Origin of the sequence: Caballeronia sp. EK, from assembly GCF_014384845.1 — a bacterium.
Classification (GTDB): Bacteria; Pseudomonadota; Gammaproteobacteria; order Burkholderiales; family Burkholderiaceae; genus Caballeronia; species Caballeronia jiangsuensis.
Map to the genome: position 1 here is coordinate 55,592 of NZ_JACSUE010000006.1, position 55,383 is coordinate 110,974.

A 55,383-nucleotide genomic window follows, 5' to 3' on the forward strand; every position below is an offset into this window, starting at 1 on the left:
CGCTCGCTGTTCGTGACGCAGCCGTTGATGGCGGGATTCGATCCGCTCGATCTGACGCTCGGCGAGCAGGTCGATCTGGTCGCGCTCACGGGGCGGGGCGTGTTCCGCTTTGCCTGTACCGTCGATGCCACCTGTCGCGAGCCGTTCAACTACGCGGTGCTGTCGGCGCCGGGCGCGATCCGCAGGCTGCGCACGCGCAAGTTCGCGCGTATGCCGACGCGCCTCGCCGCGCACTTCGTCGCCGATGGCGCGCCGCAAGCCGGCCGGCAACTGGGGCGTGTCAGCGACATCAGCCCTTACGGGATGTCGTTGACCGTCGCGAATCCGGCCGCGCACGTGGGCGACCGTCTGCAACTCTCGTTTCAGTTCAAGACCGATGGCGTCGATGTGAAGATCGACACCATCGCGATCGTGCGCCACGTCGGCTCGATCGATCCGGTCGATGGCAGTGCGGCTTACGGGCTCGAATTCGAATCGCTGGAGCCGTCGCAGCGTATCGCGTTGAAATCGTTCATGGCCGAGCACAGCTAGGACTGCGCGACGGCCGGTTCCGAGGCGGTTCAGACGCCCGGAAAACCGTCCGGAAAGAGCCGCCCGACGGCTGCCTCGAAATGCTCGATCGGCGCGGCGCCACGCAGCGCGATAGGCGGCGGCGCTTCCTGACCGGGCGCGGGATCGCGCGACAGCACCGCAAACGGCACGCCGCCCACGCCCAGCTTCTTCGCGAAATCTTCGTCTTCGATCACGAGATCGGTGTAGGTGCCGTCATCGAGCGCCTCTTCGAGCAACTCCGGATCGACGCCGCAGGTCGCCGCGATATCGAGCAGCGAGTCCGTATCGCCGATGTCGATGCCTTCCTCGAAATACGCCTTGAAGATCGCCCGATGCACGACATCGTAGCGGCCCGATTCGCGCGCGAACATGGCCGTCTCGAAGGCCTTGCGGCTGCGCGGCGTGACCGGCGGCATGCGCATCAACACGCCGCGTTCTTCAGCGAGCGGGCGGACCGAGTTTTCCCAGATTTCGACGAGCTTTTCGTCATTGGGATCGACCAGCGGCGTGGGCTCGGGGCGCAGCTCGAACGCGTGCCAACGAATCTCGACCGCATCGCCGTAAGCGTTGCGGAACTGATCGAGCACGGGCGTCTCGAGATAGCAGAACGGACACACGAAGTCGGACCAGACGTCGATATAAAGAACAGACGTGGATGCCATGTAAGCCTCAAGCAAAACCGGTATGTTATCGCGTGCCGACGGGCGGCGCGCGCATGTGCGACCGATCAGAAGCCGCCGTCGATCTCGATCTTGCTGCCATCGAAGAACCGTGACAGGCGAAACGGACGCGGATCGACGAGCGGTGCGTCGTTCGCGACGAGGTCCGCCATAAGCTTGCCCGCAGCCGGCCCGATACCGAATCCGTGCCCCGAGAAACCCGTCGCGATGAAGAGGCCGGGCTGGTCATCCACACCGGAAATGACCGGCACGGCATCGGGCGTCACGTCGATATAACCGGCCCACGCCTGCTCGATGCGCAATCCGGCAAGCGCCGGAAAGAGCTTGCGGAACTCCGTGAGCGCGGCTTCGTTGAAGGACTCGACGGGAGCGGGATCGAGCGTGCGCTGGGTCTCGAAGACCGTCGGCCGATCGAGCGGCCAGCGGCGCGGCCGGCGCAGTTCCTCGAAAAAGCGCGCGTTCAGTCCCAGCTTGATCGAGCCGAGCTGGCTTTTCAGCGCGGGCAGGAATCTGGCGAGCAGGCGAAAGCTGTCCGGCGTGATGTCGTGATAGCTGTGAAAGGCATTGGCGATGGTGTAGCCGCCGTCGAGACGCTTGCGGTAGCCCATCTCCTGATTGCATGCGCTGACTTCGGGGCCGTCCTCGAGCGGCGACGTGCGCATCACCGACGAGCGCACCATGAGTTGCGGCACATCGACGCCGATGCTGCCGGCGAAATAGCGCGTCCACGCGCCACCCGCGACGACCACGCTCGCGCAGCCGATGCGTCCGTACTCAGTCACGACGCCGCTGATCGCGCCGCCGCTCGTCTCGATGCCGCGCACCGCGCAGGGCGTCAGCACTTTCACGCCGCGTTCGCGCAGCGCGGCGGCCATCGCGGGCACGGCACGTTGCGGCTCGGCGCGGCCGTCGCTCGGTGTGTAGATGCCGCCCGCGAAGCGTCGCGCGGTGCCCGACATCAACGTGCCGGTTTCATCGGCCGAGACGATGCGCGAATCGAGCGCGTCGCGGCCCACGAGCGCCACGGCGCGTGCGAGCCATGCTTCGTGATCCGCGAGCGCTTTCGCATCGTCGGCGGCGTAGAGGATGCCGCATTCGCGAAAACCTGTGTCGATGCCGAGTTCGGCATCGATGCGTCGCCAAAGCTCGAGGCTCCTGAGACTCAGTTCGAGCTCGCGCAAGTCGCGATGCGTCGCGCGGCACCAGCCCCAGTTGCGGCTCGACTGCTCGCCCGCGACGTATCCCTTTTCGCATACGGCGACCGACAGGCCTTTGTCGACGAGCGCACGCGCGGTGCTGATGCCGATGATTCCGCCGCCCACGATGACGACATCGACGTGATCGGGAAGCGTGCGGTCTTCGGGAATGCGTTCTGTTGGTGGACCCATGTGTTGTGCGCCTTACGCCCTTTCGATGAATTTCGCGGGTCACAGGATGCTAAGTGAATCGATTGTTTTTGACCATACGAATCCGTATAACCCGAACGGCATAAGCCGGTTCGCAGTCTCCCTGCGCCCGCACGCGCGATCCGCTACGATGAACAACGACGCGCTCGACATAACCGCTCGGCCGAAGCCGGGCACGGCGCATGCGGTTCACTAAGACGTGCATCAGCGCGGCGCCGGTCATCGCAGTTCCACTTCATCTCTGGAGAACTCTCGTGCAAAAGACAGCATCGGCAAAATGGAGCGGCGGCATCAAGGACGGCAAGGGTTTCATCTCGACGCAAACCGGCGTGCTCAACGAAGCCCCATACGGCTTCAAATCGCGCTTCGAGGAAGGTCCGGGCACGAATCCGGAAGAACTGATCGGCGCGGCGCATGCGGGCTGCTTCACGATGGCGCTCTCGCTGCAACTGGAGATGGCCGGCATGAAGGCCGAAAGCCTCGAAACGAAATCGACGGTGACGCTGGAAAAAGACGGCGAAGGCTTCACGATCACCGCTTGCCAGCTCGATCTGAAGGCGAAGATTCCCGGCGCGGATAAAGCCGCGTTCGACAAGGCCGCGCAGGCCGCGAAGGAAGGCTGTCCGGTGTCGAAGCTCTTCGCGGGCAACGCGAAGATCACGTTGAACGCCGAACTCGTTCAGTAATCAATCAGGCAGTCGAACAGGAAGGCGCGGACGGGCACATCACCCGTCCGCGTTTTTTTCGCGCGTCAGTTCCTCGATGATGAGCCGCGCAGGCGCGGGCAACGGCACGCCTTTTCTCGTCACGACGCCATACGGCTCCGTGCGCGAGCGCACCGCGATTGCGAGCCGCCTCGCGAGCCCGTGTTCGGCGAGAAAGCTCGCCATATCGAGCGGCATCATCGCGACGAGCGTGGGGTCGCGTTGCAGCAACAAAACGGTCGTGATGGTCGATGCCGTCTCGATCGGATGCACGGGCAGCGGCAGGCCGGCTTCCTTGAACTCGCGCTCGTAGACGCTGCGGATCGGCATGATGGCCGGATAGACGATCCATCGGCTGGACGCGAGTTCGCTCAGTTCGACACGCGGCGCATCGACGAGCGCATGCGCGACGCCCGCGACGATCGCGAGCGGCTCATCGCGCAATTCGACATAGTGATATTGATCCGGCTGGCGCGCGACGCTCGCCCGGCAGATCGCGACATCCAGCCGTCCCTGATCGAGCAGCGCCAGAAGCCGTGCGCTCGTATCTTCGACCACTTCGACGGTAAGCGCCGGCTGGCGCTCGCGCAGGCGCGCGAGGGCATCGACGAGCACGCCCGACACCGCGCCCGTGATCGCGCCGATCGCGAGCCGCCCGCCCGTGCCTTGCAGAATCCCCGCCATTTCCTCGCGCAAATGCGCGACGTCCATGTGAATCAGGCGCGCGTAGCGGATCACGCAACGCCCGAGTTCGTTGGGCTGGATGCCTTGCGCCGAACGCGTGAAGAGCGTCGCGCCCAGCGTGGCTTCGATCTCGCGCAGCGACTTCGTCGCACCCGGCTGCGTGAGCGCCATTTCGTCGGCGGCGCGATGCAGCGAACCGTGATCGTCGAGCGCGATCAGAAGGCGCAGTTGCTTGAGCCGCAGGCGCGCGGCGATGGAATCGGCATTCGGCAGCATGACTGAAAGCGGCTAGGGGACTACGAGAAGATAACGGAAAGTTATCGCGCCGGCAGCAGCTTTCATTATTCAGGCCCGTGCGGCTTGTCTACATTGTGGGCTTCTGCTCAACCGTCAGGGAAACAACGACTCATGAAGCTGCTTCGATACGGCGCGCCCGGCCGGGAAAAACCCGGCGTTCTTGATTCCAGCGGCGCGATCCGCGATTTGTCCGGCGTGATCGGCGATATTGCCGGCGACGCGCTCCTGCCCGAATCGCTCGCGCGCCTCGCGAAACTCGATCCGTCGACGCTGCCGCTCGTGCCTTCGTCCGAGCGTATCGGGCCGTGCGTCGGGCGCATCGGCAAGTTCATCTGCATCGGGCTGAACTACGCCGATCACGCGGCGGAATCGAACCTGCCCGTGCCTTCCGAGCCGGTCGTGTTCAACAAGTGGCTGTCGGCGGTCGTCGGCCCGAACGACGACGTGCGCATTCCGCGCGGCTCGAAGAAGACCGATTGGGAAGTGGAACTCGGCGTCGTGATCGGCAAGGGCGGCGCGTACATCGACGAAGCCGATGCGATGAGCCACGTCGCCGGTTATTGCGTGATCAACGACGTGTCCGAGCGTGAGTATCAGATCGAGCGCGGCGGCACCTGGGACAAGGGCAAGGGCTGCGACACGTTCGGTCCGATCGGACCGTGGCTCGTCACCACCGACGAAGTGCCCGATCCGCACAAGCTGCCGCTCTGGCTCGAAGTCGACGGCAAGCGCTATCAGAACGGCAACACCGCCACGATGATCTTCAAGGTCGGCGAAATCGTGTCTTATCTTTCGCGCTTCATGAGCCTGCAACCGGGCGATGTCATCTCGACGGGCACGCCGCCGGGCGTCGGCATGGGACAGAAGCCGGAAGCGGTCTATCTGCACGCGGGGCAGACCATGCGCCTCGGCATCGAGGGACTCGGCGAACAACGGCAACGGACGGTGGACGCATGAATCGCTACGACTTTACGAGCCGCGCGGCCGTGGTGACGGGCGGCGCGCAGGGCATCGGTTACGCGGTGGCGGAGCGTCTGCTCGAAGGCGGCGCCCGCGTCGCGCTGTGGGATCGCGATGAAGGCGCGTTGGCCGAGGCGCGCGCTCGTCTGGGCGACGTGCAAACCGTGCTCGTCGATCTGACGGATCGCGATGCGGTTGCCAAGGCAACGTCGCGCACGCAGGAAGGCTTCGGGCAAATCGACGTTCTCGTGCACAGCGCGGGCATCGCGGGCGCGAACGCGACGGTCGCGGACTACGCGCCGGAAGAATGGTCGCGCGTGATCGACGTCGATCTGAACGCCGCGTTCCATGTCAATCAGGCGATCGTCAGGACGATGATCGCGCGCGGCTACGGACGCATCGTCAATATCGCGTCGATCGCGGGCAAGGAAGGCAACCCGAACGCGTCGGCGTACAGCGCGGCGAAGGCGGGCGTGATTGCATTGACGAAGAGCCTCGGCAAGGAAACGGCGGGGCTCGATATCGCGGTGAACGCCGTGACGCCGGCCGCCGCGCGCACGAAGATTTTCGATCAGATGAAGCAGGAGCACATCGACTACATGTTGTCGAAGATTCCGCGCGGGCGCTTCGTCGAGGTGAAGGAGATCGCGGCGATGGTCGCGTTCCTGGCGTCCTCCGAGAACTCGTTCACGACGGGCGCGGTATTCGATTTGTCCGGAGGACGCGCCACTTACTGACATCGCTGCATCAAGAAAAATACAAGGAGACAACGTGGATTCCATCGCCGCCCCGCGCGACGTCGCGCACGACGACGCCCAGATTTACCGCAAGGTGTTCTGGCGTTTCGTGCCGCTCTTCGTCGCATGCTTCGTGTTCTCGTATCTCGATCGCATCAACATCAGCTTCGCGAAGCTGCAGATGCAAAGCGAACTCGGTTTCTCCGACGCCATGTACGGCTTCGGCGCGAGCGTGTTCTTCGTCGGCTATTTTCTGTTCGAGGTGCCGAGCAATATCGTCTTGCATCGCGTCGGGGCGAAGCGCTGGATTGCGCGCATCATGATCACGTGGGGCATCGCGTCGGCGTGCATGATGTTCGTCCACACCGAAACCTGGTTCTACGTGCTGCGCTTTCTGATCGGCGCGCTCGAAGCGGGCTTCGTGCCGGGCGCGCTGTACTTCTTCACGAAGTGGTTTCCGTCGTCGCGGCGCGGGCGGATCAATTCGTTCTTCATGGCGTCGATCGCGCTGTGCGGGATCATCGGCAGTCCGCTGTCGGGCGCGATCATGAAGTTCTGCGACGGTCTCAACGGCATGCCCGGCTGGCAATGGCTCTTTCTGCTCGAAGGCATTCCGTCGGTGCTGCTCGGCTTCGTCGTGCTCGCTTTCGTCGATGACGACGTCGATCACGCGAAATGGCTCGATGCCGACGAAAAGCGCGCGCTCAAGGCGCAACTCGCGCGCGATCCGAAAGTCGGCGAAGTGCATTCGCTGAAGGCCGCGTTCAGCGAGCCCGTCACGCTCGTGATGGCGCTCATCTATCTGTTCCTCGCAATGGGCATCTACGGTCTCGTCTTCTGGATGCCGCAGCTCGTCAAGACGGCGGGCACGAGCGATCCGTTCAAAATCGGCCTGATTTCGATGCTGCCTTACGCGGTCGCGGGCATCGGCATGATTCTGATCGGCAGACACTCGGACCGCACCGGCGAACGGCGCTGGCACCTCGGCGCCTGCGCGCTCGCGGGCACCATCGGCTATGTGCTGTGCGGCTTCTTTCCGGGCAATACCGTGATGCTCGTGATCGGCCTCACGATCGCGGCAACCGGCATCATCACGTCGCTCGGGCTCTTCTGGATTCTGCCGACGCGCTTTCTCACCGGCATCGCGGCGGCGAGCGGCATCGCGCTGATCAATTCGGTGGGGCAGTTCGGCGGCATCATCAGCCCGTACATGGTCGGCAAGGTAAAGACGATGACGGGCAGCGCGACGCCCGGCCTCTATGCGATCGCGTTCGCATGCCTGCTCGGCGCGATGCTGATCGTATGGGGTTTGCCGCGCCGTCTCTACTTCCGGGAAAGCGGCGGCGAGTGACCGCATTCGGCGCGCAGGGCCGTTCCTTCGAGCGGCCTTGCGTGCAACCAGCCACCTGAGCCACTACGCTCCGACCATCACGCGCTCGCGTCCACGCACGCGGGCGAACGCGCGAGGCCGCGTTTTCGCTATCATGCCGATGGTCTGCGGCCCTTTGTCACGGTAATCTCTCCGCACGCGCGGCGCCCGAGCGGGTCCGATTCATTTCGGCGCGTTTTTGCAGACCTTGCGGTTACATCGCATGAGCCGACGATCCCATTCACCCGATCCGCCCGGAGCGCCGATGAAATTCAAGCTGGACTGGACCCTCGCCACCCCGATTCTCGCGCTCGTCGTGCTGGCCGGCGCCGCGTTCATCCACAACACCGCGATGATCGTGCTCGCGGCCATCGCGCTCGCGTTCGCGGTGTTCGCGGCCGTGCATCACGCGGAAGTGGTGGCGCACCGCGTCGGCGAGCCGTTCGGCACGCTCGTGCTCGCGATCGCGGTCACGGTGATCGAGGTCGCGCTGATCGTCTCGGTGATGCTTTCCGGCGGCCCCGAAAAGGCCGGACTGCCGCGCGATACCGTGTTCGCGGCGATCATGATCTGCGGTTGCGGGATCGTCGGCCTGTGTCTCCTGATCGGCGGCTTGCGGCATCACGTTCAGGACTTTCAACTGCAAGGCGCGGCCGCCGCGCTCGCGATTCTCTGCGCGCTTTCCGTGCTCACGCTCGTTTTGCCGAACTTCACGAGCACCGTCGTCGGTCCCGCGCTTTCGACATCGCAACTGATTTTCGTCGGTGTGATCTCGCTCGTGCTGTACGTGACGTTCGTATTCGTGCAGACGATCCGCCATCGCGATTACTTCCTGCCGTTCACTCCGCCGATCGCCGCCAACACGCCCGACGAAGATGAAGCGCCGCACGCGCCCCCGCCCAGCAACGGCGAGGCGTGGCTCGCGCTTGGGTTTCTGATGCTGTCGCTCGTGTCGGTGGTCGGGCTCGCGAAGCTCCTGTCGCCGGCGGTCGAGGCGGGCGTCGCGGCGGCGGGCGCGCCGGAAGCCGTGGTCGGCGTCGTGATTGCCGCGCTCGTGTTGCTGCCCGAGGGTCTCGCCGCCGTGCGCGCGGCGCGCCTGAACCGGCTGCAGACGAGCCTGAATCTCGCGCTTGGCTCGGCGCTCGCGAGCATCGGCCTGACGATTCCGACGGTCGCGGTCGTGTCGATCTTCATGGGCCAGCCCATTTCGCTCGGGCTCGCGCCCAAGGAAATCGTCATGCTGGCGCTCACGCTGATCGTGTCCGTCATCACGCTCGGCACGGGGCGCTCGACCGTTTTGCAAGGCGTCGTGCATCTCGTGATATTCGCGGCTTTCCTGTTTCTTTCGGTCGTGCCTTGATGAGCGTCGCGCGGCGAACCGTGGGCGTTTGATACCATTCACGGTTTTTCGCGCGGTTGCGCGCGATGTTTCGCCGTCTCATCGAAAGTCCCGAAGGAAAACATGTCATTCAAGAAGTCCGCATCGTTCGCGATGCTTGCCGCACTCGCCGCCGTTTCGTTCTCGGCGCACGCCAAAGAGATCACGCAAATCCGCTTCGCCGTCGATCCCTCCTATCCTCCGTTCGAATCCAAGCAGGCCGACGGCAAGCTCGCCGGCTTCGACATCGACCTCGGCAATGCGCTCTGCGCGCAGATGAAGGTCAAGTGCGTGTGGGTCGAAAACAATTTCGACGGCATGATTCCCGGCCTGAAGGCCCGCAAGTTCGACGCCGTGCTGTCCGACATGGGCATCACCGAAGAGCGCCTGAAGCAGATCGACTTCACCGAGCCGCTCTACGACACCCACGCGCAACTCGTCGCGCGCGCGGGCTCCGGCATCCTGCCGACGCCTCAGGCGCTGAAGGGCAAGCGCGTCGGCGTGGAGCAGGGCACGGTGCAGGAGCGTTACGCGAAGGTGAAGTGGGAGCCGCAGGGCGTGACGGTCGTGCCTTACGCCGATGAGGAACAGGTCGAGGCCGATCTCGTCGCGGGCCGCATCGACGCGATGTTCACCGACGCCGCGCAAGCCGCCATCGGCTTTCTGAAGAAGCCGCAGGGCAAGCCGTTCGCGCTCGTCGGTCCGATCGTGGTAGACCGCGCGCTCATCGGTCCGGGCACGGCCATCGGCCTGCGCAAGGGCGACGCCGATCTGCAGAACGGCCTTAACAGCGCGTTTGTCGAGATCAAAAAGAACGGCACGTTCAAGCGCATCATGGCGAAGTACTTCGAGACGGATATCTCGATCCAGTAAGCGCCGTTCGACGTATTCGACGTATTCGACGGAAAAGGCATCGCTCGCGGTGCCTTTTCTTTTCGACGAGAGATTTTCGAAGATGCAGATTCATCACCATCCGCTCGTCGGCGCGTCGCTCGGCACCGGTCGGGCGATCACGAGCTACCGGTTCGGTCGCCGGGACGGCGATTCGCCCACCGTTTATATCCAGGCGTCGCTGCACGCGGACGAATTGCCCGGCATGGTCGTCGCGTGGTATTTGAAGCGGCGATTCGCGGAACTGGAAGCGGCGGGGCGTCTGAGTGCGCGCGTCGTGCTCGTGCCGGTCGCGAACCCGGCGGGCCTGAATCAGCACTGGTTCGGCGCGCAGATGGGCCGCTTCGAGATGGGCTCGGGTCAGGACTTCAACCGGCGCTTTCCCGAGATCGGGCCCGAACTGGCGTTGCAACTGAAAGACCGTCTCGGCGATGATGAAGCGCACAACGCGCGCCTCATCCGCGCGGCGCTTTCCGACGCGCTCGCTACGCGCAAACCCGCGACCGAACTGGAGTCGCAGCGGCTCGAACTGATGAAGCTCGCGTGCGATGCGGATCTCGTCATCGATCTTCATTGCGACTGGGAAGCGGTCGCGCATCTTTATACGACGCCCGACGCGTGGCCCGCGATCGAGCCGCTCGCGCGCTATCTCGGCAGCGAGGCGCAACTGCTCGCTGACGTGTCGGGCGGCGAGCCGTTCGACGAGGCGTGCACGGCGGCGTGGCGCTATCTGCGCGGCGCATTCGAAGGCCGCTTTCCGATTCCGATGGCGACGAAGTCCGTCACGCTCGAGTTGCGCGGCGTGCGCGACGTGTCGCACGAGATGGCCGCGCGCGATGCTCAGGCGATCGTCGATTATCTGACGCATATCGGCATGGTCGCGGGCGCAGCGCCGGAGCCGCCGCCGCTGCGCCATCCCGCGACGCCGCTCGCCGGGTGCGAATACGTGCACGCGCCGGTGTCGGGCGTGATTCTGCATCGGCGGGAGATCGGCGAGACGGTGCGCGCGGGCGACGTCATCGCCGACGTGCTCGATCCGCTCGATGACCGGCTCGTGCCGCTCGTCGCGCAGACCGAAGGTGTGCTGTACGCGCGGCACTGGACACGTTTCGCGATGGCGGGAATGCTGGTCGCGCGCATCGCGGGCAAAGACGCGGCGCGGCAGGGCGACTTGCTCGTACCCTAGCGGCGCCGCGCGGTTACCATGGATTCGAAACCGGCCTTACGTCATGGAGAACAAGAAAACATGCTGAAGAACATCGATCCGCTGCTCAACCCCGATATCCTGCACGCGCTCTGCGCGATGGGCCACGGCGACGAAGTCGTGATCTGCGACGCCAACTTTCCCGCCGATTCCGTCGCGCGTCAGACGGTGCTTGGCCGCGTGCTGCGGCTCGATGGCGTCGGCGCGCCGCGCGCGGTGCGGGCGGTGCTGTCGGTGATGCCGCTGGATACGTTCGTCGATCATCCTGCCGAGCGCATGGAAGTCGTCGGCGACGCGGCCGCGCTGCCCGCCGTGCAACACGAAGCCCAGCGCGAGATCGATGCCGCCGAAGGTCGCGCGGTGCCGTTCGCATCGGTCGAGCGTTTCGCGTTTTACGAACGCGCGAAGAAGGCGTATTGCGTGATCGCGACGGGCGAAACGCGCGGCTACGGCTGCTTCATCTTCAAAAAGGGCGTGCAACTGGCGCCGGACGCGCCGCAGCAGATGTGACCGATGGCCTAGGGATTACCCTGTTGCTTTTTTGAGAAGATGTTGCAATGCAGCGTAAAAGGCGTATAGTCAGGGTTATCCCTTAGCTACTTACCCTGAGAGCCGCTCATGAAAACCACCGCTCAACAATCCCTGCTCGTTTCGTTCGGTTCCTGGCTGCGCGCGTCGAAGGCTGCGGTGCGTCGCGAGTGGAATCGTGCGCTGCAACTGCACCTCCAAAACTGCGAGATTCTCGTCGAATCGTATCGCCGCAAGTAAGCGCCGCACGCGACAGCATCCCGGTCAGGAGTATCGACAACGCCCCGGAAGCGAAAGGCTTCCGGGGCGTTGTCGCATTTGCGCTGCGGCTTTCATCGAATCGAGCTGCTTGACATGCAACCAAATGGTTGCATAATGCGTTCATGGATGACGATTCGGTTTTTCGCGCGCTCGCGGACGCCAGCCGCAGACAACTGCTCGACCGCCTTCGCGAAACCAACGGGCCGACGCTCGGTGAACTGTGCGACGGCCTTCGCATGACGCGTCAGGCCGTGTCGAAGCATCTCGCGATACTCGAGGCGGCGAATCTCGTGTCGACGCAGCGTCACGGCCGCGAGAAGCGTCATTTCCTCAATCCGGTGCCGATCCACGAGATCGCGCAACGCTGGATCAGCAAGTTCGAGCGTCCGCGTCTGGACGCTTTGTCCGACCTCAAACGCACGCTTGAAGGAGACGATCATGAGTAGCGACACGTTTGTGTATGTCACCTACATCCGCACGACGCCCGAGAAGCTATGGGAAGCGCTGACCACGCCGGAATTCGTCAAGAAATACTGGTTCGGCATGCATCAGGAATCCGACTGGCAGGCCGGCTCGTCATGGAAGATGCTGTTCTCCGACGGGCGCGTCGCGGATGCGGGCGAAGTGCTCGAAGCCGAGCCGGGCAAACGCCTCGTGCTCAAATGGCGCAACGAGTTTCGCGAGGATCTGAAAGACGCGGGATATTCGCGCTGCACTTACGAACTGGAGCAGCAGGGCGAAGCGGTCAGGCTCACCGTCACGCATGTGAGCGACAGCAAGCCGTTCATCGAGGCCGTGTCGGGCGGATGGCCGAAGATTCTGTCGAATCTCAAGTCGTTGCTGGAAACGGGCACGGTCGCGCTGGTGACCAAATAGCGCGGCAATAAAAAACGGCGCGCTGTCCTTCCGGACAGCGCGCCGTTTGCATTTTCAGGTGCTGCAAGCAGCGATCAGATCGCCCAGCCGCCGAGATAGAACACGGCGAGCACGACCGCGATCGCCACCGTGCCGACATTCAGCTTGCGCCATTCGCCCGCGACGATACGGCCGATCACGAGCGTGGTGAAGCCGAGCATGATGCCCGTCACGATGTTCGCCGACAGCACGATATACACCGCGCAGACGAGGCCGGACATCGTGTCGACGGTATCGTCGAAATGCAGCTTGCTGACATTGCCGAGCATCAGCAGACCGACGTACATCAGCGCGGGCGCCGTCGCGTAGGAAGGCACGAGCGCGGCGAGCGGCGAGAGGAACATCACCACGAGGAACAACACGCCGACGACCGCGGCCGCGAGGCCCGTCTTCGCGCCCGCCGCGACACCCACCGACGATTCGATATACGCCGCCGCCGGCGCGCCGCCGAAGCACGCTGAGAAGATCGAGCTCAGCGAGTCGGCGGTCAGCGCGCGGCCGCCGTTGATGATGCGGCCGTTCTTGTCGATCTGGCCCGCCTGACCGGCGACGGCGCGGATCGTGCCGGTCGCGTCGAACACGGCGGTCATCACGAGCGCCAGCACGCTCGGCAGCACGGCCATCGACAGCGCGCCCTTGATGTCCATCGCGCCGATCAGCGATGCATGGCCCGGCGCCGACAGCGACGGCAGCGCGAAGATGCCGTGAAAGCGCACGGACGGATCGAAGATCAGGCCGATCGCCGACAGGCCGACGACGACGAGCAGGATGCCGCCCGGCACGCGCCGGCGCTCCAGACCGAAGATCGCGGCCAGGCCCAGGACCGACATCAGCACCGGAAAGGCCGTGATGTGCCCGAGCGACACCGGCATGCCGGGCGCGGGATTCTTGACGATCAGGCCGACGTCGTTCGATGCGATCAGCAGCAGAAACAGGCCGATCCCGATGCCCGTGCCGTGCGCGACGCCCGTCGGCAGATTGCGCAGGATCCACGAGCGCACGCCGGTGACGGAGATCGCCGTGAACACGATGCCCATCAGGAACACCGCGCCGAGCGCGATGGCCGGCGTGAGGCCCTTGCCGAGCACGAGGCCGAAGGCCGTGAACGCGGTCAGCGAAATCGCGCAACCGATCGCGATCGGCAGGCGCGCCCAGACGCCCATCAGGAGCGAGCCGAATGCCGTGGTGAGACACACGGCGACGAACACCGCGCTCGTGTCGAAGCCTGCCTTGCCGAGCATGCCCGGCACGACGAACACGGAATAGACCATCGCGAGGAAGGTCGTGACGCCCGCGACGATCTCGCGCTTTTCCGTGCTGCCGGTTTGCGAAATGCCGAAGTAGCGATCGAGAAAGCCGCCGCTTTTGGCCTGAGTGCTTTCGTCTCGTTCGGTGGAGGTGATATCGATGTCGCCAAGCTGCTGGGCGGGGGATTCCATCATGAGCTGCTCCTTTATCAGCACGCTGAAACGGCAACCGTGCACCGCGCTCACTGCACGCGGTCACTGCGGGGCCATCGTCAGGGTCGTCTCGTATGTAGTTCTGGATGATGCCGAGTGACGTGCACTTACGGCTGCACTCGGTCAGGACAGAGACTAGGGGAACAGAACGCGGGGTCCAATCCCATGAAAAACATGCCGGTCATGCCGAGGGGCTTATATGCCGTGAAACCCGCATGGGGCGGGCCTTCGGCAAGACCGGCGAGGAGCCGGACTAGGGCAAACGCTAGTCCGGTCCGGGCCGCTATTTTACTTGCTCGCCGTTGTGCGGCGCATTACCGGATGACGCGCGATACGCCGCGTCCGCGCGGGTCGGACATCGGTTCGGGCTTGTCGCCGTCGATGCGGATCGCCTGAATGTCGCCGTTGAAGCCCTGCATCGTGAACTTGTAGCCCTTGTCCTCGAGCTGCTTGATCACGTCGGCATCGAGCTGATGGTACGGCTCCTGAAAGATCGTGTTCGGCGGCAGCAGCTGATGATGGAAACGCGTCGCGCCCACGGCGTCGCCGAGCGGCATGTTGAAGTCGTACACGTTCGTGATGACCTGGAAGATCGACGTGAAGATGCGCGATCCGCCTGGCGTGCCGATCACCATCGCGACCTTGTCGTCCTTCGTGAGGATGGTCGGCGTCATCGACGAGAGCGGGCGTTTCTTCGGCGCGATGGAGTTCGCATCGCTGCCGACGACGCCGAACATGTTCGGCACGCCCGGCTTCGACGCGAAGTCGTCCATTTCGTCGTTGAGCACGATGCCCGTGCCTTCCGCGATCACGCCCGAGCCGAAGTAGCCGTTGATCGTGTACGTGTTCGATACCGCGTTGCCCCACTTGTCGACGACCGAGAAGTGCGTCGTCTCCGCTTTCTCGGGCATCGACGTGCCGAGCCCCGGCTGCACGCTCTTCGTGTCCGAAGGCGTGTCGGGATTCACTTCCTGCGCGCGCTTCAGGATGTAATCGTCGTTGATGAGCTGCGCGACCGGCACCTTATAGAAATCGGGATCGCCGAGATATTGCGCGCGGTCCGCGAAGACGCGCTTCTCGATTTCGGCCACGAGGTGAATGTACTGCGCGGAATCGAGCGGCACGTCCTGGAACTTGTCCTTGATATCGGCCTTCATCTTCAGCAACTGCACGAGGCCGACGCCGCCCGAGCTAGGCGGCGGTGCGGTGATCACGCGATAGCCGTTCCAGCTCGCAGTGATCGGCTGACGCCACACGGCCTTGTAGTCCTTCAGGTCGCGCGTGGTGATGAGGCCGTGGCCTTCCATCGACTTGGCGATCAGATTGGCGGTTTCGCCTTCGTAGAAGCCTTTCGCGCCTTTATCGGCGATGCGCTGCAGCGTCATCGCGAGGTCGGGCTGCTTGAACACCTGACCCGCCTTCATGCCGCCGAAGTACAGGTCGAAGTTGGTCTTGCCGGCGAATTCCTTCGAGGCGTCGTCGCGGCGCTTGACCAGTTGATCGTCGACTTCGAAGCCGTCCTGCGCGTACTTGATGGCGGGCGCGAGCACCTGCTTCCACTTCAGCTTGCCGAAGCGTTTCTGCGCCTCCCACATGCCGTCGACCGTGCCGGGCACACCGACCGCGCGATGCCCGTAGAGACTCATGCCCTTGATGACTTCGCCCTTGTCGTCGAGGTACATGTTGCGCGTGGCCGAAAGCGGCGCGCGCTCGCGATAGTCGAGGAAGTACGGGCGATGATCGACATAGAGCGTCATGAAGCCGCCGCCGCCGATATTGCCCGCCTCCGGATACGTGACGGCGAGCGTGAAGGCGATCGCGACGGCCGCGTCGACCGCATTGCCGCCTTGCTTGAAGATCTGCTCGGCGGTGTCGGCGGCGTATTTGTCCGCGACGGCGACCGCCGAGGCGTTCAGCACGGCCGGCTGAGCGTCGGCGGTTTTCGCATAGGCCGGCGCGGTCTCGACGAATCCCGCCGTCAAGAGCGCCGACGCGACGATGGCGCCGAGCGCGAGGGACCGGATGCGCGGTTCTTTTTTCAAAAGCATCTCCTGTATCTCCTTTGTTACGTGCGACGAAAGACTAGACGCTTTATATACCACGAGCGCCGCGATGCAACGATCAGGGCATCAGCTGCCCGCCGTTCACGTCGATGATCTGCCCCGTCACGTAGCGCGACATCGCCTCGGACGCGAGATAGAGGAACGCGCCGCTGCAATCGTCGGGCTCGCCGATGAAGCCCATCGGGATCGACTTGCGGAACGATTCGAGTTGCTCGGGCGTCGTGAAGCGTTCCTGGAACGGCGTCTGAATCACGCCGGGCGCCACCGCGTTCACGCGGATGCGATCCGCCATCAGTTCCTTCGCCATGCCCTTCGTGATCGTGCTGACGAAGCCCTTCGATGCCGCGTAGAGCAGCGCGCCGGGGCCGCCGCCATTGCGCGCCGCCACCGACGTCACGTTGATGATCGAACCGCCGCCGCCCGAGCGCAGCGACGGCAGCGCCGCGCGCGTGAACGCGACCACCGAGCGCGCGTTGATGTGCATGATCTCGTCGAAGAGCTCGTCGCTCGCGGATGCGATCGGCTCGCGCTTCACGAGGCTGCCCGCGTTGTTGATGAGCACGTCGATCTTGCCGAAGGTATCGACGACCTGCGCGACGGCGGCGTCGATGGCCTTCGAATCGCGCACGTCCGCGCCGACCGTGATCGCCGTGACGCCGAGCGCGCGCACGTCCTTCGCGACTTCCTCGGCCTTGTCCTTCGAACTGTTGTAGTGCACGGCGACATTCGCGCCGTACTGCGCGAAAGCCCGCGCCGCCGCTCCGCCGATGCCGGTGCTCGCGCCGGTAATGAGGATCGATTTGCCTTTCAGATCGTGCATGAGTGCTCCGTGTTGATTGGATTTGAAGCGACTGCGACAAGCGAGAGTATGAAGCGAAGCGCGAATGCGCGTTCGCGGCGAAGCCGCCGGAATTGGCCGACAGCATGCCCGAGACGCGGGGCCGGATCAAGGCCGGGCACCATCGGCGGAGCATACGTGTCGAAGGGGACGCGGGCAGGGCGTCCGCGATATTTCAGGAGACTGACATGACCTCGCAAGTCGAACCGATTCCGCAGGACCATCGCGGCGTGATTCCGTACATGGCGGTGGCGGGCTGCGCCAGCGCCATCGACTTCTATACGAAAGTGTTCGGCGCGACGGAAACGTTCAGGATCGAGCAGCCGGACGGACGCATCGGTCACGCGGAGTTGTCGATCGGCGGCAACGTCATCTATCTTTGCGACGAGTTTCCCGATTACGGGACCGTGGGGCCGCTCTCGGTCGGCGGCACGCCCGTGATGCTGCATCTCTACGTGACGGACGTCGACGCGGTCGCGCAACGCGCCGCCGACGAAGGCGCGACGATCCTGCGCCCGGTCGAAGACCAGTTCTACGGCGACCGCGGCGGCAAGCTGCGCGATCCGTTCGGGCATGTGTGGTGGGTTGCCACCCACATCGAGGATGTCTCCGCCGAGCAGATGCGCGAACGCGCGAGGAAACTGTTCGGCGGCTGAACTGCGCGCGGCGCGTCAGTCCGCGTTCAAAGGCACGGCGTCCAACGCATCTTCCGGGGCATCGAACGAATAATGTTCGGCGATGCGCTTCACCGAATCCCGGAACGACGCGACGAGATCCGAGCGGATTCCGCTGCTCGGATACGACAGCACGTATTCGTACTCGATGTCGGTCTCGAACGGCCGCACGACGACGCCATGCGCGCGCCAGACCTTCGCCGCGAACGGTTCCACGATCGATATGCCGAGACCGCCCGCGACCATCGCATAGCGGGTGTGGGCCGTGTCGGTGAAGACCGTATAGCGCGGGCGGTCCTCGGTGGATGAAATCAGCGATTGTTCCGCGTCGTAGGGCTGCCGTGAATTCGGCAGCCAGCCGATCAACTGCTCGCCGCGCAAGTCGGACGGCCGCACGATCTTCTTTTTTGCGAGCTTGTGCGTGGCAGGCATCGCGCAGGAAGCGCGGGCCTTCAACAACGTCTCCACCTCGATGCCCGCGACCGCCGGAAACGCGAGGCTCAGCGCGATATCGGCCTTATGGTTCTGCAGGTTCACGAGCACTTCGGGCACCTTCACCGAATCGACCTTGATCGGCACGCCGGGATGCCGCTCGGTGAAATCGGCGAGCACGGGCGGCAGAAGCGTTGTCGCGAGCACGGGCATGCACGCGACCGTGAGGCCATCGGACGCTTCCTCGCGGATCATGGCGGCGACCTGCTTCAGACGCTCCAGCCCGAGAAAGTTCTCTTCGACGGACTTGTAGAAGCGCAGGCCGGCGGTCGTCGGATTCAGACGGCCGCCGACGCGCGAAAACAGGCTGAAACCGAGATCGGCTTCGAGATCGGCGATCAATCGGCTGATCGCGGGTTGCGTGACGTGGAGTTTTTTTGCTGCGCCGACACTGGTGCCGGTCATGATGAGGCTGCGAAAAGCCTCGATCTGGCGAAAACGGATCATCTTTCGGACGGCATTGAAGCGGCTGTTAACGGCGACGCAATCTTATAGGAAACAAGCACTTGCTGCCTTAGCCCTATTCGTGCGCCGAAAGTCGCAAAGTGCGGCGATCCAACAAATTGAACGACTATTCGAAAAATTTAGTGTCTATAAGCACATGTGAGTGGCATCCGTCTTATTGATGCGAAATACTCGCCGCCAGCCTGAAGCGCGAATGAAAGCGTCCGCGTAAGAATCATTCGCCCGATGCGCGATGCGTGCGTGCAGTCGCCGCAGCGACGCGACAGAAACAAGAAAGCTTTTCGTTAAATTTGCCGGGTTCGAGATCGATTTGTTTATTCCATTTGCGATAAACAAACCGATGCATGTAGGACTCCGAATCTGTGCAAGTAAAACGAAAGCGAAGATCGACAATCGAGACAAAAGAGGATTCCCCATGACGTTCTTTTCCGTTCCCCACGTATCGGTCCAGCGCACGAAGCTCGCCGCCGCCGCAGCGCTGCTCGCGCTCTCCGCACTCAACGCGACGGCCGCTATCGTGCCGTCCGGCGTCGCGCTCGCCGCGAAGCAGGAACTCGTGCGCAACAACGGTTCCGAGGTCGAGACGCTCGATCCGGCGCTGGTCGAAACCGTGGTCGCGGCCAACGTCTCGCGTGACCTGTTCGAAAGCCTGACCGCCACGGATTCGGACGGAAAGGTGGTGCCGGGCGTCGCGGAAAAATGGGAACAGAAGGACTCGACGACCTGGATCTTCCATCTGCGCAAGAACGCCCGCTGGTCCAATGGCGATCCCGTCACCGCAAACGATTTCGTCTACGGCTGCCAGCGCTTCGTCGATCCGAAAACGGCGTCGTCGTATGCGAACGTGTTCGGTCCGTTTTTGCTGAACGGCGCGGATATCGTCGCGGGCAAGAAGCCGGCGAGCGCGCTCGGCGTGCGCGCCGTCGATGCGAACACCATCGAAGTCAAGACGGACGGTCTCGTGCCGTTCCTGCCCGAACTGATGTCGAATCCGAATCTCGGGCCGGTTCATCGCGCCACGGTCGAGAAGTTCGGCAAGGACTGGACGAAGCCGGGCAATCTCGTCAGCAACGGCGCCTTTCAACTCAAGGACTGGCAGGTCAACAGCAAGCTCGTGCTGACGAAGAATTCGAACTACTGGGACAAGACGAACGTTCAACTGACGCAGGTCACCTATCTGCCGGTCGAAGACGAGAACACGGACGTCAAGCTGTTCCAGTCCGGCGAGAACGACATGACGTATCAGTTGCCGACCGGCACGTACGCGAAGTACAGCCAGCAATTCCCGAAGGACATCCGCAACTCGCTGATTCTCGGCACGCGCTATTACAGCTTCAATAATCGCGATCCGCTGCTGAAGGACGTGCGCGTGCGCAAGGCGCTCTCGATGGTCATCGACCGCGATCTGCTCGCGCAGCGCGTGACCGCCGACGGCCAGACGCCGCTGTACGGCCTGCTGCCGAAGGGCGTGAGCGGCGCGGAAGTATCGAACTACGAATGGTCGACGTGGCCGATGGCGAAGCGCGTCGAGGAAGCGAAGAAATTGCTGGAACAGGCGGGCGTGAAGCCGGGCACGAAGCTGAGTTTCGCGATGAACACGAGCGACTACAACAAGAAGATGGCGATCTTCGTCGCGTCGGAATGGAAGACGAAGCTCGGCCTCACGATGGACATCGAGTCGATGGAATTCAAGGTGCTGCTGAAGAAGCGCCATGGCGGCGACTATCAGATCGCGCGCAATGGCTGGGTGGCCGACTACAACGACGCAACGACCTTCCTCACGCTCGTGCAGTGCAAGTCGGAGCAGAACGACAACTTCAGTTGCAGCCCGAAGGCCGACGCGCTCATCAAGGAAGCGGCCGCAACCACGGATCTCGCGAAGCGCACGCAGTTGCAGACGCAGGCGGCAAAGATCGTGATGGACGACTACCCGATGCTGCCGCTGCTGCAATACGGCTTGCCGCGTCTCGTGAAGAGCTATGTCGGCGGCTATTCGCTGAAGAATCCGATGGATCATTACGGCAGCAAGGATCTCTACATCGTCAAGCACTGACGCACAGGAGAAATCGCTCATGTGGTCCTACACATTGCGGCGCGTGCTGCTCACGCTGCCGACGCTCCTGATCGTCGTGACGGTCTGCTATCTGCTCTTGCATGCGACGCCGGGCGGCCCGTTCGACGGCGAGCGCAAGGTATCCGCCGAAGTGCTCGCGAACCTGCAGGCGAAGTACCACCTCGGCGAGCCCTTGTGGAAGCAGTATCTGTTCTATCTCGACGGTCTTCTGCACGGCGATCTCGGCGCATCGTTCCGCTATGCCGACTGGAGCGTGAACGATCTCGTGCTGCGGGCGCTGCCGGTGTCGCTCACGATCGGGGGCGTGTCGATGCTGCTCGCCATCGTGATCGGCGTCGCGCTCGGCGTCGTGGCGGCGCTGCGTCGCAACAGCATCGCGGATTACGCGCTCATGCTCGTCAGCAACGCGGGCAATGCGTTCCCGTCGTTCGTGCTCGGGCCGGTGTTGATCCTCGTGTTCGCGATCCTGCTGAAGTGGCTGCCCGCGGGCGGCTGGAACGACTTCCAGTTGCGCTACATGGCGCTGCCCATCGCGCTGCTCGCGATGATCAATGTCGCGACGGTCGGCCGCGTGACGCGTGCGAGCCTGATCGAAGTGCTGAACACGAACTACATCCGCACCGCCCGCGCCAAAGGATTGCCGATGCGCACCGTCGTCCTGCGTCATGCGTTGAAGCCGACGCTGATTCCGGTCGTATCGGTGATCGGGCCGCTCGCCATTTCGTCGATCACGGCGGCGGTCGTCACGGAATCGGTGTTCTCGCTGCCGGGCATCGGCAAGCTGATCGTGAACGGCGCGGCCAATCGCGATTACACGCTCGTGCTCGGCCTCGTCGTGCTGGTCACGGTGGTGGCGGTGCTGCTCAACCTGCTGGTCGATCTCGCGTATGCGTGGCTCGACCCGAAGATCCGTTATTGAAGGGCGCGCGATGAAATCTGCTTCTCTTGCACCGATGCTCGAAAAGGCGGTCGCGGGCCGCAGCCCGTGGCAGGACGCGCGCGCGCGTTTCCTGCGCAACAAGGCCGCCGTCGTGAGCCTGATCCTGCTCGTTCTGATCACGCTCGCGTGCATCGTCGGGCCGTGGCTCCTGCCGAACGAGTTCGATTCCACCGACTGGAACGCGACGAGCGTCGCGCCCACGCTCGCGAACTGGCATCTCTTCGGCACCGACGACACCGGCCGCGATCTGCTCGTGCGCTGCCTGATCGGCGGCCGCGTCTCGCTCATGATCGGCGCGCTCGCCACGCTCACGTCGGTCACGCTCGGCATCGTGTGGGGCGCGATCGCGGGCTTCGTCGGCGGACGCATCGACAACGCGATGATGCGCATCGTCGACATGATGTACGCCATTCCGTATCTGCTCATCGCGATCCTGATGGTGACGCTGCTCGGCCGCGAGTTCTATCTCGTCGTCATCACCATCACGATCTTTTCGTGGATGGACATGGCGCGCGTCGTGCGCGGCCAGACGCTCTCGATCCGCTCGAAGGAGTATGTCGAGGCGGCGCGCGCGATCGGCGTGCCGACGCGGCGCATCATCGCGCGGCATGTGGTGCCGAATCTGCTCGGCATCGTTGCAATCTATACGACCGTCACCGTGCCCGCCGTCATCCTCACGGAATCGGTGCTGTCGTTCCTCGGACTCGGCGTGCAGGAACCGATGACGAGCTGGGGCGTGCTGATCCAGGACGGCGTCGGCGTGATGGAGTCGTCGCCGTGGATTCTGCTGTTCCCGGCGGCGTTGTTGTCGATCACGCTTTACTGCATCAACTTTGTCGGCGACGGGCTGCGCGACGCGCTCGATCCGAAGGACAGGTGAGCCATGCCGCTACTCGAAGTCAATGATCTGCAGGTCGAATTCAGCACGCACGACGCCAACGTGCGCGCCGTGAACGGCGTGAACTTCACGCTGGAAGAGGGCGAGACGCTCGGCATCGTCGGCGAATCGGGCTCGGGCAAGAGCCAGAGCGTGCTCGCGATGCTGGGCCTGCTCGCATCGAACGGGCGCGCGCGCGGACGTGCGATGTATCGCGGCGAGAATCTCATCGGCATGCCGGATCGCGCGATGAATCGCATCCGCGGCAATCGCCTTTCGATGATCTTCCAGGACCCGATGAGCTCGCTCAATCCGTATCTCACGATCGAGCGGCAGATGACGGAAGTGCTGGAACTGCACAAGAACGTCACGCGCCGCGAAGCGAAGAAGCGCGCGATCTCGATGCTCGAAGCCGTGCGCATTCCGGAGGCGGCGCATCGCATCGGGCAGTATCCGCACGAGCTGTCGGGCGGCATGCGCCAGCGCGTGATGATCGCGATGGCCTTGCTGTGCGAGCCCGAAGTGCTGTTCGCCGACGAGCCGACCACCGCGCTCGACGTCACCGTGCAGGCGCAAATCCTGCAACTGCTGCGTAACCTGCAACACGACTTCGGCACGTCGATCGTGTTGATCACGCACGATCTCGGCGTCGTCGCCGGGCTGTGCGAAAAGGTGATGGTGATGTACGGCGGCCGCGTGATGGAGCAGTGCGATGCCGCCACGCTGTTCGCGAAGCCTTCGCATCCGTACACCATCGGCCTGCTGCGCGCGCTGCCGCGTCTCGATCACGCTGGCGGCGAGCTGACCGGCATTCCGGGCAATCCGCCGAACATGGCGCATCCGCCGGCGGGCTGTCCATTCCACGAGCGCTGCGCCGATGCCAGCGACGAATGCGCCGTCGATGCGCCCGCGCTGAAGGCCGTCGAAACTGGCTGGCTTCGGGCCTGTCATCGCCCGGTTCATCAGATCACGAAGGAAGCGAGCCATGTCTGACGCGACGATTCTCTCCGTGCGCGACATGCGCGTGCATTTTCAGGTGAAGTCGAAGAACCGCTTGCCGTGGGCGCCGCGCCACACGCTGAAGGCCGTCGACGGCGTGAGCTTCGAACTGAAGGCGGGCGAGACGCTCGGCGTCGTCGGCGAATCGGGCTGCGGCAAGTCCACCTTGTCGCGCGCGATCCTGAACCTCATTCCCGCGACGGCCGGCGACATCGTATGGATGGGCGCGACGCTCTCGGGCGCATCGGCACGCGAATGGCATCGCGTGCGCGGCGACGTGCAGATGATCTTTCAGGATCCGCTCGCGTCGCTCGATCCGCGCATGACGGTCGGACAGATCATCGCGGAGCCGCTCGTCGAGCATCGGCCCGGCATGGACAAGCGGGAAATCGACGTACGCGTGCGCGCGATGATGGCGAAGGTCGGCCTGCGCGAGCAGATGATCAACCGCTATCCGCACGAGTTCTCGGGCGGGCAGTGTCAGCGTATCGGCATTGCGCGCGCGCTGATCGTCGAGCCGAAGCTCGTCATCTGCGATGAACCGGTGTCGGCGCTCGATGTGTCGATTCAGGCGCAGATCGTGAATCTGCTCAAGTCGCTGCAAAGAGAGATGAAGCTCGCGCTGATCTTCATCGCGCACGATCTCGCCGTGGTGCGCCACATCTCCGATCGCGTGATGGTGATGTACCTCGGCCGCGTGATGGAACTCGCGGAGAAGCACGCGCTCTACGACACGCCGCGCCATCCGTACACGCGCGCGCTGTTGTCGGCGGTACCGGTGCCCGATCCGGCGGTCGAGCGCGCCAAGACCGTGCAGATTCTGTCCGGCGATATTCCGAGCCCGATCGATCCGCCTTCGGGCTGCGTGTTCCATACACGCTGTCCGATGGCGCAGGCGCGTTGCTCGCAGGAAGTGCCTGCCTTGCGCGCGCTCGGTGCCGACTCATCGGCGGCGTGCCTGTTTGCTTGAACGGCGACTCGCGCCAATTAGAAAACCAACGATATCCGAGGAAGACACCCGCAATAAATAACGTCCGATAACCGGGGCGGCCATGCGCCGCTCATCCCTTGCTTCGTTTGCTCATCCGCCTATACGCCTCGACGCTTTTTTGCGTCGTCGGGCGAGGCGTTTTGCAATCCTTAGTTTCGATCAAGCCGTTAGCAGTTGAATCAATATAAGTGGAGACTTTTTTCGTGAAAAAACAAAAACACTCAATCGCGCTATCGATTTTGTTGTTCAGCGGTTTCATGGCCGCTGCGGTTGCCGCGCATGCCGATGAAACCGATACTGAGCCGCCTTCGCGTCACACCGAAGCGCCGCCGGATTCGCCGCCCAACACCGGGGCGGATGCGCCGGTGAGCAGCCAGGCGAAATCGAAAGGCTTCATCGAGGATTCGCACTTCAACGTGCTGATGCGCTCCTTTACCGAACATGACGAATTCAAGGGCGCGGGCAAGAAGGACGCGTGGGTTCTGGGCGCGCAGGCGGTGTTCGAATCGGGCTATACGAAAGGGCTGATCGGACTGGGCGGCGACGTCTCGCTCTTCGGCGCGTTCAAGCTGAACGGCGGCGTGGGGGCGGGCAATCGCGTTCACGTCGGCACGGACGGCGGCGGATCGAATCAGTTGGCATGGGCCTATCCGGGCGTGTGGGATGTGAAGGCGCGCGTGTCGAACACCGTGCTCAAATATGGTCAGCAACTGTTCGACAATCCGTTCCTCGTGCCGCACGACAACCGCGCGTTGCCGCCGACCTATCGCGGCTTCTCGCTTGCAAGCGACGAGATCAAGAACCTCACGCTGAAGGCAGGCACGGTAGACGGCGTGCTCGCGCGCGGCATGACGACTGTTACCGGTCTCACGACGGAATACGGCGGCACGCATGTCTCGCAGTTCACGTACTTCGGCGGCGACTGGACGCACGGCGACGACACGTCGGTCTCGCTCTACGGCAGCGTCGCGAACAACGTGTGGCAGCAGTACTACCTGACGGCGACGCAGAGCATCGGCGATCCGAAAAGTGTCCGCTGGACGGGCTCGTTGAACTACTACTACACGGGCGCGATCGGCGACAAGCGGCAAGGCTCGATCAACAACAACGCATATTCTCTGGCGCTTGCCGGCACGCACGGCGCGCATACGGTGCAGGTCGCGTTCCAGCAGATCGTGAGCGATCAGACCTTCGACTACATGGGCCAGTCGGCGGGCGATTATCTGTCGAACTCGCTCGATGTGGACTACAACCAGCCGCACGAAAAATCGTTGAGCCTGTCGTACTCGCTCAACATGAAGGAGTACGGCGTACCGGGTCTCAAGTTCACGATGTGGGGTGCGTATGGCTGGGATGCCGATGGCAGCGCAATGGCCAACGGCGGCTCGGCGCAGGCGGCGAACTATCTCGTCAACGGTCAGCCGATCCACGGTACGCACTACGAAATCGGCGTGATTCCGAGCTACACGATCCCGGACGGCAAGTTCAAGAACACGTCGGTCAAGTTCTACTACATGCACCATCACAGCAACAGTGCCTACTATCCGGACGGCACCAGCGATGTGTATCGCCTGATGGTGAACGTGCCCGTGAACGTGTTCTAAGACTGTCGAACGCATAAAACTCGAACCATACAAAAATACCCCTTTACATTACGTTTAACTTTCATTTATAAAGAGGGTGCGTGCTGCGGATTGCCATGTCTCGCCACGCTCATCGCCCGGCAGGCCTGTCTCTGCCGGGCTTTTTTTCGTCTGTTCAATCCGCATTCACTGCAGCTTTCATGCGCTTACGAAGTCCGATTTCCTAAGTGAAAACCCCGTCATTTCTTTCGCTTGACTTACTTGATATATCACATACTGTGTATATGCGACGCAGCATGCACCGCGTCGCGGGAGGCGTCGTTCGACGTCCAAGTACACAAGGCAATTTGCCAAGGAGACAGGCATGGGAATGAACCAGATGGGCCGCGATGAAAAGGCGTCGCGCCTGGCGTCGCCGTGGGTGCAGTTGGTTTTCGGCGTGATTTGCATGGCGATGATCGCGAACATGCAGTATGGCTGGACGCTCTTCGTCAATCCGATCGACGAGAAATACCACTGGGGCCGCGCGGCCATTCAGGTGGCGTTCACGATTTTCGTCGTGACGGAGACATGGCTCGTGCCGGTGGAAGGCTATCTCGTCGACAAGTACGGGCCGCGTCCCGTCGTGGTCGGCGGCGGCCTCCTGTGCGCGATCGCGTGGGCGATCAACTCAGTGGCGTCGTCGCTGCCGCTTCTGTATTTCGCCGCGGCGGTCGGCGGGGTCGGCGCGGGCGCGGTGTACGGCACGTGCGTCGGCAACGCGCTCAAGTGGTTCCCGGCGCGGCGCGGACTGGCCGCGGGCATCACGGCGGCGGGCTTCGGGATGGGCTCGGCTGCGACTGTCGTGCCGATCGCGCACATGATCAAGTCGAGCGGCTATGAAGCGACGTTCCTCTGGTTCGGTCTCGGGCAGGGGCTCATCGTGTTCCTGCTCGGCATGGCGCTCTATGCGCCGCCCGCGCAGATGATCGCTTCGGTGAAGAGCGCGGTCAAGGCGGCCGTCTACAACGCGAGCCCGAAACAGGTGCTGGCATCGCCGATCTTCTGGGTCATGTACCTGATGTTCGTGATGATGGCCGCAGGCGGCCTGATGGCGACGGCGCAGCTCGGGCCGATCGCGAAGGACTTCGGGCTGCACGATTCGCCCGTGTCGATACTCGGTCTGACACTGCCCGCGCTGACCTTCGCGCTCACCATCGACCGCGTGCTCAACGGCCTGACGCGGCCGTTCTTCGGCTGGGTGTCGGATCGGATCGGGCGGGAAAACACGATGTTCATGGCGTTCGCGATCGAAGCGGTGGGCATCGTCGCGCTGTCGAAGTACGGGCACGATCCGGTGGCGTTCGTCGTGCTGACCGGCATCGTGTTCTTCGCGTGGGGCGAAATCTACAGCCTGTTCCCGGCGACGTGCGGCGATACCTTCGGCCCGAAATTCGCGGCGACCAATGCGGGTCTGCTCTACACGGCGAAGGGCACGGCGGCGTTGCTCGTCCCGTTCTCGAGCGTCATCACGTCGATGACCGGAAGCTGGCACGCGGTGTTCATGCTCGCGGCGGGCATGGCGGCGCTATCGGCGCTGCTCGCGCTCTTCGTGCTGAAGCCGATGCGTAACGCACATTCGCAGAAACATGCGCGTGCCGCGTCGCTGGACATGTCGTACACGACAGTGAAGGAATGATGGCGAAGCCGTGATGCCGGCTGGACGGGCGACCCGGCGTGTCGCCCGTTTTCTAGTTATCGAGCTCGCGCTTTCCGCGGCTTGCGACTGATGTGCGGCGTTTTCGCGCCGCGTCGCGGATGCGCTTTTTGTCTTGCCGCCGGCAGGTGGTCTCCTCGCTCTCTTATCCCCATGATTCGAGCGATCCCGCGGCAGCAGGATGGGCGTTCGGCGCCGTCGCGGACTACGGCGACGCGCGAAACGAAAGCAGATGACGACGCGGATTCGACACGCCTCGAAGCGCGGCGCAATACGCGAGGCGCGGCACGCGTATGTCGATGCTGGCGACCCACGCCCGGAATGCCAGCGCGCACGCCGGCGACACGAGAGCGAGAAGAACCAGACTTGCGTGAGCGTTCATGCTACCTCCAATCGATGCCGGCTTCGGATATCGCCGACGGTTGCCCAATGAACGTAGTGTCGTCGCGAAGGGCAAGCAGGCAAACCCGGCTCGCGCGGGGAGACCGCGATTATTCAGGAGATAGACGATGCGAGCCCCGCATGTGGAGGGGCGGCGAATCAGAAGCGGGTGCCGACGCTGCAGCCGCCGAAACCGCCGCCATTGGTAGCGAAGCCGCTGCAGCCGAAAAGGCCGCAGCCGGAAAGCGTGAGTGAAGCAGCGATGAGCGTCGCCGCGGCGCAAAGAAAACGAAGGTGCTTCATGGTGACATCGGAACGGAGAACGGAACGCGATTCTCACGGAACCGCGGTATCCCGATGTCAAACAATGTCGCCGATTCAACCCGGCTTGCCATCCGCGCGCGGCTTCCAGAGCGGCGCCGCATAAGCCGCGACATAGAGCGCGAACGCGAGCACCCAGCAGATGCCCGCAGCGAAGATCCACGTCGAATGCCAGGCAGGCACGCAGAGCGGCCCGAGCACGCGCAGCGCGCCCGCCACCATCACGAGCGCATAGCACGCGACATCGCGCTTGTCCGCGACGAGCGGACGTCCCGTATGCCCGCGCGCGGTGCGCGTGATCATCGCGATGATCGCGCCGCCGATCGCGCCGGCCGCGAACGCATGCATCGCGAGGCTATGGGGCACGCGCGTAATTCCGAAGGCGGACAGCGCGAGCAGCGCGAAGCCGAGCTGCAGCCATGCGTAGGCGAGATGCAGGATCGCGAGAATCGGCCGTCCGCGCACCGCGTACGAGCGCCAGCCGATCATGCGCGCGAGGTGCACGGCGCACGCCAGCAAGGCGAGCGGCGCGACGATCGCGGCATCGAGCGCGAAGGCATCCGCGAAGAACGCGGCGAGCGTGAGCGGCGCGAGCGTCGACTCGACGATGCGCCAGCGCCGCGCGACGAAGCCGGGAATCGCGTTGGCGGTGAACATCGGGATCACGCGTCCGCCGATCACGCTGACGAGCAGTACGACGATGCCCGCCGACGCATACACGGCGCGCATCGAGAGATCGGCGCGCGTGTCGAATGCAAGGCCATGAAACGCGGCGTTCAGCGCGCCGAACCCGAGCAGCACGACGGCGAGGAAATAGTTGCGCCGGTTGCCCGCCTTCACGAGCACGCGCAGCAAGAGGAGCGCGGCGACGGGCAGGAACGCGCTATCGACGATCGCGGCCGGCAGCGCGGGGCCGCTCCACACGAGCACGCGGCCGACGAGCCACAGCAGCATGAGTGCGGCGAGCGTCGCGCCTTTCGCCGTGTCGCGTCCGGTCCATGCGCGCACGGCCGTCAGCAGAAAACCGACGATGATCGCCGCCGCGAAGCCGAACACCATTTCGTGCGCGTGCCAGCCGATCGGGTCCGCGCGCAGCAGATAGCCGCCGGAAAGCGGCACGCCCGACAGCACAAGCAGCCATACCGTCAACGCGAGCGCGCCGAACGCCGCGCCGCATAGATAGAACGGCCGGAAGCCGAGATCGAGCAGCGCGACGCGCCGCCGATGATTGGGATCGCGCCTTAGCGGCGCCGCGACGAAAACGGTGTTGGGTTCTGCGATCTTCATGACGTCCTCACGATGAAACCGTCGTGCGCGCGAGCGCCAGGCACGCGAGCGAGCGCACGCACAAATAACCGATGAAAAGATTCGCGCCGACGAACATCGGCAATGCGAGCGCGTGCGCCACGGGCACGCCGGCGAGCGCGAGCTTCACGCACGCGAGCGTCCCCGACGCCACGCCGAAGCTGTACGCCCACCACGAATACGCGAACGGCTGCGCGCCGAGCCACGATTTCAGCCGCAAGCCGACGAGCAACTGAAAAAGCCCGTAGCCGAGCAGCATCACGAGCCAGCGATCCGTCGAACCCGGTTCGACGGCCAGCACGGCCGCCGCGCACACGACCGGCGGCGCGAACTGGATGCCGACGAGCGGGCGCTCTGCGACCGGCATCGGCTCGCGATGCCATAGCCTGCGGATCACGAGCGGTTCGAGCGCGAGCCACGAGAAGACGCCCGCGCCGAGCAGCAGCCACGCCCAGTCGGCGGCGCCGAGTGCGCCGAGCGCCGCCGCGCCGGTGAAGTTGCCGGCGACGGTCGGCAGATAGATCGTCGGCGCGGTATCGGCGATTTCGCGGCCGCCTTGCCACAACCTGCCCGTATGCCACACGGCGAACGCGAGATGCCACGCGATGCCCGCGATCGTCAGAAGCCACGCGAGCGGCCGCGAATACGGCAGCACCGCCTGCGCAATGAGGAACGTCGAAATGCCGATGAGCGCGGGCGTCGCGCCGCCGACCGGATGCGCGAATTCATCGGCGACGCGCGCCGGATCGCGCAGCGCATGCGCGCCGTACGCGAGCACGAGCGCGCCCCAGACGAGCGTCGCGGCGGCGAGCACCGCCTCGCCCGCGACCGCCGGCGCGTGCCACAGCCGCACCGCGACGCGCCACGATTGCCCGAGCCCGGACAGGCCGAGCACGATGCTGAAGAGCGAAGCGGGGACGCGGGCACGGTTCACGATGTCATCGCCCCGGTCAGTGCGGAATCGGCTGCTTGACCGGATCGTTCTCGCCGACGATCGCGAACACGAGCAGCTTCGCCGGCTTCGTCGCGCTCGCATTCTTCGATACGATGTGATGCGCGCCCGGCGCTTCGTACCACGATTCGCCGGGACCGTACGTCTTCGCGGCCGAACCTTCGAGCTGCGAGGTCACATGGCCTTCGAGCACGTAAGCGAAGATCGACCCCGGATGCATATGCGCTTCCGACGCCTGTCCCGGCTTGTAGGAGACGGTCGCCATCAGCACGTTCTTGCCGGCTGCCTCGGGAATGGCCTGCTTCATCACCGGCGCGACAACCTCCGCGCCCGTGGTGTCGTGCGCGCCGGCATGCGCCGCGCCGATCATCAGCGCGGCCGCCAGAACCAAAGACTTGCGCATGCTCATGTCGATGTCCTCAAGCAGGGGTCTTGCGGAACGCGATAGCGAAGCGGTTCCAGCTGTTGATCGCGGAAATGAGCAGCGTCAGGTCGACGATTTCCTCGTCGCTGAAATGCGGCTTCACGGCCTCCCACACGCTGTCGGGCACGTGGTCGTGCGACACCAGCGTGAGCGCCTCGGTCCAGGCGAGCGCCGCGCGTTCGCGATCGGTGAAGAACGGCGTCTCGCGCCACACGACGACCGTCGCGAGACGCCGGTCCGTTTCGCCGCCCTTGCGCGCATCGGTCGTGTGCATATCGACGCAGAACGCACAGCCGTTGATCTGCGATGCGCGCAGGCGCACCAGTTCGGTCAGAGATTTTTCGAGCGCCGACTTGGCGATACGCTCTTCGACGCCGACGAGCGCCTTGATCGCGGCGGGGCTGGCCTTGTAGAAGTCGAGACGGGGTTCCATTGAAGTATCCTCTTTGCTTGGGTTTGGAAAGTGCGCCAAAGCGGCGCGGCAAGAGAAGATTAGGCTTCCGGGTGGCTTTTTGAAATGACCGATTTTCTGGAATTTCAGGTGACCACTAAACGGCCGCTTTCCGATGATGTGAGGGCGCAAAAAAACCCGCGGCCCAATATGCCGCGGGTCGATGAACGCAGCCTCGCACGCGCAATCAGTCGAGCGCCGCGGCGGGGCCGAAGAACTCGTAACGGCTCTGCGCCTCGGGCACGCCGAGCGTCTTCAGATGCTTCTTCACCGCCTTCATGAACGCCTTCGGGCCGAGGAAATACGCGTCGACATCGCGGTTCTTCGGCAGCCACGTGTCGAGCAGCTTTTCGTCGACGAAACCGATGCCGTGCGCTTCATGATCGCCGTCGCGCTTGTGCTCGTAGCAGTAGAAGCGCTTGAGCTGCGGATGACGCGCCGCCAGTTCCTCGATGGCCGCACGGAACGCATGCACGCCGCCGTGCCGCGCCGAATGGATGAAGTGCACCGGGCGCTTCGTTTCGAGCGCGGCCTGCAGCATCGCGAGCGTCGGCGTGATGCCGACACCGCCGCTGATCAGCACGAGCGGCTTCTCGCCATGTGCGAGCTTGAAGTCGCCGGCGGGCGGAAAGAGATCGAGCACGTCGTTCTGCCGCACGTTTTCGTGCAGAAAGTTCGACACCTTGCCGTTCGGCTCGCGCTTCACGCTGATGCGGTATTCGCGGCCGTTCGGCGCGGCCGAGAGCGAGTAGTTGCGGCGCAGTTCGTCGCCGTCGACCAGCACGCGCAGACCGATGTACTGACCCGGATGGAAGTCGAGCAGCGCGCCGCCGTCTTCGGGCACCAGATAGAACGACGTGATTTCGTCGCTTTCCTGTTCCTTGCGGGCGACGACGAAACGTCGCGTGCCGCGCCATCCGCCCGGCGCGTTTTCGCGCTCGCTGTAGATGCCTTCCTCCAGCCCGATCAGCAGATCGGCGAGTTGCCCATACGCGGCGGCCCATGCCTCGATGACGGCGTCGGTGGCGATTTCCTCGCCGAGCACTTCGCGGATCGACTTGAGCAGGCAGCTTCCGACGATCGGATAATGCTCCGGCAGGATATTCAGCGCGACGTGCTTGTTGATGATCTGGCCGACGAGGCCGCCGAGCTTCTCCAGTTCGTCGATATGGCGCGCATACATCAGCACGCCGTTGGCGAGCGCGCGTTGCTGCGCGCCGCTTGCCTGGTGCGCCTGATTGAACATCGGGCGCACTTCGGGGTATTCGGTGAGCATCTTGTTGTAGAACTGCGTGGTGAGCGCCTCGCCGCCGCTTTCCAGAAGCGGGACGGTTGCCTTGACGATGGCACGGTGTTCGGCTGACAGCATTCTTCAGTTCCTCGTTGTGATGAAAGGCGAAAGCGGGCGCTTCCGCATCGAAATTCTTCGGCTATTTCTCATACACGAACCGTGCCAGAGTAGAATCGTAGCTAAATCAATTGCTTATTGGCATTCATGGTCGATTCGACTCTAGTCCAAAAGACTACAGAAGTAGTCGCAATGACTTCGCGGGTGCTGCTCGATGCGCTCGTTCCGCTGATCGAGGACCTGTCGAGCGAGATGCCCGAGACCGAGCGCTACCGCCGCTTGCTGCACACGCTGCGCGCGCTCTTCCCGGGCGACGCCACCGCGCTGCTGCGGCTCGACGGCGACACGCTGGTGCCGCTCGCCATCGACGGTTTGTCGAGCGATACGCTCGGCCGGCGCTTTCGCGTGAGCGAACATCCGCGATTCGCGCGCATCCTCGCGCAGGAGGCGCCGACGCGCTTCGCCGCCAGCTCCGATCTTCCCGATCCCTACGACGGCCTCGTCAAGGGCGTGAGCGGCCATCTCGAAGTGCACGACTGCCTCGGTTGCCCGCTCCTCATCAATGGGCGCGCCTGGGGCCTGCTGACGCTCGACGCGCTCGATCCGGCGCGCTTCGACAACATCGACATGGCCTCGCTGCAGGCGTTTCTCAGCCTCGCGGCGGCGACCGTGCGCGTGGCCGAGCGCATCGATACGCTCGCGAAACGAGGCGAGGCCGAGCGTCAGCGCGCGGAGGTTTACCGGCAGGCGAGCGGGCCGCGGCGGCGCGAAATGATCGGCAGCAGCGGGCCGCATAACCGCTTGCTGGAGGAAATCGCGATCGTCGCGTCGAGCGAACTGACCGTGCTCATCACCGGCGAGACGGGCGTCGGCAAGGAACTCGTCGCGAGCGAGATTCACGCGCTGTCGCCGCGCGCCGACAAGCCGCTCGTCAGCCTGAATTGCGCGGCGCTGCCGGATACGCTCGTCGAGAGCGAGTTGTTCGGGCACGTGCGTGGCGCTTTCTCGGGGGCGTCGTCGGACCGGCGCGGCAAGTTCGAGCTCGCGGACGGCGGCACGCTCTTTCTCGACGAAGTGGGCGAACTGCCGCTGCCCGTCCAGGCGAAACTTCTGCGCGTGCTGCAGAACGGGCAGTTGCAGCGCATCGGTTCGGACAACGAGCACAAGGTCGATGTGCGGCTCATCGCCGCAACGAATCGCGATCTCGCCGAGGAAGTGCGCGAAGGGCGCTTTCGGGCGGATTTCTATCATCGCCTGTCGGTGTATCCGCTCGTGGTGCCGCCGTTGCGCGAGCGCGGACGCGATGTCCTGCTGCTCGCGGGCTACTTTCTCGAAGAGAACCGCTCGCGCCTCGGGCTGCTCAGCCTGCGCCTTTCCGCCGACGCGCAGGCCGCGCTGCTCGCGTATCGCTGGCCCGGCAACGTGCGCGAGCTGGAGCATCTGATCGGGCGCAGCGCGTTGAAGGCGCTGGCGGCGCATCGGGAACGTCCGCGCATCCTCACGCTCACCGCCGCCGATCTGATGCTCAACGGCGACGGCGTGATGGCCGCGGACAGCGCGCCGCCGGCGCAGGCGTCGCCATTGCCCGCGCCGGGCACGGATTTCCGCGACGCGGTGACGGCCTACGAGCGCTCGCTCGTCCTCGATGCGCTGAAGCGTCACAACCAGAACTGGGCATCGGCGGCGCGCGAGCTCGGTCTGGATCGCGCGAATCTCAATCGGCTCGCCAGGCGTCTCGGCCTCAAGTGAACGGCATCGCGTATCTTGAAATGATCGCTCCGATAATTCAAAGTCGCGACCCGCAAACCTCCGCCGATGGGACTCAAGCAATTTACTGTCTCAAAAAAATGCGTTTCATTGTTCAAACGCAAAAAACATTGAGTTGTGTCAAGCGCGTCGGCGTCGTGCATTGAGACAATCGCCAAGCTGGGAAAAACGGGCTGTCTCTTCTAAGATCAGAAAAGCCAAGCGCAACCCATCGGCACCAAGAACATCGCAGCGCCCTGAAGAACCGCGTCGGATGCACGCCTCATACGTCCGGCAACTCGAACACGGCAAATCGACAACGGGGGTTACGTGCGAAACGTGGCAAAGCTCTGCGGTTTCTTTTTATCCGCGCTTTTCGCGTTTTTCAGCTTCGGCGCGTTCGCGGCGGACGCGGCACTCGAACGCGCGCCCGATACCATGCAGGCCCGCGTGATGGGCTGTGCGGCCTGTCACGGCGCGCACGGCGAGGGCACCGACAACGATTATTTCCCGCGTCTGTCCGGCAAGCCCGCCGGTTATCTGTACAACCAGCTCCTCGCCTTTCGCGACGGCCGGCGCAAGTATCCGCCGATGAACTACCTGCTCGCGTATCTGCCCGACGCGTACCTGAAGCAGATCGCCGATTACTTCGCGAGCGAGCGCCCGCCGTTCGCGCCGCCCGCGCCCGTCAGGGTCGATGCGAAGACGCTCGATCTCGGCAAGACGCTCGTCACGAAAGGCGATGCGTCGCGCAAGGTGCCCGCCTGCGTGAGCTGCCACGGCGCGTCGATGACGGGCATGGAGCCCGCGATCCCCGGCCTTCTCGGCCTGCATGCCGACTACATCAGCGCGCAACTCGGCGCGTGGCGTTACGGCACGCGCTCGACCGTCGCGCCGGATTGCATGGGGCAGGTCGCGAAGCTGCTGAACGACCGCGACATCACCGCGATCGCGGCGTATCTCGCGTCGCTGCCCGCGCCGTCGGACCCGGTGCCGGTCGCTGCCGGCTCGTTCAAGATGCCGCTCGCGTGCGGCAGCGTCCATAACTAACGAGGACCCGACGTGCTCCGATTTCGACATTTCCGAGCGCTGACCGTCGCGGTCTTCCTGGCGGCGTGCGCCGTGCCGATCGAACACGCTGTGGCGCAAGGCGCGGACGCGGCCACGGTCAAGCGCGGCGAGTATCTCGCGCGCGCGGGCGACTGCATCGCGTGTCATACGCTGCCCGCGGGCAAGACATTCGGCGGCGGCCGTCCGATGGACACGCCCTTCGGCACGCTCTACACGCCCAACATCTCGTCGGACAAGGACACGGGCATCGGCAAATGGACCGCCGAAGAGTTCTACACGATGATGCACACGGGCAAGTCGCGCGACGGCTCGCTGCTCTATCCGGCGATGCCCTTCACGTCCTATACAAACGTCACACGCGCCGATTCCGATGCGATCTACGCATTCCTGATGTCCACGCCGGCGGTGCATCAGCCGAACCGGCCGCACGAGCTGCGGTTTCCGTTCAATCATCGTGAGCTGCTGCTCGGGTGGCGTTCGCTTTTCTTCCGGGAAGGCGTGTATAAGCCCGATGTGTCGCAATCGGTCGAATGGAATCGCGGCGCCTATCTGGTGGAAGGTCTGGGACATTGCTCGATGTGCCATACGGCCATCAACGCGCTCGGCGGCAACGTGAAGTCGAAGGCGTTCGAAGGCGGCCTGATCCCGATTCAGAACTGGTACGCGCCCTCGCTCACGTCGAACAAGGAAGCGGGGCTCGGCGACTGGAGCCTCGACGACATCGTCGGTCTTCTGCATGCCGGTGTATCGAATCGCGGCGCGGTCTACGGGCCGATGGCCGAAGTCGTCTACGACAGCCTGCAATATCTGACCGAGGAAGACGTGCGCGCGATGGCCGTCTATCTGAAGGCGCTGCCCGCGCGTTCCGGCGACAAATCTCCGCCGCCGAGCCAGGCGGTCGCCGAGGAAAAGACGAGCCTTTCGCCGCTCGGCAAGAAGATCTACGACGCGCAATGCGCCGAATGCCACGCCGCGCAGGGCCAGGGCAAGCCGCCCGATTTCCCGCCGCTCGCGAACAATCAGTCGATCGAGATGAACTCGGCCGTGAATCCCATCCGCATGGTGCTGAACGGCGGTTATCCGCCCGGCACCTTCAAGAACCCGAAGCCCTACGGCATGCCGCCGTTCGCGCAGTCGCTCTCGGATGTCGAGGTCGCGGCGGTGGTCACGTATATCCGCACGGCGTGGGGCAACCACGGCGCGCCGGTCACCGTGAAGGAAGTGAACGAGCTGCGTTCGGCGCCACTTTATTGAGCATCGACGACACCATGACCGAAGACCCGAATGAAATCGCGAAACAGGACGCGGCGCTCGACGAAATCGTGAAGCGCGGCCCATCGGGCGCGATTGCGCTCGCGGGCATCTCGACCGCGATCGTGATCGGCCTCTGGTTCGTCTTCTACTTCGCCGTGTTCCTGCCGCGTGGCGTGATTCAATGATTCGCAAGGTTCATTAAGGCATCGCATATGGCCATCAATCCAAGCTCGCACGATGTCGCCGAACGGGTCGAACGGCGCTGGGCGATTCTCGTTCTCGCGATCGTCGTCGTGCTGGTCGGCATGGTCGTCTACACCGGCCTGCATTGGGCGATGATGCCGCCGTCGCGCGTCGAGACGATTCGCCCCGAAACGCTGCATGTATCGGGTGAATTCATCGAAAGCAACCTCGGCACCGCGCCCGAGACGGACGGCTCGGTGACGGTGCGCATCGTCGCGCAGCAGTACTCGTTCACGCCGCAGTGCCTTGTCGTGCCGGCGGGCGTGCCGGTGACTTTCCGCGCGACGAGCTCGGATGTCGTGCATGGCTTTCTGATCACCGACACGAATATCAATTCGATGCTGGAGCCGGGCTACGTCTCGACGTTCAAGACGACTTTCGACAAGCCCGGCGAGCATCTGATGCCGTGCCACGAGTACTGCGGCACCGGGCATCAGAACATGTGGGCGCACGTGAAGGTGGTGGACCGCGCCGAATTCATGCAGATGGCCGACAAGATGCCGGCCAATTCGCGGAGAGTGTCCTGTGTTCAATAGCAAGCGCCTCGTACTCGCGCATTTCTGGCTGGCGTTCGGCGCCTTCGGCGTCGCGCTTTTGCTCGGCGCGTGGCAGATGCTCGTGCGCAGCCCGCTGCATCCGTGGCTGCAGAATCCCGAGCTCTACTATCGCTCGGTGACGGAGCACGGCACCGTGATGGGCTACGCGTTCCCGACGCTCATCGCGATGGGCTTCGGCTACGCGGTCAGCGAGCTTGCGCTGAAGCGCCCGCTCGTCGGGCTGCGCTGGGCGTGGCTCGGCTTCTGGCTCGTCGCGGTCGGCGCGGTGACGGCGACGGTGCCTGTCGCGATGGGGCTCGCGTCGGTGCTGTACACCTTCTATCCGCCGATGATCGGCAACGTGTTCTATTACGTCGGCGTCGTGTTCGTGGTGGTCGGCTCGTGGGTGTGGGTCGCGCTGATGTCGGTGAACCTCGCATCGTGGAAGCGCGAGAACCGCGGCAAACCGGTGCCGCTCGCGATGTTCGCGACCGTGGCCGGCGCGTATCTGTGGGGCTGGACGGCGGTGGGCGCGGCGATCGAAGTGCTGTTCATGATCCTGCCCGTGGCCATCGGCTGGAAGTCGACCATCGACGCGGGCCTCGCGCGCGTGTTCTTCTCGTGGACGCTGCACGCGATCGTCTACTTCTGGTTGATGCCCGCGTACATCGCGTACTACACGATCATTCCGCGCGCGATCGGCGGCCGTCTCTACAGCGATTCGATGGCGCGCATCTCGTTCATCCTGTTTCTCGTCGTGTCGATGCCCATCGGCATTCACCACCTTTTCGCCGATCCGCAAGTGGGCTCGGGCTTCAAGTTCATGCATTCGGTGTTCACCACGCTCGTCGCCGTGCCGACGCTGCTTACCGTGTTCACGATCAGCGCATCGGTGGAGATTGCGGCGCGGCTGCGCGGCGGACGCGGGCCGCTCGGCTGGATCAAGGCGCTGCCGTGGGACAACCCGATGATGCTGGCCGTCGCGTTCTCCTTCGTGATGCTCGGTTTTGGCGGCGCGGGCGGGCTCATCAACATGAGCTATCAGCTCGACTCGACGATCCACAACACGCAATGGGTGACGGGCCATTTCCATCTGATCTTCGGCGGGGCGATCGTCATCATGTACTTCGTGATTGCCTACGATCTGTGGCCGCATCTGACCGGACGCGCGCTGCAGAGCGTGAAGCTGATGCGCTGGCAGTTGTGGCTGTGGTTCATCGGCATGATCGTGCTCACGTTCCCGTGGCATTTCGTCGGCATTCTGGGGATGCCGCGACGCATGGCGTTCTACGACTACAGCGATCCCGCGATCGCCGCGCAAGCGCTGTCGGTGGTGATCTCGGTGCTGGGCGGGCTGATTCTGGTCGTGTCGGCGGTGCTGTTTTTCATCGTGCTGATCAAGGCGCATCGCGCGCCGCAGACGGCAATCGAGGAATTCCGCTTCAGCCGCGCGGTGCATGAGCCGCGCACGCTTCCCGTGGCGTTGAACAGTTTCGCGCTGTGGCTCGTGCTGATGATCGGGCTTACGCTCGTCAACTACGGCTATCCGATTGCGCAGTTGCTCGCGCGTTCGGACACGGCGGTGCCCGCGGTGCCGATCGGAGCGCAGCGATGAGCGACGAACGCCTCTTCACATTCCGCAACCGCTGGTTCGCCGTCAGCGTGTTGGGGACGATCGCGATTGCGGTGGTGTCGGCGCTGATCGGTTTCGTATGGTTGCCCTCGGTGCATCGCGACGCGCCGTTCACCGGCATCTGGAATGCGATCTGCAGCGCGGCGGGCGTGCCGCGCGACTGGTATGAGGGCGGCACGGCCGTCGAGCCGAAGGTGAAGCTCACGAGCGTCGAGGTCACGCCGCAATTGCTCGTCAACGTGAGTGCGAATTCGGTCGGGCGCGGCGCGACGCTCGCCTTGCGGTGCACGATGTGCCACGGCGAGCGCGGCATGAGCGACGCGAATTCGCCGAATCTGGCGGGGCAGTATGCGTCGGTGATTTACAAGCAGTTGATCGATTTTCAGAAGGGCGCGCGTAATAGCGCCGTGATGTCGCCGATGGCGATGAACCTGAGCGATCAGGACATGCGCGATCTCGCGGCTTACTACGCGAGCCTGCCGCGGCCGCCTGCGCAGCGCAAGGTGAGCGAAACGCTCGCGCCGTCGATCGTCGCGCATGGGGCGCCGATGCGCAATGTCGTGCCATGTGCGGTTTGTCATGGAGGCATCGATAGCAAAGCGGGCAGCCCCTGGCTCGATGGCTTGCCGGCGGCTTATACCAAGTCGCAGTTGGTCGCGTTCGCCAATGGCACGCGGACGAATGATATCGATGGGGTCATGCGCAATGTTGCGCGCAACATGACTGCCGAGGAGATCGATGCTGCGGCGATGTATTACGCGAGGGAGTTGAATGTGAAGTGAGGGGTTTTGGGGCGGTTGCTTGTGCTTCTCTGGAATCCTGATTTCGCGGTGGTCTATTAGCACTGCCCCTCCCCGGGGCGGGGGTCACTTTCTTTGCCGCTGCAAAGAAAGTAACCAAAGAAAGCAGCTCGTTTAGGCCCGCGGTCACACGCAGTTTGGCCATGCTTGCCAGCCCGCGATGACACTCGCCTAAGTGTCGCCCCCAAAGGACTGACCGGGCTTGGCTCGCGCACGGTCTGACATATCGCACCGCTTGCGTTATTGGTTCAGCACCAAATGGCTCCGGCCCGCTTCGCGGCCGACCGGTCAATCGGGTCTGCGTGCGCTTCTTCTCGACGGTTTCCCTCGCATACCCAACGGCAGCGCGCAGCGCTGTGCCGAAGCTATTTGGTGCTGAACCAGCGCGCTGTAACTTCTAGCGCGTCAGACCGTGCGCGAGCCAAGCCCGATTGGGCCTTTGGGGGCGACACTTAGGCGAGTGCCATTGGCGGCTGGCAAGCATGGCCAACGTGCGTGTGACCGCGGGCAGTGAGAAGCTGCTTTCTTTGGTTACTTTCTTTGCAGCAGCAAAGAAAGTGACCCCCGCCCCGGGGAGGGGCAGTGCTAATAAACCGACACGAAACCAGGCTTCCCCGAAAAAACAATCGCCGCTAAGCAAACAGGGACTTCATTGCCCGAACGAAACGCTTTCTGTATCGTGGCCCGAAGAATGCTGAAAATATCAGCAAAGCCAAGGAAAGCAAACCCGAAATGGACCCTCAAAGCGAAGCGATAAAAACCGACGTATTGATCATAGGCGCAGGCCCGGTAGGCCTATTCGCCGCCTTCGAGGCCGGCGTGATCGGCCTCACATGCCAGATCGTCGACACGCTCGGCCGCATCGGCGGGCAATGCATCGAGCTCTATCCCGACAAACCGATCTACGACATCCCCGCGATCCCTTCCTGCACCGCCCGCGAGCTCGTCGATCGCCTGCTGGAGCAGATTCGCCCCTTCGACGTCCCGATCCATCTCGACCAGCGCGTGCAGTCCGTCACGCAGCGCGAGGACGATCATCGCTGGACGGTGACGACCGAACGCGGCATGACGTTCGACTGCGCCGCGATCCTGATCGCCGCGGGCAACGGCGCGTTCGTGCCGCAGCGGCTGCAATTGCCCGAAGCCGCCGCGCTCGAAGGCAAGGACGTGCACTACAGCGTCTTGCGCGCAGCGGATTTCGCGGACAAGGCGGTCATCGTCGCGGGCGGCGGCGATTCGGCGCTCGACTGGGCGCTCGCGTTGAAAGGCATCGCGAAGAAACTCACGCTCGTGCATCGGCGTAACGGCTTTTCGGCGGCGGCGAACTCGGTCGCGACCATGAAGCGCGCAGTCGAAGCAGGCGAGATGGAATTCGTCGTCGGCATGATCGAATCGCTCGATGCACCCGATAACACGCTGCGCGGTGTGCGCATCAAGCAGGTGGAAGGCTCGACCGATATCGCCGTGGACAAGATCGTCGCGCTCTACGGTCTCGTGTCGGAACTCGGGCCGATCGCCACGTGGAATCTCGATGTGCGCGGCGGACGCATCGAAGTGGATACGTCGAACTATGAATCGTCGCGGCCAGGCATCTTCGCGGTCGGCGATATCGCCAACTATCCGAACAAGCAAAAGCTCATTCTGTCGGGCTTTCATGAAGCGTCGCTCGCGTTGCGCAAGGCCTATTCGTATGCGTATCCCGAGAAAAAGCGCGTGCACGTGCATTCGAGTTACGACGCGAAACTCGCCGAGCGCGTGAACGCCGCGCATGCAACCGACGACGCGTGATCGTGCGCATCGTCGCGTGGCTGCTGCTGGTGTCGCTCGCCGGCGCGGCGATGTTCGGCTACGCGATCTATTCAAAGCGCATCGTGTTGCCCGAGCGCTACGATCCCTTCGCACCGCTCGATGTGCGCGCGCCGCAAGGTCCGCTCACGCGCTTCAGGTTATGGCGCACGATGCACGACGCGCAACTCTGCGACGCCGCGCTCGCGCGCTCCGGTCTCGTCTATCGCGAAATGGCCGATGCAACGGGGCAGGGCGGTTGTGCGCTCAAAGACGTGGTGCGCGTCACGCAGACGGAAGACCTGCGCTTCAGTTCGCCGTTTCTCGCGACGTGTCCGCTCGCGCTCGGCATCGCGTACTTCGAACATCAGTATCTTCAGCCCGCCGCGCTCGATATCTACGGCGAGCGCGTCGCGCGCATCGAGCATGTCGGGAGCTATGCGTGCCGCAACGTGAATCATCAGCAGGACGCCGCGTTGAGCCAGCATGCGAGCGCGAACGCCATCGATCTCACGGGCTTCGTGCTGGATGACGGACGCCGCATCACGCTCGCGCGCTGGGACGATGCGGCCTCGCCCGACGGACAGTTTCTGCGCCGCGTTCACGAAGGCGCATGCCAAGCATTCGCAACCACGTTAGGTCCCGATTACAACGCGCTGCACGAGACGCACTTTCACGTCGACATGGGACCGTATCGCATCTGCCGCTGAATTACGCGTGACGATGCGCCGGATCGCGGCACGTCGCGTGATCGTGCGGCTGATCGTTCCATGCCGAACCCAGGATGATGCTGCAGAAATTCAGCCGCCGGTAGTTCGGGTCCTTCAACGCGAGCACATCGGCCTTGACGTTGCCGAAGGTCGATTCGGGCTTGCCGATCGTGCCTTTGGCGAATGCATCGATGATGCCTTCCTTGAAGTTCGTCTCGCGCGGATGCGCGGCGACCACGAGACGCCGCTGGTCCGCGCTGAACTCGTCGTAGGCGAGACCGAGCACGTCCATCTCGACACCCGCCGTGACGAGCGCGACCACCGGCTTCTTGTACTGCGGAATGCCGGGCGTCGTATGCAGCGCGATCGCGTCCCACACCTGCTCGATCTCGTATTCGCCGATGCCATGCTGACGCAGGAAATCGCGCGCGGCGTTCGCGCCGTCGACTTCGAAGCGATCGTGCGCGCTGCTGTACGCTTCGGTCAGTCCCATGTCATGGAACATCGCGCCGATGTAGAGCAGTTCGGGATCGTATTTCAGTTGCTTGCGTTCGCCCGCGAGCGCGCCGAACAGGAACACGCGACGCGAATGGTTATAGAGCAGATCGGGCTCGGTATCGCGCACGAGTTGCGTGGCTTCGCGTGCCATCTGGCTGTCGGGAATCCTGATGCCTGCGATGATTTCGCTCATGAGTATGGCTCCGTGATAAGGGTCGATCGAAGACGCGAATGCCTGTGCGTTGTTAAAATCGCGCAGCGCGTCGGATGCCTTTAGTCTCGTCAAAACGCCTTCACGTCTCAATCGAAACGACGCGTCGAACCCTGCCAGGCGCACGCCGTCTTCTGCCATGTGGGCTCATCACGGACCTTCCATTCGATGCGTACAGTTGCGATCGCAATCTTCCAGGGCGTGCAGGCGCTCGATGTGGCCGGTCCCGTCGATGTGTTCGCGGAAGCGAACGGCTTCATTGCGCCATCGAGCGCATACGAGATCACGCTCGTCGGTCCGGAAGAGCGCATCGTGCGCGCCTCGAACGGCACGCGGCTCGTCGCGGATCTGTCTTTCGACGAAGCGGACCGGCGCTACGGCACCGCGCTCGTCGCGGGCGGCCCGGCGCTTCCCGTCGATGATCCCGATCCCCGTCTGACCGCCTGGCTCGCCGATGTCGCATCGCACTGCGAGCGCTACGGCTCGATCTGCACGGGCGCGTTCGCGCTCGGACACGCGGGCCTGCTCGACGGCCGCGATGTGACTACGCACTGGCAGAACGCTCCGCGCCTCGCGGAGCGTTTTCCTCGCGCACGCGTCGAGCTGGATCGCATCTACATGCGCGACGGCAGGCTCGTCACGTCGGCGGGCGTGACGGCGGGCATCGATGTCGCGCTCGCGCTCGTCGCCGAAGATCACGGCGCGCAGGTCGCGCTAGCGGTCGCGAAGCGCCTCGTCGTGTTCGCGCAGCGGCGCGGCGGCCAGTCGCAATTCAGCCCGTATCTGAGCGCGCCCGCCGACGAAACATCGCCGGTCGCGAAAGTGCAGGCGTATGTGATGGAGCATATCGGCGAGCGGCTGTCGGTCGCGCAACTGGCGAGCGTCGCCGGCATGAGCGAGCGCAACTTCGCGCGCGCCTTCGTGCAGCTCGCGCAGATGACGCCGCATGAGTTCGTCGAACGCGCGCGTGTCGACGCGGCCCGCAATGTGCTCGAAAGTAGCGACACGCCGCTGAAAACCGTCGCCTACGATTGCGGGTTCGGCACGGCGGATCGCATGCGGCTCGTGTTCACGCGGCGGCTCGGCGTGTCGCCGAACGACTATCGGCTGAGTTTTCGCACGCGCTTTACGAAGTGACTGGCGGAATCGCGCGCCGACGTGTCACGCCGAGTTCGTTAAAATTCGTGATGAACGCGGCACGTGCGGCAGTGTGCGCGCGCCGCAGAATCCACCCTCGACATATCGGAACAGCGAATGACGAAACATGAGACCGCCATGCAAGATCCCTACGAACGACGCGCGTTGCTGCTGCACCTCGGCGACGTGCTTGAGTCGGTGTTTTGCCTGAGCCAATGCGCCGACGAATACGCGAGCATCGGCGAAGCGGTGAAGGGCAACGAGGCGCTTGCAGGCTTCACGCTGCTCGGCTTCATCGACCCGAAGATGGCGCCGCGCGATTTCATCCGCCGTGCATCGGGCGCGTTCTTCGTGTGGCCGAAAGCCCTCCTCGACGAAACGCTCAATCGCCCGCTGCTCGCCAACACCGTGAAGCACGATCTCTTCGCGGACAACGCAAAAGGCTGGGGTGCGTACGTGGAAGAGCGTCGCAAGGAAGTGCCGTGGTTCGGCGAGGCGTTGCCGGAGATTGCGGAGAGCGCGGAGCCTGCGCATGCGGCGAGCACTCCGGCTCCCGTTCCCGCTTCCGCACCCGCTCCTCAGAAGCAGAAGGGCAAGGCCAAGTCCGAGAAGCCATCGCGCTATTCGACATGGCCGTGGCCCGACAAGCCCGCCGACGCGTAACCTTATTGCTTCTTGCCCATGCCGCTTGCGCCCGCATCGAAGCCGATTCCGTTCGGCCGGTCGGGCGCGGCGCCTTTGCCCGATGACGTCTTGCCCGGACGTGTCTTGAGCGCATCGCTCGCGTTCGCGGCCGCAGTCGCAGGCGGCGTGACGTTTTTCTCCTGATACGCGGGCGTGCTGTCGTATTGGAGCTGTTTCGGTTTTTGCGGCGCTTGCTGAGCGCTCGCCACGACGGCCAGCGTGCCGCCGAGCAGAATCCCCGTCATGCGCCCGAGTGTGCCGATTGTGGGTCTCATCTGCGGCCTCCGTTTATCCCTTGTACTTTCCCTTGATCTAGCAAAGCGCGGACCCGCCGCTTGCGGCGTTCGACCGCACGATTGTCGTTGCTCAAGCCTTGTCGCCGTTGGCTGTGCGCGCGTGCTTATGCGTTGAGCCCGGTCAATGGCGCGTGCGCGCCCGCCCGCGAGAATCCCCGTATTTAACGTGGGAAAGATAGAAATGAAGAAAGTCTTCGGGGCAATGGTGATGGCATGCGCGTCCTTGTTTGCGGGCAGGGCGCACGCGGCGGGCGACGCACCGTCGAGCGATTCGATGAGCGGCATTCACGCGGGCGACATTCTGGTGCGCCTGCGCGCGATCAGCATCCAGCCGGATGTGCACGCGGGCGGCGCGCTCGGCACGCTCGGTGTCGATGTGAACAACGCGATCGTGCCCGAACTCGATTTCACCTACATGATCCGCGACGAGATCGGCGTCGAACTGATTCTTGCCACGTCGCGGCATCAGGTGACGTCGAATATCGGCGGGCTTGGCGGCGTGAACGTGCTGCCGCCGACGCTGCTCCTGCAATATCACTTCAATCACGCGGGCCGTGTGCGTCCGTATGTCGGCGCGGGGGTGAACTACACGGTTTTCTATAACGACAAGCTGAAGGCGGGCGACACGCCGGTGTCGATCAGACACAGCAGCTTCGGCCCGGCGTTGCAGGCGGGCGTCGATGTGCAGGTCGCGAAGAATCTCTTCGTCAACGCGGACCTGAAGAAGATCTGGATGCGCACGAGCGCGTCGGCGGACGGCGCCGATCTCGGCTCGCTCAAGATCGATCCGTGGGTCGTGGGTATCGGCGTCGGCATGAAGTTCTGACGCGCGCGTTTTCCCGGCGAGTGTGCGCCGCCCCGCGTTCCGTCTGGAAATTGGCGGAAGATACCGGTGCTTCTGGCGTGGACGGTTTCGCGGTCGCGGTATCCTTTGCAGCAGGCCCGGCGCAGACTCGCGCCGCTCGCGCATGCGCGAACGGTGCGTGAGCTGCAACGACTAATAAAACCGCATCGGGGAACTGCAAGCCAATGAGACCTTCCACTTACGCGGGAATCGCTCTGCTCGCGGCGTGTGGCGCCGCCGCCGCGCAACAGCCGCTCGCCCTGCCCGGACGCAGCCAGAGCGCGTGGCAGCAATCGGTCGATAACGCCGCCTGCTACGGTTATGCCAATCAGACGACCAAGGTGAACGTCGCGCGCGAGCCACAGACGCCGCCACGCGACGCCCAGCGCGAAACGCGCGTGCTGACGCCGCCGCGTCCGCTCGAACCGCCTTTGCCGGCGGGCGCGTCGGGAGCACTCGCGGCTTCCGCTGCCGCGCCGGCATCGGGTGCTTCGGCGGCGATCGCGGCATCGAGCTTGCCGCCGGGGAGAGTCTCGGGTGCGTCCGGATTGCCCGGCGCGTCCGGTCCGATGCCCGGCATGCCTGCGGTGCCCGCATCGATGGCGGCTGGCGCGTCCGGCGCATCGGATGCGATCTACGGCGGCGACATGAAGATGCCGCCGCTGCCGCCGCCCGAACCGCCGATGACGCGCTACTGGCGCGCGTACAGCGAGTGCATGCAGAATCGCGGCTACTTCACGCGATGAACCGTCACAGCGCCGCATGAATGCCCAGCCGACCCACGAAGGCGGATGCGCATGCGGCGCGGTGCGCGTGCGTGTGCTGGGCGAACCGAAGGAAGTGAATTTGTGCCACTGCATGACGTGCCGGCGCATTCACGGCGCGCCGTTCGGCGTCTATGCGATCTTTCCGCGCGACGCGTTTCAGGTCACGGGCGACACGGTGGCATGGGAAAGTTCGACGACAGGCAAACGCCATCACTGTCCGTCGTGCGGCTCGCCGGTCTATCTGGCGTTCGATGGCGTCGATGAGATCGAAGTGCCGACCGGCATCTTCGACGAGACCGGTCTTTATCCGCCGCAGTACGAAATCTGGTGCAAGAGCGCCGAGCCCTGGCACGACGCGCAAGGGCGGCCGCGCTTTGCACGCGGCGCGCCCTGATCAAACCATCAGCACTCGACGATCGCCTTCACGACGCCCGCCTTCGGATCGAGCAGCGACGCGAATTGCTCGGGCACATCACTCAACGTCAGGCGATGCGTGTTGAGCGCATCGGTGGGCACTTCGCCCTTGCGCATCGCCGCGAGCACGGTCTCGAAGTCTTCGGGCGTCGCGTTGCGGCTCGCGAGCAGCGTCGCCTCGCGCTTGTGGAACTCGGGATCGGCGAACGAGATGCGATCCGGAACGATCGACACCAGCACGTACTTCCCGCCGTGCGCGATGAACTCGAAGCCGCGTTCCATCGCGCGCGAATTGCCGGTCGCGTCGAAGACCACATCGAAGAATTCGCCGTTCGTGAGCGTCGATAGCGCTGCCTTGTCGTGCTCGCCGATCTGCACGGTGGCATCCACTTTCAGCTCGCGCTTGCAGAACGCGAGGCGATCTTCGCGGGTGTCGAGCGCGGTCACGTTCGCGCCGCGCAGACGCGAGAACGTGATGGCCGCCATGCCGATCGGACCCGTGCCGACGACCAGCACGCGCTGACCCGGCTTCACGTCCGCGCGGCGCACGGCGTGCGCGCCGATCGCGAGGAATTCGATCATCGCGGCCTGATCGAGCGTGACGCCCTCGGCCTTGTGGACGAATTGCGCGGGCAGATTCAGATATTCGGTGAACGCGCCGTCGCGATGCACGCCGAGCACCTGGATGTTCACGCAGCAGTTGGTCTTGCCCTGACGGCACGCGATGCACTCGCCGCACGACAGATAGGGCATCACGTAGACGGTGTCGCCCGCCTTCAGGCCGCTCGCCGGGTCCGCTTCCTCGATCACGCCGGACAACTCGTGGCCCATCACTCGCGGATACGAGAGATAGGGCTGATTGCCGGTGAAGATGTGCAGGTCCGTGCCGCACACGCCGACGCGCTTCACGCGCAACAGCACTTCGTTCTCGCCGCGCCGCGGCTTCTCGCGCTGTTCGGCTTTCAGGGTTCCGGGCGTTTCGCAGATGACGGTCAGCATGCTTTTGTCTCGTGGTGTCTTTGGAGTGGGGCGTCCGACAATCTAACGATGCCCGGCGATTTGGTCAAGCCAATTTCGATATCTAAAAAGTGGTAAGGCCAGAATCGCGGCCAGCGGCGCGTGCGGTTTCGCTCTATATTTCCACCAGAGCGAACCCCGCAAAACACGCAAAAAGGACGGCACGTGCAGCAGCTTCATGAATTCGTCGAGCGGCATCCGCGGCTTTTCGTACTGTCGGGAGCGGGCATCAGCACCGAGTCGGGCATTCCCTGTTATCGCGACCGCGAAGGCCAACGCAAGGGCCGTGCGCCGATATTGCTGAAAGACTTTCTCGGCTCGGAGTACGCGCGCCGCCGCTATTGGGCGCGCAGTCTCATCGGCTGGCCGGTCGTGCAGAACGCGCAGCCGAACGCCGCGCATCACGCGCTGCGGGCGCTCGATGCGCGCTCGCGCGTGCATCGGCTCGTCACGCAGAATGTCGATGGGCTGCACATTCGTGCGGGCAATCCCGATGTGATCGAGTTGCACGGCAATATCGGGCGGGTGCGCTGCATCGAATGCGGCGAGCGGCATACGCGGGCGGCGGTGCAGCGCACGCTCGAAGCGGCGAATCCGGATTTCGTCGGTTACACGGCGCCTGCGGTGCCGGACGGCGATGCGCATATCGAGGATCTCGACTTCGCATCGTTCGATGTACCCGGCTGCACGCGCTGCGGCGGCGTGCTCAAGCCCGACGTGGTGTTCTTCGGCGAGAGCGTGCCGCGCGTGCTCGTCGACGATGCGGCGCGCTCGCTCGAAGCCGCCGACGCGATGCTCGTCGTCGGTTCGTCGCTGATGGTGTACTCGGGCTATCGCTTCTGCGAATGGGCCGCGAAGAGCGGCAAGCCGATCGCCGCGATCAACATCGGCAAGACGCGCGCCGATGCGCTCCTCGCGCTCAAAGTCGAAGCGCCGTGCTCGGAGGCGCTCGAGCGACTGATCGAGCGCCTCGATGCGCGGCCGGTGGCGGGCTAGCGGTTACTTCGATTCGCGCGAAAGCGCTTCGATGCCTTCGAGCAGGCGCTCGGCGTCCGACATGCGCGAGAACAGGGCGGGCGTCACGCGCACGACTTCGCCCGAGTCGGGACCGGGGCGCGTCACCGTGAACACGCCGAAGCGCTCGCGCAGCGCGGCGACGATCGCATCGCAGCCTGCTTTCGTCGCGCGTCCGTGCAGCCGGAAGGCAGTGATGCCGGCAGTCATCGACGGATCATCCGGCGTCATGATCTGCACGCCGGGCAGCGCGCGCGCGGGTTTCGCCCAGGCATCGCGCAAGGCACGCAGGCGCGCTTCCTTCGCCTTCGAGCCGATCGCCCGATGCACATCCAGCGCCGCGGGCAGCGTGAACCACGCGGCGAAGTTCGGCGAGCCGGTGTGCACGCGCGCGCGGATATCGTCGGCGGGCCAGGTGCGGTCGCCGAAATATGGATCGATCGATGCGACGTGTCCCTTACGGATATAGATCGCGCCGCAGCCGAGCGGCGCGCCGATCCACTTGTGCAGATTCAGCGCGGCGAACGGTGCGTTCAGGCCGGGCACGTCGAAATCGAGCTGGCCCCACGAATGCGCCGCATCGACGATCACGTCCGCGCCCGCTTCTTTCGCCATCGCCGATATGTCCGCGACCGGCAGCACGAGACCCGTCGCGAAGCACACATGCGAGAGCAGCACGAGCCGCGTGCGCGGATGCGCGCTCAAGGCCTTCGCGTAGGTTTCGAGAACGGCTTCGAGCGTGGCCGGCTCGGGCATCGTGATGCGCACGGGCGTGACGCCGCGCCGCTCGCGCAGCCATTCCATCGCGTCCTTGCCGCAGGGGTAGTCGAGATCGCTGTAGAGCACGGTGTCGCCGGGCGCCAGACGGTTGTAGCCGCTGATGAGCGCGAGCAGCGCTTCGGTCGCGTTGCGCGTCAGCTCGATTTCTTCGACCGCGCAGCCCATTTCCCTCGCGACGCGCTCGCGCAAGCCCTGATACAGCGTCATCAGATGCGGACGGATCAGCAGCGTTGTCTCGTAGTTCACGCGCTCGGTCCAGTGATGGAACATCGCCTTGACCGGCTCGGTCATCGCACCCCAGAAGCCGTTCTCCAGATTGATCAGCGCATCCGATTGCCGCCACAGTCCGCGCACCGCGTCCCAGTAATTTTCGTCGGTGGCGAGGCCGGCTGCCGGCGTGGATGGGAGCGCAGCGAGCGCGGCTTCGAATTCGGGTGTGCGGTAGTCGAGGATGTCGGGCATCGTTCTGAATGTACCGGGAAGAAAAGGCAATATTTACTCAAAATGACGGGATGCATCGTAACGGAATTACCGGTTTAACTTGGACAAAGTGCAGACTATTTGCATCTTTTGCCCTTCAGAGCAATTTTGGCGGGCCGTAATCAGCAGGAAGAGCGTTGAAATGACGCCGTATGTCCCCTTGAACGGACCCTGAGAGAACCCAAAACATGAACCTCAAGAACATCACGATCAAAAATAAGTTGGTCGCTGGATTCGGTATTCTGGCTGTACTGGTCGTGCTTGTGGCGGGCATGTCACTGCGCGCGCTGTCCGTCGCGACGGACGGCTTCGCGCACTATGTGAACGGTATCAACGCGCGGGCGGACGTGGCTAGTCAGATTCGCACGGCGGTCGACCGCCGCGCGATCGCCGCGCGCAATCTCGTGCTCGTCACGAAGCAGTCCGACCTCGATCTCGAGAAAGCCGATGTCCTGCGCGCGCACGACGACGTACAGGCGCGTCTGAAGCAACTCAACGACATGATCGCCGCCGCGACCGATACCAGCGAGAAGGCGAAGAGCCTCGTCGCCGAAATGGGACGTGTGGAGGGCTTATACGGGCCGGTCGCGACGAATATCGTCGGACTCGCGCTCGCGGGCAAGCGCGACGAGGCGATCCAGAAGATGGACGACGAATGCCGCCCGCTGCTCGCGCAACTGGTGAAGGCCACCGACGATTACGCGACCTACACCGCCTCGCGCCGTGAGGAAATCGTGCGCGCAGACGCAGCCAGCTACGAAATGCAGCGCAATGTGCTGATCGCGCTGTGCACGGCGGCGGCGCTCTTCGCGGTCGCTGCGGGCATGGCGATCACGCGCTCGATCACGACGCCGATCGGCGAGGCGGTCGGCATCGCGCAGACGGTGGCGCGCGGCGATCTGACGAGCCATATCGTCGCCGAAACGAAGGACGAAACCGGCGACCTGCTGCGTGCGCTCGCAACGATGAACGCGCGTCTCACCGAGACCGTGGGCCGCGTGCGCGAAAGCAGCGGCGCGGTCGGCGGCGCGGCGAAGGAGCTCGCCACCGGCAACACCGATCTGAGCCAGCGCACCGAAGAACAGGCCGCGTCCTTGCAGGAAACGGCGGCGAGCATGGAAGAGCTCACGTCCACCGTGCGTCAGAACGCCGAGAACGCGCAGCAGGCGAGTTCGCTCGCGTCGAATGCATCGGATATCGCGAAGAAGGGCAGCGATGTCGTCGGCCGCGTGGTCGAGACGATGAACGGCATCAGCGACAGCTCGGGCAAGATCGCGGAGATCACGGGGATCATCGAAGGCATCGCGTTCCAGACCAATATTCTCGCGCTCAACGCGGCCGTTGAAGCGGCGCGGGCGGGCGAGCAGGGCCGCGGCTTCGCGGTCGTCGCGAGCGAAGTGCGCAGCCTGGCTCAGCGCTCGTCGACGGCGGCCAAGGAGATCAAGGAACTGATCACGGATTCCACGGCCAAGGTGCGCGACGGTTCCATGCTGGCGGGCGAAGCGGGCACGACGATGGCCGAAGTGACGCAGGCCGTCGCACGCGTGACGGACATCATGCAGGAGATCGCGGCGGCGTCGGCGGAGCAGGGACGCGGCATCGAGCAGGTGAATCAGGCCATCACGCAGATGGACGAAGTCACGCAGCAGAACGCGGCGCTCGTGGAGGAAGCGGCGGCGGCTGCATCGTCGCTGGAAGAGCAGGGACGCAGGCTCAACGAGGCGGTGGCGTTCTTCACGGTAGAAGCGCAAACGCCGACGTTCATGCGGGCCGCGCCGAGCGTCGCGCGTGCGCCGGTCGCGAAAAAGCCCGCGCCTCGCGTGGCTCAGGTTGCAGCCGCCAAGCCCGTGGGCGCCGACGGCTGGAGCGCCTTCTGACGCCGGCTCAGGCGTTCACATCGACGATCACGCGCCCCTTTACTTCGCCGCGCAGCAGGCGCGCGGCGACGTCGGGCGCGTCGGCCAGAGGAATGGCGGTCGCGACGCTTTCGATGGTCGCGACCGGCACTTCATCGGCGATCGCTTTCCATGCCGCGATGCGCCGCTCGCGTGGCACATAGACGCTGTCTACGCCCAGCAGAGCGACGCCGCGCAGGATGAACGGCGCGACCGACGCGGGCAGATCCATGCCTTGCGCGAGCCCGCACGCCGCGACCGCGCCGCCGTAGCGCAAGCTCGCGCAGACATTCGCGAGCGTATGACTGCCGACGCAATCGACGGCCGCCGCCCAGCGTTCCTTCTGCAGCGGCTTGCCGGGCTCCGAAAGCGTCGCGCGTTCGACGATATCCGCCGCGCCCAGCTCGCGCAGCCGCTCGGCTTCCTCGGGACGGCCCGTCGACGCGATCACGCGAAAGCCGCGCTTAGCCAGAATCGCGATGGCAAAGCTGCCGACGCCGCCGTTCGCGCCGGTCACGAGCACGTCGCCGTCTTTCGGGCCGACGCCGTGCTTTTCCAGTGCCTGCGCGCACAACATCGCGGTATAGCCGGCGGTGCCGATGGCCATCGCCTGGCGCGTCGTGATGTTCGCGGGCAGCTTGATCAGATGATCGCCCGGCACGCGGGCTTTCTGCGCGAGCCCGCCCCAGTGCGTTTCACCCGCGCCCCAGCCGTTCATCACGACCCTGTCGCCGGGTTGGTAGTCCGGATGCGAACTCGTTTCGACGACACCCGCGAAGTCGATGCCCGGCACCATCGGCCAGGTGCGCACGACCGGCACTCGGCCGGTGATCGCGAGGCCGTCCTTGTAGTTGAGCGTGGAAAACTCGACGCGCACGAGCACGTCGCCGCCATCGACGGACGAAGCCAGGCGCGATTCGTCGATCGACTGAATGGACGCGACCGTGCGGTCGTCCTGTTTGTCGAGCATGAGGGCTTTGAACATCGGCGGTTTCCGGTTGAGGTCAGGCAAAAGAGGCGGCGCGCGGCCGCCTCCGGTCAAGCTTAATGATGCTCGAATTCCGCGCGCGGCTTCGGCGTCGGCTTCACCTTGTTGTACTGGAACTCGGGCAGCGCCTTGATCGCGTCCTTGGTTGCGCCCGCGAGCACGAACTGGCCGTTTTTCACGTCGAGCTGCTCGATGGGAATCGCGACATCGTGGCGCGCCACGCCGAGGAACTTGTTCGCCGCGATGATCGCGAACGAAACGGATTTATCCGGCGCGACGATGATGTCATTGATCACGCCGACGCGTTGCCCCTGATCGTTCACGACGGGCTTGTTGAGGATGGATTTTTTGACGCTCCAGCCATCGATGATGGCCGTCGATACCTCGACCGATACGCCGAGCGGTTGAGCGCCCGCGACCTGGGCAAACGATGCCGTGGAAGTCAGGCCGAGTGCCGACGATGCAACGAGCAGTGCCACGAGTTTCGATTTCATTGGTTCGATTCCTCAAAGGATTGGGCAAACCGGTTCAATGGAAATGCGCGATTCAAGCTTCCAGCGCGGTAGAAGTTTGAACGTTAATCGTGGTTTCTGCAGGAACGGTGCCGGGTTGCGCCGCGCGCACTGCATTAGTGCGAACGTGCGGCGCATGGCGTTAGCGGATTCAGTGCGTCAGACGCGTGAGCGCGTCGGCTTTGTGCACCGCGCGTTTGCCGCTCTTGTCGCTTTCGACTTCGAAGTGCGGATCGTCGCGCGACGCGTTGACGGTATGACCGTCGAGCGTCGTGCGTTCGGTGACGATGCGCACGATATGCCCGGTCGTCTCGCCTTGCGGCGTGTTCCAGCGGACGTGATCGTGCAGCTTGAAGGACCTGCTCATGGCGCGCGCCTCCTGAAGAATGTGGACGTTTCAGGAGACGCAACCGCCATGCCCGTCATTGAAGACGCGACAGCGTGGCTTGGTCGTCGCGTCCTTCGAAATAGCGGCGCAGTGCTTCGTTGAAGACATCGGCGTCGTCGGCCGTGCGCGCGAAAAGGGTCATCGACGAATGAAATTTCATGTCGTCCGGATAGCCGAAGATGTCGCTGACGCTGCGCCCCTGCACGCCGTTGACGATGCGCGTCAGTTCGACGAGCCGCGCGCCCAGCACCGGATGCGCGAGATACGCGCGGGCCTCTTCGCGCGATGAAATCGCGTAGTGCTGCGCCATCGCGCTGTGCCCGAGGCCGGCGATCTGCGGGAACACGAACCACATCCAGTGCGTGCGCTTGCGACCGGCGGCAAGCTCGGCGCGCACGTCGTCGATGACGCTTTCCTGTGCGTCGACGAAACGCTGAAGATCGTAGGGATCGCTCATGGTTTCCTCCTTACGCGACCGCGTCGGCGATGCGCTGTCTCATCGCCGTGTCGGGATAGATGCCGGTGCCCGCGCGCGCGTTGTCGATCATGTATTCGGGCCGTCCCGTCCCGGGAATCACGCAGGTCACGGCGGCGTTGCCCAGCACGAATTTGAGCAGGAGCTGTGCCCACGACGCGCAGCCGAGTTCCTGTGCGAAGGCGGGCAAGGGCCGGTTGCGCAGGCTCGCGAGCAGCGACCCGCCGCCGAACGGCTGATTGACGATCACCGCGACGCCGCGCTCGGCGGCGAGCGGCAGGAGGCGCGCTTCGGCGTCGCGGTCG

The 55,383-nt window shown here is 64.2% G+C and carries 58 protein-coding genes (2 of these 58 only partly in view); 36 read left to right on the forward strand and 22 right to left on the reverse strand.

Annotated features, from left to right (window positions below; all coding sequences use genetic code 11):
• Positions 1 to 531, forward strand: partial view of a flagellar brake protein gene (locus IAG25_RS18710; RefSeq protein WP_187606186.1) — the 3' portion only. The gene continues 372 nt to the left of window position 1, outside the view; the window shows 531 of its 903 coding nt (coding positions 373–903); its start codon lies off the left edge, out of view; the stop codon is at positions 529 to 531.
• Positions 532 to 560: 29 nt separating this feature from the next.
• Here the strand turns inward: IAG25_RS18710 and IAG25_RS18715 are convergent, their stop codons facing one another.
• Both IAG25_RS18715 and IAG25_RS18720 read right to left on the reverse strand, forming a co-directional pair.
• Positions 561 to 1,214 (reverse strand): DsbA family oxidoreductase, encoded by a 654-nt coding sequence (locus tag IAG25_RS18715; RefSeq protein WP_187606187.1) that lies wholly within the window; start codon positions 1,212 to 1,214, stop codon positions 561 to 563.
• Between the two features lie 65 nt (positions 1,215 to 1,279).
• Entirely contained in the window at positions 1,280 to 2,620 is a 1,341-nt protein-coding gene (locus IAG25_RS18720; RefSeq protein WP_187606188.1) for an NAD(P)/FAD-dependent oxidoreductase, read from the reverse strand.
• Positions 2,621 to 2,892: 272 nt separating this feature from the next.
• Between IAG25_RS18720 and IAG25_RS18725 the strand changes: the two genes are divergently transcribed.
• Positions 2,893 to 3,324 (forward strand): OsmC family protein, encoded by a 432-nt coding sequence (locus IAG25_RS18725; protein ID WP_035503645.1) that lies wholly within the window; start codon positions 2,893 to 2,895, stop codon positions 3,322 to 3,324.
• A gap of 39 nt (positions 3,325 to 3,363) precedes the next feature.
• On the opposite strand, the gene IAG25_RS18730 is transcribed toward IAG25_RS18725, so the two are convergent.
• On the reverse strand, positions 3,364 to 4,302 hold the full coding sequence (locus IAG25_RS18730) for a LysR family transcriptional regulator (RefSeq protein WP_187606189.1): 939 nt from the start codon (positions 4,300 to 4,302) through the stop codon (positions 3,364 to 3,366).
• Positions 4,303 to 4,434: 132 nt separating this feature from the next.
• Between IAG25_RS18730 and IAG25_RS18735 the strand changes: the two genes are divergently transcribed.
• The 10 genes from IAG25_RS18735 to IAG25_RS18780 all read left to right on the forward strand — a co-directional run bounded on the left by IAG25_RS18735 (position 4,435) and on the right by IAG25_RS18780 (position 12,527).
• Positions 4,435 to 5,280, forward strand: a complete 846-nt coding sequence (locus IAG25_RS18735) for a fumarylacetoacetate hydrolase family protein (RefSeq protein ID WP_187606190.1) — start codon at positions 4,435 to 4,437, stop codon at positions 5,278 to 5,280.
• Positions 5,277 to 6,020, forward strand: coding sequence for an SDR family oxidoreductase (locus IAG25_RS18740; protein WP_187606191.1), 744 nt, complete (start codon positions 5,277 to 5,279; stop codon positions 6,018 to 6,020). Before IAG25_RS18735 ends, IAG25_RS18740 begins: the two co-directional genes overlap by 4 nt.
• Before the next feature lie 34 nt (positions 6,021 to 6,054).
• Complete coding sequence (locus IAG25_RS18745) at positions 6,055 to 7,371, forward strand: MFS transporter (RefSeq protein WP_187606192.1); 1,317 nt, start codon at positions 6,055 to 6,057, stop codon at positions 7,369 to 7,371.
• 283 nt (positions 7,372 to 7,654) lie between these two features.
• A complete protein-coding gene (locus IAG25_RS18750; RefSeq protein ID WP_187606193.1) occupies positions 7,655 to 8,749 on the forward strand; it encodes a calcium:proton antiporter in 1,095 nt (364 codons plus the stop codon).
• 102 nt (positions 8,750 to 8,851) lie between these two features.
• Positions 8,852 to 9,640, forward strand: coding sequence for an ABC transporter substrate-binding protein (locus tag IAG25_RS18755; protein ID WP_187606194.1), 789 nt, complete (start codon positions 8,852 to 8,854; stop codon positions 9,638 to 9,640).
• Positions 9,641 to 9,722: 82 nt separating this feature from the next.
• Positions 9,723 to 10,844 carry a succinylglutamate desuccinylase/aspartoacylase family protein gene (locus tag IAG25_RS18760; protein WP_187606195.1) on the forward strand — a complete coding sequence of 374 codons (1,122 nt, stop codon included), beginning with the start codon at positions 9,723 to 9,725 and terminating at the stop codon, positions 10,842 to 10,844.
• Positions 10,845 to 10,904: 60 nt separating this feature from the next.
• On the forward strand, positions 10,905 to 11,372 hold the full coding sequence (locus IAG25_RS18765) for an RbsD/FucU family protein (RefSeq protein WP_187606196.1): 468 nt from the start codon (positions 10,905 to 10,907) through the stop codon (positions 11,370 to 11,372).
• A 108-nt stretch (positions 11,373 to 11,480) separates the two neighbouring features.
• Positions 11,481 to 11,630 (forward strand): hypothetical protein, encoded by a 150-nt coding sequence (locus tag IAG25_RS18770; RefSeq protein ID WP_160147434.1) that lies wholly within the window; start codon positions 11,481 to 11,483, stop codon positions 11,628 to 11,630.
• A gap of 143 nt (positions 11,631 to 11,773) precedes the next feature.
• Positions 11,774 to 12,097 (forward strand): ArsR/SmtB family transcription factor, encoded by a 324-nt coding sequence (locus tag IAG25_RS18775; protein ID WP_187606197.1) that lies wholly within the window; start codon positions 11,774 to 11,776, stop codon positions 12,095 to 12,097.
• Positions 12,090 to 12,527: an SRPBCC family protein gene (locus tag IAG25_RS18780; RefSeq protein ID WP_187606198.1), complete on the forward strand. Its 438-nt coding sequence runs from the start codon at positions 12,090 to 12,092 to the stop codon at positions 12,525 to 12,527. Before IAG25_RS18775 ends, IAG25_RS18780 begins: the two co-directional genes overlap by 8 nt.
• 74 nt (positions 12,528 to 12,601) lie before the next feature.
• On the opposite strand, the gene IAG25_RS18785 is transcribed toward IAG25_RS18780, so the two are convergent.
• From IAG25_RS18785 to IAG25_RS18795, 3 genes are all read right to left on the reverse strand, one after another.
• Positions 12,602 to 14,008 carry an NCS2 family permease gene (locus IAG25_RS18785; protein WP_222946562.1) on the reverse strand — a complete coding sequence of 469 codons (1,407 nt, stop codon included), beginning with the start codon at positions 14,006 to 14,008 and terminating at the stop codon, positions 12,602 to 12,604.
• 332 nt (positions 14,009 to 14,340) lie between these two features.
• A complete protein-coding gene (gene ggt, locus IAG25_RS18790) occupies positions 14,341 to 16,074 on the reverse strand; it encodes a gamma-glutamyltransferase (RefSeq protein ID WP_187606199.1) in 1,734 nt (577 codons plus the stop codon).
• Positions 16,075 to 16,147: 73 nt separating this feature from the next.
• The gene (locus IAG25_RS18795; protein WP_187606200.1) at positions 16,148 to 16,909 is read right to left on the reverse strand and encodes an SDR family NAD(P)-dependent oxidoreductase; all 762 of its coding nucleotides are present in this window, start codon (positions 16,907 to 16,909) and stop codon (positions 16,148 to 16,150) included.
• A 206-nt stretch (positions 16,910 to 17,115) separates the two neighbouring features.
• Between IAG25_RS18795 and IAG25_RS18800 the strand changes: the two genes are divergently transcribed.
• Positions 17,116 to 17,583 carry a VOC family protein gene (locus IAG25_RS18800; RefSeq protein WP_187606201.1) on the forward strand — a complete coding sequence of 156 codons (468 nt, stop codon included), beginning with the start codon at positions 17,116 to 17,118 and terminating at the stop codon, positions 17,581 to 17,583.
• A gap of 15 nt (positions 17,584 to 17,598) precedes the next feature.
• Here the strand turns inward: IAG25_RS18800 and IAG25_RS18805 are convergent, their stop codons facing one another.
• Positions 17,599 to 18,498 carry a LysR substrate-binding domain-containing protein gene (locus IAG25_RS18805; RefSeq protein WP_238213811.1) on the reverse strand — a complete coding sequence of 300 codons (900 nt, stop codon included), beginning with the start codon at positions 18,496 to 18,498 and terminating at the stop codon, positions 17,599 to 17,601.
• 475 nt (positions 18,499 to 18,973) lie between these two features.
• On the opposite strand from IAG25_RS18805, the gene IAG25_RS18810 reads away from it, so the two are divergent.
• The 7 genes from IAG25_RS18810 to oxlT all read left to right on the forward strand — a co-directional run bounded on the left by IAG25_RS18810 (position 18,974) and on the right by oxlT (position 27,700).
• Positions 18,974 to 20,611, forward strand: coding sequence for a peptide ABC transporter substrate-binding protein (locus tag IAG25_RS18810; RefSeq protein WP_187606203.1), 1,638 nt, complete (start codon positions 18,974 to 18,976; stop codon positions 20,609 to 20,611).
• A 19-nt stretch (positions 20,612 to 20,630) separates the two neighbouring features.
• Positions 20,631 to 21,551, forward strand: coding sequence for an oligopeptide ABC transporter permease OppB (oppB, locus tag IAG25_RS18815; protein ID WP_187606204.1), 921 nt, complete (start codon positions 20,631 to 20,633; stop codon positions 21,549 to 21,551).
• A gap of 10 nt (positions 21,552 to 21,561) precedes the next feature.
• Entirely contained in the window at positions 21,562 to 22,452 is an 891-nt protein-coding gene (locus IAG25_RS18820; RefSeq protein ID WP_051626933.1) for an ABC transporter permease subunit, read from the forward strand.
• Between the two features lie 3 nt (positions 22,453 to 22,455).
• Positions 22,456 to 23,442 (forward strand): ABC transporter ATP-binding protein, encoded by a 987-nt coding sequence (locus tag IAG25_RS18825; RefSeq protein ID WP_187606205.1) that lies wholly within the window; start codon positions 22,456 to 22,458, stop codon positions 23,440 to 23,442.
• On the forward strand, positions 23,435 to 24,418 hold the full coding sequence (gene oppF / locus IAG25_RS18830; RefSeq protein ID WP_187606206.1) for a murein tripeptide/oligopeptide ABC transporter ATP binding protein OppF: 984 nt from the start codon (positions 23,435 to 23,437) through the stop codon (positions 24,416 to 24,418). Before IAG25_RS18825 ends, oppF begins: the two co-directional genes overlap by 8 nt.
• 278 nt (positions 24,419 to 24,696) lie before the next feature.
• Complete coding sequence (locus IAG25_RS18835; protein WP_222946575.1) at positions 24,697 to 26,043, forward strand: OprD family outer membrane porin; 1,347 nt, start codon at positions 24,697 to 24,699, stop codon at positions 26,041 to 26,043.
• Positions 26,044 to 26,386: 343 nt separating this feature from the next.
• The gene (gene oxlT, locus IAG25_RS18840) at positions 26,387 to 27,700 is read left to right on the forward strand and encodes an oxalate/formate MFS antiporter (protein ID WP_187606208.1); all 1,314 of its coding nucleotides are present in this window, start codon (positions 26,387 to 26,389) and stop codon (positions 27,698 to 27,700) included.
• A 223-nt stretch (positions 27,701 to 27,923) separates the two neighbouring features.
• Here the strand turns inward: oxlT and IAG25_RS18845 are convergent, their stop codons facing one another.
• The 6 genes from IAG25_RS18845 to hmpA form a co-directional block, all read right to left on the reverse strand.
• Positions 27,924 to 28,100: a hypothetical protein gene (locus IAG25_RS18845; protein ID WP_187606209.1), complete on the reverse strand. Its 177-nt coding sequence runs from the start codon at positions 28,098 to 28,100 to the stop codon at positions 27,924 to 27,926.
• A gap of 377 nt (positions 28,101 to 28,477) precedes the next feature.
• The gene (locus tag IAG25_RS18850) at positions 28,478 to 29,707 is read right to left on the reverse strand and encodes an NnrS family protein (protein ID WP_187606210.1); all 1,230 of its coding nucleotides are present in this window, start codon (positions 29,705 to 29,707) and stop codon (positions 28,478 to 28,480) included.
• A 7-nt stretch (positions 29,708 to 29,714) separates the two neighbouring features.
• A complete protein-coding gene (gene tehA, locus IAG25_RS18855; protein WP_309243946.1) occupies positions 29,715 to 30,659 on the reverse strand; it encodes a dicarboxylate transporter/tellurite-resistance protein TehA in 945 nt (314 codons plus the stop codon).
• 16 nt (positions 30,660 to 30,675) lie between these two features.
• Positions 30,676 to 31,086, reverse strand: coding sequence for a cupin domain-containing protein (locus IAG25_RS18860; RefSeq protein ID WP_187606212.1), 411 nt, complete (start codon positions 31,084 to 31,086; stop codon positions 30,676 to 30,678).
• Positions 31,087 to 31,096: 10 nt separating this feature from the next.
• A complete protein-coding gene (locus IAG25_RS18865; protein ID WP_187606213.1) occupies positions 31,097 to 31,534 on the reverse strand; it encodes a carboxymuconolactone decarboxylase family protein in 438 nt (145 codons plus the stop codon).
• A 205-nt stretch (positions 31,535 to 31,739) separates the two neighbouring features.
• Positions 31,740 to 32,921, reverse strand: coding sequence for an NO-inducible flavohemoprotein (hmpA, locus tag IAG25_RS18870; RefSeq protein WP_187606214.1), 1,182 nt, complete (start codon positions 32,919 to 32,921; stop codon positions 31,740 to 31,742).
• A 126-nt stretch (positions 32,922 to 33,047) separates the two neighbouring features.
• Between hmpA and norR the strand changes: the two genes are divergently transcribed.
• From norR to IAG25_RS18915, 9 genes are all read left to right on the forward strand, one after another.
• Positions 33,048 to 34,649: a nitric oxide reductase transcriptional regulator NorR gene (gene norR / locus IAG25_RS18875; protein ID WP_187606215.1), complete on the forward strand. Its 1,602-nt coding sequence runs from the start codon at positions 33,048 to 33,050 to the stop codon at positions 34,647 to 34,649.
• A gap of 435 nt (positions 34,650 to 35,084) precedes the next feature.
• Positions 35,085 to 35,696 carry a c-type cytochrome gene (locus IAG25_RS18880; protein ID WP_051626938.1) on the forward strand — a complete coding sequence of 204 codons (612 nt, stop codon included), beginning with the start codon at positions 35,085 to 35,087 and terminating at the stop codon, positions 35,694 to 35,696.
• Positions 35,697 to 35,708: 12 nt separating this feature from the next.
• Positions 35,709 to 36,971, forward strand: a complete 1,263-nt coding sequence (locus IAG25_RS18885) for a c-type cytochrome (RefSeq protein WP_187606216.1) — start codon at positions 35,709 to 35,711, stop codon at positions 36,969 to 36,971.
• A gap of 14 nt (positions 36,972 to 36,985) precedes the next feature.
• Entirely contained in the window at positions 36,986 to 37,156 is a 171-nt protein-coding gene (locus tag IAG25_RS18890) for a hypothetical protein (RefSeq protein WP_187606217.1), read from the forward strand.
• Between the two features lie 27 nt (positions 37,157 to 37,183).
• Positions 37,184 to 37,750, forward strand: coding sequence for a cupredoxin domain-containing protein (locus IAG25_RS18895; RefSeq protein WP_035503609.1), 567 nt, complete (start codon positions 37,184 to 37,186; stop codon positions 37,748 to 37,750).
• Positions 37,740 to 39,365: a cbb3-type cytochrome c oxidase subunit I gene (locus IAG25_RS18900; RefSeq protein WP_187606218.1), complete on the forward strand. Its 1,626-nt coding sequence runs from the start codon at positions 37,740 to 37,742 to the stop codon at positions 39,363 to 39,365. The genes IAG25_RS18895 and IAG25_RS18900 overlap by 11 nt, the downstream gene beginning before the upstream one ends.
• Positions 39,362 to 40,165, forward strand: coding sequence for a c-type cytochrome (locus IAG25_RS18905; protein ID WP_187606219.1), 804 nt, complete (start codon positions 39,362 to 39,364; stop codon positions 40,163 to 40,165). The genes IAG25_RS18900 and IAG25_RS18905 overlap by 4 nt, the downstream gene beginning before the upstream one ends.
• A gap of 750 nt (positions 40,166 to 40,915) precedes the next feature.
• The gene (locus IAG25_RS18910; protein ID WP_187606220.1) at positions 40,916 to 41,971 is read left to right on the forward strand and encodes an NAD(P)/FAD-dependent oxidoreductase; all 1,056 of its coding nucleotides are present in this window, start codon (positions 40,916 to 40,918) and stop codon (positions 41,969 to 41,971) included.
• On the forward strand, positions 41,968 to 42,678 hold the full coding sequence (locus IAG25_RS18915) for an extensin-like domain-containing protein (protein ID WP_187606221.1): 711 nt from the start codon (positions 41,968 to 41,970) through the stop codon (positions 42,676 to 42,678). Before IAG25_RS18910 ends, IAG25_RS18915 begins: the two co-directional genes overlap by 4 nt.
• A gap of 1 nt (position 42,679) precedes the next feature.
• On the opposite strand, the gene IAG25_RS18920 is transcribed toward IAG25_RS18915, so the two are convergent.
• Complete coding sequence (locus IAG25_RS18920) at positions 42,680 to 43,369, reverse strand: HD domain-containing protein (RefSeq protein WP_187606222.1); 690 nt, start codon at positions 43,367 to 43,369, stop codon at positions 42,680 to 42,682.
• Positions 43,370 to 43,555: 186 nt separating this feature from the next.
• Between IAG25_RS18920 and IAG25_RS18925 the strand changes: the two genes are divergently transcribed.
• Entirely contained in the window at positions 43,556 to 44,524 is a 969-nt protein-coding gene (locus IAG25_RS18925) for a GlxA family transcriptional regulator (RefSeq protein ID WP_187606223.1), read from the forward strand.
• 138 nt (positions 44,525 to 44,662) lie between these two features.
• Positions 44,663 to 45,187, forward strand: coding sequence for a hypothetical protein (locus IAG25_RS18930; RefSeq protein ID WP_255503797.1), 525 nt, complete (start codon positions 44,663 to 44,665; stop codon positions 45,185 to 45,187).
• A gap of 2 nt (positions 45,188 to 45,189) precedes the next feature.
• Here the strand turns inward: IAG25_RS18930 and IAG25_RS18935 are convergent, their stop codons facing one another.
• On the reverse strand, positions 45,190 to 45,483 hold the full coding sequence (locus tag IAG25_RS18935; RefSeq protein ID WP_187606225.1) for a hypothetical protein: 294 nt from the start codon (positions 45,481 to 45,483) through the stop codon (positions 45,190 to 45,192).
• A gap of 229 nt (positions 45,484 to 45,712) precedes the next feature.
• Between IAG25_RS18935 and IAG25_RS18940 the strand changes: the two genes are divergently transcribed.
• The 3 genes from IAG25_RS18940 (at position 45,713) to IAG25_RS18950 (ending at position 47,509) form a co-directional block, all read left to right on the forward strand.
• On the forward strand, positions 45,713 to 46,330 hold the full coding sequence (locus IAG25_RS18940; RefSeq protein WP_187606621.1) for an OmpW/AlkL family protein: 618 nt from the start codon (positions 45,713 to 45,715) through the stop codon (positions 46,328 to 46,330).
• Positions 46,331 to 46,533: 203 nt separating this feature from the next.
• Positions 46,534 to 47,094 carry a hypothetical protein gene (locus IAG25_RS18945; RefSeq protein ID WP_035503603.1) on the forward strand — a complete coding sequence of 187 codons (561 nt, stop codon included), beginning with the start codon at positions 46,534 to 46,536 and terminating at the stop codon, positions 47,092 to 47,094.
• A 16-nt stretch (positions 47,095 to 47,110) separates the two neighbouring features.
• Complete coding sequence (locus IAG25_RS18950) at positions 47,111 to 47,509, forward strand: GFA family protein (RefSeq protein ID WP_187606226.1); 399 nt, start codon at positions 47,111 to 47,113, stop codon at positions 47,507 to 47,509.
• A gap of 8 nt (positions 47,510 to 47,517) precedes the next feature.
• Here the strand turns inward: IAG25_RS18950 and IAG25_RS18955 are convergent, their stop codons facing one another.
• Positions 47,518 to 48,528, reverse strand: coding sequence for a zinc-binding alcohol dehydrogenase family protein (locus IAG25_RS18955; RefSeq protein ID WP_187606227.1), 1,011 nt, complete (start codon positions 48,526 to 48,528; stop codon positions 47,518 to 47,520).
• Between the two features lie 135 nt (positions 48,529 to 48,663).
• On the opposite strand from IAG25_RS18955, the gene IAG25_RS18960 reads away from it, so the two are divergent.
• Positions 48,664 to 49,542, forward strand: a complete 879-nt coding sequence (locus IAG25_RS18960; protein WP_187606622.1) for an NAD-dependent protein deacetylase — start codon at positions 48,664 to 48,666, stop codon at positions 49,540 to 49,542.
• 3 nt (positions 49,543 to 49,545) lie between these two features.
• On the opposite strand, the gene IAG25_RS18965 is transcribed toward IAG25_RS18960, so the two are convergent.
• Positions 49,546 to 50,802, reverse strand: a complete 1,257-nt coding sequence (locus IAG25_RS18965; protein WP_187606228.1) for an aminotransferase class V-fold PLP-dependent enzyme — start codon at positions 50,800 to 50,802, stop codon at positions 49,546 to 49,548.
• 206 nt (positions 50,803 to 51,008) lie between these two features.
• Between IAG25_RS18965 and IAG25_RS18970 the strand changes: the two genes are divergently transcribed.
• Positions 51,009 to 52,697, forward strand: a complete 1,689-nt coding sequence (locus IAG25_RS18970; protein WP_187606229.1) for a methyl-accepting chemotaxis protein — start codon at positions 51,009 to 51,011, stop codon at positions 52,695 to 52,697.
• Between the two features lie 7 nt (positions 52,698 to 52,704).
• Here the strand turns inward: IAG25_RS18970 and acuI are convergent, their stop codons facing one another.
• The 5 genes from acuI to IAG25_RS18995 form a co-directional block, all read right to left on the reverse strand.
• Complete coding sequence (gene acuI, locus IAG25_RS18975; RefSeq protein WP_187606230.1) at positions 52,705 to 53,700, reverse strand: acrylyl-CoA reductase (NADPH); 996 nt, start codon at positions 53,698 to 53,700, stop codon at positions 52,705 to 52,707.
• A 59-nt stretch (positions 53,701 to 53,759) separates the two neighbouring features.
• Entirely contained in the window at positions 53,760 to 54,197 is a 438-nt protein-coding gene (locus IAG25_RS18980) for a PRC-barrel domain containing protein (RefSeq protein ID WP_035503589.1), read from the reverse strand.
• A gap of 169 nt (positions 54,198 to 54,366) precedes the next feature.
• Positions 54,367 to 54,582, reverse strand: a complete 216-nt coding sequence (locus IAG25_RS18985; RefSeq protein ID WP_035503587.1) for a DUF2945 domain-containing protein — start codon at positions 54,580 to 54,582, stop codon at positions 54,367 to 54,369.
• A 55-nt stretch (positions 54,583 to 54,637) separates the two neighbouring features.
• Positions 54,638 to 55,060 (reverse strand): DUF1810 domain-containing protein, encoded by a 423-nt coding sequence (locus IAG25_RS18990; RefSeq protein WP_187606231.1) that lies wholly within the window; start codon positions 55,058 to 55,060, stop codon positions 54,638 to 54,640.
• Between the two features lie 10 nt (positions 55,061 to 55,070).
• Positions 55,071 to 55,383, reverse strand: partial view of an aldo/keto reductase gene (locus IAG25_RS18995; RefSeq protein ID WP_187606232.1) — the final stretch only. It continues 602 nt past the right edge of the window; 313 of the gene's 915 nt are visible here — the last part of the coding sequence; its start codon lies off the right edge, out of view; the stop codon is at positions 55,071 to 55,073.

Coding starts and splice junctions, on each gene's coding strand:
- IAG25_RS18715 (WP_187606187.1), bottom strand. CDS start 1,214: ATGGCATCCACGTCTGTTCTTTATATCGACGTCTGGTCCGACTTCGTG.
- IAG25_RS18835 (WP_222946575.1), top strand. CDS start 24,697: ATGGCCGCTGCGGTTGCCGCGCATGCCGATGAAACCGATACTGAGCCG.
- IAG25_RS18940 (WP_187606621.1), top strand. CDS start 45,713: ATGGCATGCGCGTCCTTGTTTGCGGGCAGGGCGCACGCGGCGGGCGAC.
- IAG25_RS18770 (WP_160147434.1), top strand. CDS start 11,481: ATGAAAACCACCGCTCAACAATCCCTGCTCGTTTCGTTCGGTTCCTGG.
- IAG25_RS18750 (WP_187606193.1), top strand. CDS start 7,655: ATGAAATTCAAGCTGGACTGGACCCTCGCCACCCCGATTCTCGCGCTC.
- IAG25_RS18795 (WP_187606200.1), bottom strand. CDS start 16,909: ATGCACGATCTGAAAGGCAAATCGATCCTCATTACCGGCGCGAGCACC.
- ggt (WP_187606199.1), bottom strand. CDS start 16,074: ATGCTTTTGAAAAAAGAACCGCGCATCCGGTCCCTCGCGCTCGGCGCC.
- IAG25_RS18930 (WP_255503797.1), top strand. CDS start 44,663: ATGCAAGATCCCTACGAACGACGCGCGTTGCTGCTGCACCTCGGCGAC.
- IAG25_RS18735 (WP_187606190.1), top strand. CDS start 4,435: ATGAAGCTGCTTCGATACGGCGCGCCCGGCCGGGAAAAACCCGGCGTT.
- IAG25_RS18720 (WP_187606188.1), bottom strand. CDS start 2,620: ATGGGTCCACCAACAGAACGCATTCCCGAAGACCGCACGCTTCCCGAT.
- IAG25_RS18980 (WP_035503589.1), bottom strand. CDS start 54,197: ATGAAATCGAAACTCGTGGCACTGCTCGTTGCATCGTCGGCACTCGGC.
- norR (WP_187606215.1), top strand. CDS start 33,048: ATGGTCGATTCGACTCTAGTCCAAAAGACTACAGAAGTAGTCGCAATG.
- IAG25_RS18755 (WP_187606194.1), top strand. CDS start 8,852: ATGTCATTCAAGAAGTCCGCATCGTTCGCGATGCTTGCCGCACTCGCC.
- IAG25_RS18760 (WP_187606195.1), top strand. CDS start 9,723: ATGCAGATTCATCACCATCCGCTCGTCGGCGCGTCGCTCGGCACCGGT.
- oxlT (WP_187606208.1), top strand. CDS start 26,387: ATGGGAATGAACCAGATGGGCCGCGATGAAAAGGCGTCGCGCCTGGCG.
- hmpA (WP_187606214.1), bottom strand. CDS start 32,921: ATGCTGTCAGCCGAACACCGTGCCATCGTCAAGGCAACCGTCCCGCTT.
- IAG25_RS18785 (WP_222946562.1), bottom strand. CDS start 14,008: ATGATGGAATCCCCCGCCCAGCAGCTTGGCGACATCGATATCACCTCC.
- acuI (WP_187606230.1), bottom strand. CDS start 53,700: ATGTTCAAAGCCCTCATGCTCGACAAACAGGACGACCGCACGGTCGCG.
- IAG25_RS18810 (WP_187606203.1), top strand. CDS start 18,974: ATGACGTTCTTTTCCGTTCCCCACGTATCGGTCCAGCGCACGAAGCTC.
- IAG25_RS18890 (WP_187606217.1), top strand. CDS start 36,986: ATGACCGAAGACCCGAATGAAATCGCGAAACAGGACGCGGCGCTCGAC.
- IAG25_RS18820 (WP_051626933.1), top strand. CDS start 21,562: ATGAAATCTGCTTCTCTTGCACCGATGCTCGAAAAGGCGGTCGCGGGC.
- IAG25_RS18800 (WP_187606201.1), top strand. CDS start 17,116: ATGACCTCGCAAGTCGAACCGATTCCGCAGGACCATCGCGGCGTGATT.
- IAG25_RS18935 (WP_187606225.1), bottom strand. CDS start 45,483: ATGAGACCCACAATCGGCACACTCGGGCGCATGACGGGGATTCTGCTC.
- IAG25_RS18905 (WP_187606219.1), top strand. CDS start 39,362: ATGAGCGACGAACGCCTCTTCACATTCCGCAACCGCTGGTTCGCCGTC.
- IAG25_RS18825 (WP_187606205.1), top strand. CDS start 22,456: ATGCCGCTACTCGAAGTCAATGATCTGCAGGTCGAATTCAGCACGCAC.
- IAG25_RS18895 (WP_035503609.1), top strand. CDS start 37,184: ATGGCCATCAATCCAAGCTCGCACGATGTCGCCGAACGGGTCGAACGG.
- IAG25_RS18775 (WP_187606197.1), top strand. CDS start 11,774: ATGGATGACGATTCGGTTTTTCGCGCGCTCGCGGACGCCAGCCGCAGA.
- IAG25_RS18920 (WP_187606222.1), bottom strand. CDS start 43,369: ATGAGCGAAATCATCGCAGGCATCAGGATTCCCGACAGCCAGATGGCA.
- IAG25_RS18850 (WP_187606210.1), bottom strand. CDS start 29,707: ATGAAGATCGCAGAACCCAACACCGTTTTCGTCGCGGCGCCGCTAAGG.
- IAG25_RS18970 (WP_187606229.1), top strand. CDS start 51,009: ATGAACCTCAAGAACATCACGATCAAAAATAAGTTGGTCGCTGGATTC.
- IAG25_RS18780 (WP_187606198.1), top strand. CDS start 12,090: ATGAGTAGCGACACGTTTGTGTATGTCACCTACATCCGCACGACGCCC.
- IAG25_RS18990 (WP_187606231.1), bottom strand. CDS start 55,060: ATGAGCGATCCCTACGATCTTCAGCGTTTCGTCGACGCACAGGAAAGC.
- IAG25_RS18880 (WP_051626938.1), top strand. CDS start 35,085: ATGCAGGCCCGCGTGATGGGCTGTGCGGCCTGTCACGGCGCGCACGGC.
- oppF (WP_187606206.1), top strand. CDS start 23,435: ATGTCTGACGCGACGATTCTCTCCGTGCGCGACATGCGCGTGCATTTT.
- IAG25_RS18865 (WP_187606213.1), bottom strand. CDS start 31,534: ATGGAACCCCGTCTCGACTTCTACAAGGCCAGCCCCGCCGCGATCAAG.
- IAG25_RS18945 (WP_035503603.1), top strand. CDS start 46,534: ATGAGACCTTCCACTTACGCGGGAATCGCTCTGCTCGCGGCGTGTGGC.
- IAG25_RS18730 (WP_187606189.1), bottom strand. CDS start 4,302: ATGCTGCCGAATGCCGATTCCATCGCCGCGCGCCTGCGGCTCAAGCAA.
- oppB (WP_187606204.1), top strand. CDS start 20,631: ATGTGGTCCTACACATTGCGGCGCGTGCTGCTCACGCTGCCGACGCTC.
- IAG25_RS18925 (WP_187606223.1), top strand. CDS start 43,556: ATGCGTACAGTTGCGATCGCAATCTTCCAGGGCGTGCAGGCGCTCGAT.
- IAG25_RS18805 (WP_238213811.1), bottom strand. CDS start 18,498: ATGACCGGCACCAGTGTCGGCGCAGCAAAAAAACTCCACGTCACGCAA.
- IAG25_RS18985 (WP_035503587.1), bottom strand. CDS start 54,582: ATGAGCAGGTCCTTCAAGCTGCACGATCACGTCCGCTGGAACACGCCG.
- IAG25_RS18955 (WP_187606227.1), bottom strand. CDS start 48,528: ATGCTGACCGTCATCTGCGAAACGCCCGGAACCCTGAAAGCCGAACAG.
- IAG25_RS18965 (WP_187606228.1), bottom strand. CDS start 50,802: ATGCCCGACATCCTCGACTACCGCACACCCGAATTCGAAGCCGCGCTC.
- IAG25_RS18910 (WP_187606220.1), top strand. CDS start 40,916: ATGGACCCTCAAAGCGAAGCGATAAAAACCGACGTATTGATCATAGGC.
- IAG25_RS18765 (WP_187606196.1), top strand. CDS start 10,905: ATGCTGAAGAACATCGATCCGCTGCTCAACCCCGATATCCTGCACGCG.
- IAG25_RS18950 (WP_187606226.1), top strand. CDS start 47,111: ATGAATGCCCAGCCGACCCACGAAGGCGGATGCGCATGCGGCGCGGTG.
- IAG25_RS18740 (WP_187606191.1), top strand. CDS start 5,277: ATGAATCGCTACGACTTTACGAGCCGCGCGGCCGTGGTGACGGGCGGC.
- IAG25_RS18860 (WP_187606212.1), bottom strand. CDS start 31,086: ATGAGCATGCGCAAGTCTTTGGTTCTGGCGGCCGCGCTGATGATCGGC.
- IAG25_RS18845 (WP_187606209.1), bottom strand. CDS start 28,100: ATGAACGCTCACGCAAGTCTGGTTCTTCTCGCTCTCGTGTCGCCGGCG.